Source organism: Streptomyces sp. NPDC088252, from assembly GCF_044740965.1.
Lineage (GTDB): Bacteria > Actinomycetota > Actinomycetes > Streptomycetales > Streptomycetaceae > Streptomyces.
Genome location: NZ_JBIURS010000002.1, coordinates 56,539 through 114,018, shown reverse-complemented (window position 1 = coordinate 114,018; position 57,480 = coordinate 56,539). Strand labels below are relative to the sequence as shown.

At 71.1% G+C, this 57,480-nt stretch carries 47 protein-coding genes, 1 tRNA gene and 3 pseudogenes (2 of these 51 cut by a window edge); 30 read left to right on the top strand and 21 right to left on the bottom strand.

The window, feature by feature from the left end; translation table 11 throughout:
* From ACIOHC_RS04265 to ACIOHC_RS04225, 9 genes are all read left to right on the top strand, one after another.
* Nucleotides 1–57 carry the end of a sodium-translocating pyrophosphatase gene (locus ACIOHC_RS04265; RefSeq protein WP_365692925.1) on the top strand. Its footprint begins 2,424 nt before the window's first position, so only the last 57 of its 2,481 coding nucleotides appear in the window; its start codon lies beyond the left edge, outside the window; the stop codon is at nt 55–57.
* Nucleotides 58–430: 373 nt separating this feature from the next.
* A complete protein-coding gene (locus tag ACIOHC_RS04260) occupies nt 431–1,054 on the top strand; it encodes a small secreted protein (RefSeq protein WP_401841321.1) in 624 nt (207 codons plus the stop codon).
* 110 nt (nt 1,055–1,164) lie between these two features.
* Nucleotides 1,165–2,682 carry a methyltransferase gene (locus ACIOHC_RS04255; RefSeq protein WP_401841319.1) on the top strand — a complete coding sequence of 506 codons (1,518 nt, stop codon included), beginning with the start codon at nt 1,165–1,167 and terminating at the stop codon, nt 2,680–2,682.
* A gap of 535 nt (nt 2,683–3,217) precedes the next feature.
* Nucleotides 3,218–3,415, top strand: coding sequence for a hypothetical protein (locus ACIOHC_RS04250; RefSeq protein ID WP_351076972.1), 198 nt, complete (start codon nt 3,218–3,220; stop codon nt 3,413–3,415).
* A gap of 331 nt (nt 3,416–3,746) precedes the next feature.
* On the top strand, nt 3,747–6,620 hold the full coding sequence (gene topA / locus ACIOHC_RS04245) for a type I DNA topoisomerase (protein ID WP_401841317.1): 2,874 nt from the start codon (nt 3,747–3,749) through the stop codon (nt 6,618–6,620).
* Nucleotides 6,621–6,900: 280 nt separating this feature from the next.
* Complete coding sequence (tmk, locus tag ACIOHC_RS04240; RefSeq protein WP_365692928.1) at nt 6,901–10,131, top strand: dTMP kinase; 3,231 nt, start codon at nt 6,901–6,903, stop codon at nt 10,129–10,131.
* A gap of 357 nt (nt 10,132–10,488) precedes the next feature.
* A complete protein-coding gene (locus tag ACIOHC_RS04235) occupies nt 10,489–11,694 on the top strand; it encodes a DNA polymerase III subunit delta' (RefSeq protein WP_401841315.1) in 1,206 nt (401 codons plus the stop codon).
* Nucleotides 11,695–11,819: 125 nt separating this feature from the next.
* Nucleotides 11,820–13,364: an alpha/beta hydrolase gene (locus tag ACIOHC_RS04230; protein ID WP_351076962.1), complete on the top strand. Its 1,545-nt coding sequence runs from the start codon at nt 11,820–11,822 to the stop codon at nt 13,362–13,364.
* Between the two features lie 151 nt (nt 13,365–13,515).
* Nucleotides 13,516–13,589: transfer RNA gene (locus ACIOHC_RS04225), tRNA-Thr, on the top strand.
* 344 nt (nt 13,590–13,933) lie between these two features.
* Here ACIOHC_RS04225 and ACIOHC_RS04220 read toward each other — a convergent pair.
* Nucleotides 13,934–14,154 (bottom strand): annotated as a pseudogene (locus ACIOHC_RS04220) (DUF4345 domain-containing protein); the annotation flags it as partial.
* Between ACIOHC_RS04220 and ACIOHC_RS04215 the strand changes: the two are divergent.
* Nucleotides 14,155–14,312, top strand: a pseudogene (locus tag ACIOHC_RS04215) (TetR/AcrR family transcriptional regulator); the annotation flags it as partial.
* A gap of 150 nt (nt 14,313–14,462) precedes the next feature.
* On the opposite strand, the gene ACIOHC_RS04210 reads toward ACIOHC_RS04215, so the two are convergent.
* Nucleotides 14,463–15,143, bottom strand: a complete 681-nt coding sequence (locus tag ACIOHC_RS04210) for a phosphotransferase (protein WP_401841312.1) — start codon at nt 15,141–15,143, stop codon at nt 14,463–14,465.
* A gap of 38 nt (nt 15,144–15,181) precedes the next feature.
* Nucleotides 15,182–16,273: a DUF2804 domain-containing protein gene (locus ACIOHC_RS04205; protein WP_401841310.1), complete on the bottom strand. Its 1,092-nt coding sequence runs from the start codon at nt 16,271–16,273 to the stop codon at nt 15,182–15,184.
* A 162-nt stretch (nt 16,274–16,435) separates the two neighbouring features.
* Between ACIOHC_RS04205 and ACIOHC_RS04200 the strand changes: the two genes are divergently transcribed.
* The 3 genes from ACIOHC_RS04200 (at nt 16,436) to ACIOHC_RS04190 (ending at nt 19,417) form a co-directional block, all read left to right on the top strand.
* A complete protein-coding gene (locus ACIOHC_RS04200; protein WP_401841308.1) occupies nt 16,436–17,818 on the top strand; it encodes an alpha-lytic protease prodomain-containing protein in 1,383 nt (460 codons plus the stop codon).
* A gap of 218 nt (nt 17,819–18,036) precedes the next feature.
* Nucleotides 18,037–18,879 carry a carbohydrate-binding protein gene (locus ACIOHC_RS04195; RefSeq protein ID WP_401841305.1) on the top strand — a complete coding sequence of 281 codons (843 nt, stop codon included), beginning with the start codon at nt 18,037–18,039 and terminating at the stop codon, nt 18,877–18,879.
* 292 nt (nt 18,880–19,171) lie between these two features.
* Nucleotides 19,172–19,417 (top strand): hypothetical protein, encoded by a 246-nt coding sequence (locus ACIOHC_RS04190; protein WP_351077553.1) that lies wholly within the window; start codon nt 19,172–19,174, stop codon nt 19,415–19,417.
* 11 nt (nt 19,418–19,428) lie between these two features.
* Here ACIOHC_RS04190 and ACIOHC_RS04185 read toward each other — a convergent pair whose 3' ends face one another.
* From ACIOHC_RS04185 to ACIOHC_RS04170, 4 genes are all read right to left on the bottom strand, one after another.
* Complete coding sequence (locus ACIOHC_RS04185) at nt 19,429–21,123, bottom strand: bifunctional 3'-5' exonuclease/DNA polymerase (protein ID WP_365691796.1); 1,695 nt, start codon at nt 21,121–21,123, stop codon at nt 19,429–19,431.
* Nucleotides 21,124–21,478: 355 nt separating this feature from the next.
* Nucleotides 21,479–22,534 carry a type III polyketide synthase gene (locus ACIOHC_RS04180; protein ID WP_401841303.1) on the bottom strand — a complete coding sequence of 352 codons (1,056 nt, stop codon included), beginning with the start codon at nt 22,532–22,534 and terminating at the stop codon, nt 21,479–21,481.
* 446 nt (nt 22,535–22,980) lie between these two features.
* Complete coding sequence (locus ACIOHC_RS04175; protein ID WP_365691795.1) at nt 22,981–24,186, bottom strand: cytochrome P450; 1,206 nt, start codon at nt 24,184–24,186, stop codon at nt 22,981–22,983.
* Between the two features lie 272 nt (nt 24,187–24,458).
* The gene (locus tag ACIOHC_RS04170; RefSeq protein ID WP_401841300.1) at nt 24,459–25,460 is read right to left on the bottom strand and encodes a DUF1259 domain-containing protein; all 1,002 of its coding nucleotides are present in this window, start codon (nt 25,458–25,460) and stop codon (nt 24,459–24,461) included.
* Nucleotides 25,461–25,935: 475 nt separating this feature from the next.
* Between ACIOHC_RS04170 and ACIOHC_RS04165 the strand changes: the two genes are divergently transcribed.
* Together ACIOHC_RS04165 and ACIOHC_RS04160 are read left to right on the top strand one after the other, a co-directional pair.
* On the top strand, nt 25,936–27,141 hold the full coding sequence (locus tag ACIOHC_RS04165; protein WP_401841298.1) for a DUF2786 domain-containing protein: 1,206 nt from the start codon (nt 25,936–25,938) through the stop codon (nt 27,139–27,141).
* Nucleotides 27,142–27,430: 289 nt separating this feature from the next.
* Complete coding sequence (locus tag ACIOHC_RS04160; RefSeq protein WP_401841295.1) at nt 27,431–29,584, top strand: FUSC family protein; 2,154 nt, start codon at nt 27,431–27,433, stop codon at nt 29,582–29,584.
* Between the two features lie 19 nt (nt 29,585–29,603).
* On the opposite strand, the gene ACIOHC_RS04155 is transcribed toward ACIOHC_RS04160, so the two are convergent.
* The gene (locus ACIOHC_RS04155) at nt 29,604–30,080 is read right to left on the bottom strand and encodes a hypothetical protein (protein WP_401841294.1); all 477 of its coding nucleotides are present in this window, start codon (nt 30,078–30,080) and stop codon (nt 29,604–29,606) included.
* 253 nt (nt 30,081–30,333) lie between these two features.
* Here ACIOHC_RS04155 and ACIOHC_RS04150 point away from each other — a divergent pair, with 253 nt between their 5' ends.
* Nucleotides 30,334–30,576 (top strand): DUF397 domain-containing protein, encoded by a 243-nt coding sequence (locus ACIOHC_RS04150; RefSeq protein WP_351077535.1) that lies wholly within the window; start codon nt 30,334–30,336, stop codon nt 30,574–30,576.
* A gap of 79 nt (nt 30,577–30,655) precedes the next feature.
* On the opposite strand, the gene ACIOHC_RS04145 is transcribed toward ACIOHC_RS04150, so the two are convergent.
* The gene (locus tag ACIOHC_RS04145) at nt 30,656–31,150 is read right to left on the bottom strand and encodes an ATP-binding protein (RefSeq protein WP_365691790.1); all 495 of its coding nucleotides are present in this window, start codon (nt 31,148–31,150) and stop codon (nt 30,656–30,658) included.
* 326 nt (nt 31,151–31,476) lie between these two features.
* On the opposite strand from ACIOHC_RS04145, the gene ACIOHC_RS04140 reads away from it, so the two are divergent.
* From ACIOHC_RS04140 to ACIOHC_RS04115, 6 genes are all read left to right on the top strand, one after another.
* Complete coding sequence (locus ACIOHC_RS04140; RefSeq protein ID WP_351077568.1) at nt 31,477–32,358, top strand: helix-turn-helix transcriptional regulator; 882 nt, start codon at nt 31,477–31,479, stop codon at nt 32,356–32,358.
* A gap of 54 nt (nt 32,359–32,412) precedes the next feature.
* Nucleotides 32,413–33,870 (top strand): aldehyde dehydrogenase family protein, encoded by a 1,458-nt coding sequence (locus ACIOHC_RS04135; RefSeq protein WP_401841290.1) that lies wholly within the window; start codon nt 32,413–32,415, stop codon nt 33,868–33,870.
* 99 nt (nt 33,871–33,969) lie between these two features.
* On the top strand, nt 33,970–34,521 hold the full coding sequence (locus ACIOHC_RS04130) for a DinB family protein (RefSeq protein WP_351077528.1): 552 nt from the start codon (nt 33,970–33,972) through the stop codon (nt 34,519–34,521).
* Nucleotides 34,522–34,539: 18 nt separating this feature from the next.
* The gene (locus ACIOHC_RS04125) at nt 34,540–35,181 is read left to right on the top strand and encodes a PadR family transcriptional regulator (RefSeq protein ID WP_351077525.1); all 642 of its coding nucleotides are present in this window, start codon (nt 34,540–34,542) and stop codon (nt 35,179–35,181) included.
* A 77-nt stretch (nt 35,182–35,258) separates the two neighbouring features.
* Nucleotides 35,259–36,206, top strand: a complete 948-nt coding sequence (locus tag ACIOHC_RS04120) for an ATP-binding cassette domain-containing protein (RefSeq protein WP_351077523.1) — start codon at nt 35,259–35,261, stop codon at nt 36,204–36,206.
* Nucleotides 36,203–36,988 carry an ABC transporter permease gene (locus ACIOHC_RS04115; RefSeq protein WP_401841286.1) on the top strand — a complete coding sequence of 262 codons (786 nt, stop codon included), beginning with the start codon at nt 36,203–36,205 and terminating at the stop codon, nt 36,986–36,988. Before ACIOHC_RS04120 ends, ACIOHC_RS04115 begins: the two co-directional genes overlap by 4 nt.
* 16 nt (nt 36,989–37,004) lie before the next feature.
* Here the strand turns inward: ACIOHC_RS04115 and ACIOHC_RS04110 are convergent, their stop codons facing one another.
* From ACIOHC_RS04110 to ACIOHC_RS04100, 3 genes are all read right to left on the bottom strand, one after another.
* Nucleotides 37,005–38,429: a glutamate decarboxylase gene (locus ACIOHC_RS04110; protein ID WP_365691788.1), complete on the bottom strand. Its 1,425-nt coding sequence runs from the start codon at nt 38,427–38,429 to the stop codon at nt 37,005–37,007.
* A gap of 71 nt (nt 38,430–38,500) precedes the next feature.
* Nucleotides 38,501–39,124 (bottom strand): NAD(P)H:quinone oxidoreductase, encoded by a 624-nt coding sequence (wrbA, locus tag ACIOHC_RS04105; RefSeq protein WP_351077516.1) that lies wholly within the window; start codon nt 39,122–39,124, stop codon nt 38,501–38,503.
* A 170-nt stretch (nt 39,125–39,294) separates the two neighbouring features.
* A complete protein-coding gene (locus tag ACIOHC_RS04100) occupies nt 39,295–40,614 on the bottom strand; it encodes an ion channel protein (protein ID WP_365691784.1) in 1,320 nt (439 codons plus the stop codon).
* Between the two features lie 137 nt (nt 40,615–40,751).
* Between ACIOHC_RS04100 and ACIOHC_RS04095 the strand changes: the two are divergent.
* Nucleotides 40,752–41,509, top strand: a pseudogene (locus ACIOHC_RS04095) (MerR family transcriptional regulator).
* 61 nt (nt 41,510–41,570) lie between these two features.
* On the opposite strand, the gene ACIOHC_RS04090 reads toward ACIOHC_RS04095, so the two are convergent.
* Complete coding sequence (locus ACIOHC_RS04090) at nt 41,571–41,936, bottom strand: YbjQ family protein (protein ID WP_351077507.1); 366 nt, start codon at nt 41,934–41,936, stop codon at nt 41,571–41,573.
* Nucleotides 41,937–42,082: 146 nt separating this feature from the next.
* Here ACIOHC_RS04090 and ACIOHC_RS04085 point away from each other — a divergent pair, with 146 nt between their 5' ends.
* The gene (locus tag ACIOHC_RS04085) at nt 42,083–42,787 is read left to right on the top strand and encodes a DedA family protein (protein ID WP_401841282.1); all 705 of its coding nucleotides are present in this window, start codon (nt 42,083–42,085) and stop codon (nt 42,785–42,787) included.
* 26 nt (nt 42,788–42,813) lie between these two features.
* Here the strand turns inward: ACIOHC_RS04085 and ACIOHC_RS04080 are convergent, their stop codons facing one another.
* Nucleotides 42,814–44,523: a threonine/serine exporter family protein gene (locus ACIOHC_RS04080; RefSeq protein ID WP_351077502.1), complete on the bottom strand. Its 1,710-nt coding sequence runs from the start codon at nt 44,521–44,523 to the stop codon at nt 42,814–42,816.
* Nucleotides 44,524–44,797: 274 nt separating this feature from the next.
* Nucleotides 44,798–45,292, bottom strand: coding sequence for an inorganic diphosphatase (locus ACIOHC_RS04075; RefSeq protein WP_003968257.1), 495 nt, complete (start codon nt 45,290–45,292; stop codon nt 44,798–44,800).
* 56 nt (nt 45,293–45,348) lie between these two features.
* Between ACIOHC_RS04075 and dacB the strand changes: the two genes are divergently transcribed.
* The 6 genes from dacB (at nt 45,349) to folE (ending at nt 53,182) form a co-directional block, all read left to right on the top strand.
* Entirely contained in the window at nt 45,349–46,881 is a 1,533-nt protein-coding gene (gene dacB, locus ACIOHC_RS04070) for a D-alanyl-D-alanine carboxypeptidase/D-alanyl-D-alanine-endopeptidase (protein ID WP_401841737.1), read from the top strand.
* 265 nt (nt 46,882–47,146) lie between these two features.
* Nucleotides 47,147–48,280, top strand: a complete 1,134-nt coding sequence (locus tag ACIOHC_RS04065) for a zinc-dependent metalloprotease (protein WP_351077500.1) — start codon at nt 47,147–47,149, stop codon at nt 48,278–48,280.
* Nucleotides 48,281–48,480: 200 nt separating this feature from the next.
* A complete protein-coding gene (gene tilS, locus ACIOHC_RS04060) occupies nt 48,481–49,545 on the top strand; it encodes a tRNA lysidine(34) synthetase TilS (RefSeq protein ID WP_351077497.1) in 1,065 nt (354 codons plus the stop codon).
* A gap of 98 nt (nt 49,546–49,643) precedes the next feature.
* A complete protein-coding gene (gene hpt, locus ACIOHC_RS04055) occupies nt 49,644–50,183 on the top strand; it encodes a hypoxanthine phosphoribosyltransferase (RefSeq protein ID WP_072487175.1) in 540 nt (179 codons plus the stop codon).
* A 211-nt stretch (nt 50,184–50,394) separates the two neighbouring features.
* Nucleotides 50,395–52,425 carry an ATP-dependent zinc metalloprotease FtsH gene (gene ftsH / locus ACIOHC_RS04050; RefSeq protein ID WP_351077494.1) on the top strand — a complete coding sequence of 677 codons (2,031 nt, stop codon included), beginning with the start codon at nt 50,395–50,397 and terminating at the stop codon, nt 52,423–52,425.
* A gap of 151 nt (nt 52,426–52,576) precedes the next feature.
* Nucleotides 52,577–53,182: a GTP cyclohydrolase I FolE gene (gene folE, locus ACIOHC_RS04045; RefSeq protein WP_351077564.1), complete on the top strand. Its 606-nt coding sequence runs from the start codon at nt 52,577–52,579 to the stop codon at nt 53,180–53,182.
* Between the two features lie 35 nt (nt 53,183–53,217).
* Here folE and ACIOHC_RS04040 read toward each other — a convergent pair whose 3' ends face one another.
* The 6 genes from ACIOHC_RS04040 to ACIOHC_RS04015 form a co-directional block, all read right to left on the bottom strand.
* Complete coding sequence (locus ACIOHC_RS04040) at nt 53,218–53,700, bottom strand: DUF3180 domain-containing protein (protein WP_351077492.1); 483 nt, start codon at nt 53,698–53,700, stop codon at nt 53,218–53,220.
* 83 nt (nt 53,701–53,783) lie between these two features.
* Entirely contained in the window at nt 53,784–54,395 is a 612-nt protein-coding gene (folK, locus tag ACIOHC_RS04035; RefSeq protein WP_376211228.1) for a 2-amino-4-hydroxy-6-hydroxymethyldihydropteridine diphosphokinase, read from the bottom strand.
* On the bottom strand, nt 54,392–54,751 hold the full coding sequence (gene folB / locus ACIOHC_RS04030; RefSeq protein WP_351077489.1) for a dihydroneopterin aldolase: 360 nt from the start codon (nt 54,749–54,751) through the stop codon (nt 54,392–54,394). Before folB ends, folK begins: the two co-directional genes overlap by 4 nt.
* Nucleotides 54,752–54,943: 192 nt before the next feature.
* A complete protein-coding gene (locus tag ACIOHC_RS04025; protein ID WP_351077487.1) occupies nt 54,944–55,426 on the bottom strand; it encodes a nuclear transport factor 2 family protein in 483 nt (160 codons plus the stop codon).
* On the bottom strand, nt 55,423–56,283 hold the full coding sequence (gene folP, locus ACIOHC_RS04020; RefSeq protein WP_351077484.1) for a dihydropteroate synthase: 861 nt from the start codon (nt 56,281–56,283) through the stop codon (nt 55,423–55,425). Before folP ends, ACIOHC_RS04025 begins: the two co-directional genes overlap by 4 nt.
* Before the next feature lie 30 nt (nt 56,284–56,313).
* Nucleotides 56,314–57,480: the 3' portion of a phosphatidylglycerol lysyltransferase domain-containing protein gene (locus ACIOHC_RS04015; RefSeq protein ID WP_351077481.1), read on the bottom strand. The gene runs 675 nt beyond the window's last position; only the last 1,167 of its 1,842 coding nucleotides appear in the window; the start codon falls outside the window, past its right edge — the gene reads right to left on this strand; the stop codon is at nt 56,314–56,316.

Here is a 57,480-nt window from a genome sequence, read left to right as displayed (position 1 = left end):
GGGGACGGGGGAGGAGGCAGGCCCGCCGAGTCGCCCGACCAGGCAGCCGTTTCGTGAAGCGGCGGCGTGGGGAAGGCTGAGGCGCGTAATCTGCCGTGACCCAACGTCCGGGCGGACGAGGCATTCTGATGCGGCGTCCGCCCGGTGGTCTCTCCGGCGCTCAGCCCTGGCTGTCCGGTGGTGCGCTCGGTTGTCCGTCCGATGGCCCACCTGGCGATCACTCGGTTGTCCGCCCGGTCAATACGCCCGACCGCGCACTTGCTCGCGCACCTGTTCCCATGTCCCGAGGGCTGGGCGGGTGAGTTGTATCTCCCTCATTTCCCTTGGTGCAAATGGCTGCAAATGCTCACTGATCGGACGCCCGGCACCCGGATGGAGTGCGCCCGACGTGTAAGTTCCGGGGCCGAGAGTCTTGGAAGGGACCGATCCGGTGAACAAGAAGCTTGCGGCCGCGCTGTCCGGCGGTGCGGTACTGGTACTTACGCTGTCGGGCTGCAGCAGCGACGACAAGAGCAACAAGGTGAACGACTGGGCGAAGACGGTCTGCGACCAGGTCAAGCCCCAACTGCAGAAGATCGCGAACGCCAACGCCGCCATCCAGCAGCAGACCGCCGACAACAGCAAGCCCGCCGATGTCCAGAGGACCGACTCGGCCGCCTTCCAGCAGATCTCGCAGGCGTACAAGGCACTCGGCGCGGCTGTCGACTCGGCGGGAGCGCCGCCGGTCGACGGCGGCGAGACCACGCAGAAGGAGGCCGTGAAGGAGCTCAACGCCTCCTCCGCGGCGTACGCGAACCTGCAGAAGAAGGTCGATGCCCTCGACACGAAGGACCAGGCGAAGTTCGCCGACGGCCTCAAGGGCATCGCGGACGAGCTGAACAAGATCAGCACCAGCGGTGACGAGGCGCTGAAGAAGCTTCAGTCCGGTGAGGTCGGCGCCGCGATGGCGAAGCAGAAGGGCTGCCAGAAGCCGACGGCCTCGGTGCCGCCGAACGCCGGCTCCCAGGAGTCGGAGTCCCCGTCGCCGTCCACCTCGCCCGGCAAGAAGTCGTGACCGCCCGGTCGCGGCGGTCGTAGTCGACGCAGCCGTTGCACGCACGGCCCGGCGCCCCCGGCGGGCGCCGGGCCGCTGCCGTTGTCAGTGGGAACGGCCACAATGGGTGGGTGAGTACGACCTGTCTCCCCGCGCCCGACCGTTCGCCCCGGCTCCGCGAAGCCCTGCTCGCCGCCGCCTTCACCGCCGACGGGCTCCTCGATCTGCTCGGTGCGCCCGCCTACGCCGCGCTCGCCCGCGGCGAGACGGTGCCGGCGCTGCGCGCCACCCGGGGCGACTCCCCGCTCGACACCCTGGTGAGGATCTTCCTGCTCCAGCACCCCGTCCCGTACGAGCGGGCCCGTGCCGCGCTCCCACTGGCCGAGTGCATCGAGGACGGCTGGGTGACCCACACCGCCGACGGCGAGGTGCGGGCCACGGTCGACGTCCGGCCGTACGGCGGGCCCGAGGGACAGGACTGGTACATCGTCTCCGACCTGGGCTGCGCGGTCGGCGGCGCGGGCGGCATCGGTTCGCGGGAGGAGGGCGTGGTGCTCGGCGTCGGAGGGGCGTCCACCACACTCGCCGGGATCACCGTCCGTACGCCTGTCGCCTCCGCCCTCGATGTCGGTACGGGCTCCGGCATCCAGGCGCTGCACGCCTCGCAGCACGCCACCCGGGTCACGGCCACCGACCTCAACCCGCGCGCGCTGGATTTCACCCGACTGACGCTCGCCCTGTCCGGCGCCCCGGCGGCCGAGTTGCGTCTGGGATCCCTGTACGAGCCGGTCGGCGCGGAGACGTACGACCTGATCGTCTCCAACCCGCCGTTCGTCATCTCGCCCGGAGCCCGTCTCACCTACCGCGACGGCGGCATGGGCGGCGACGACCTGTGCCGGACCCTGGTACAGCAGTCGGGCGACCGGCTGAACGAAGGCGGATACGCCCACTTCCTCGCCAACTGGCAGCACGTCGAGGGCGAGGAGTGGCAGAGCCGGCTGAGTTCCTGGGTACCGCACGGCTGCGACGCCTGGATCGTCCAGCGTGAGGTCCAGGACCTCACGCAGTACGCGGAGTTGTGGCTGCGCGACAGCGGCGACCACCGCACGGATCCCGCCGAGTACGCCGAGCGGTACGACGCCTGGCTGGACGAGTTCGAGGCCCGCAAGACCAAGGGCGTCGGCTTCGGCTGGATCACCTTGCGGAAGTCCGCCGCGGCGGCGGCCGGGAACCCCTCGGTCGTGATCGAGGAATGGCCGCACGCCGTGGAGCAGCCGCTGGGACCGGCGGTCCAGGCCCACTTCGCCCGTCAGGACTACCTCCGCGAACAGGACGACGCGGCGCTCCTGGCCGGGCATTTCACTCTCGCCGCCGAGGTCGTGCAGGAACAGGTCGGACTGCCGGGCGCGGAGGACCCGGAGCACGTGGTGCTCCGTCAGAACCGCGGCATGCGGCGTGCGACGAAGGTCGATGCCGTCGGCGCGGGCTTCGCGGGAGTGTGCGACGGGACACTGCCGGCGGGCCGGATCCTGGACGCGATCGCCCAGTTGATGAACGAGGACCCGGTGCTGCTGCGCGACCGCACCCCGCAGGCGATCCGGCTGCTGGTCGAGGAAGGCTTCCTGGAGCCGGTGGCGCCGGTGAGCTGACGTTGCCGGTGGGCCGGAGCGGCCAGGTGAGCTGATGGCGAGGCCGTGCTCCCGGGGCCCGGGAGGGGCGAGCGGCTGCCGCGTTCGCCTTCGTTCCGGGACGCGGACGCGGACGCCGGGCACGATTCCCGGGTCGGCCCCGGGGACAGTACAGGGGCCGATCATCAAGCTCCCCCCTCCGGCTCCGGGCAATGGTCTCCGGGCCCGCCGGCCGTCCCCGGCACCGGGCTCCGGCATTCGGCTCCGTTCCGGTTCGGGTGCGTGCCGCCCGACGTAAGGAGCGACCTTGCCATCAGTGTCTTTTCGCTCACCGCCGGGGCTCGCCGTGAGAGGCCGCTGATTCCGGTTGGCCCTCGGCCCGGAGGTGTCCCGGGGTGGCGGTTCCGCGCTTCCTCGCGGCCGGGACCGGTGGATCCGGGATGCGTGAATCCGGCCATTCACCCGGGGTTCGCGTCCACGACGCCCCGGGGTGGCAGCCTCCCCCTGACCGGACGGCACAGGCCCCGGCCGGACAGGGACAGGAAGGCGTACGGGCATGGAGAGCGGACCTGCGGTCTTCGCCGGAACGGCGTTCGCGCTGTTCGGTGCCGCGCTGCTGCTGTGGACGGGGTCGCGCGTGCTCCACCGCGCGCCGGTGGCGCAGGGTGTGAGCCCCATCGCTTCCGCCACTCTCGCCACTGTGTTCGGCGTACTCTTTCTCGTCCTCGGTGTGTGGTGCTTCACCCGCATCTGATCCACCCCCCCCCAGGGCCCGGCCGGGAGTCGAGGGGCCCGGTGGGCCGCGCCGGGGAACACGCCCGGACCGACCGCTCTTCACCACCTGTGCCCGCGCCGCCGTCACAGCGACCAGAAACCCGCAGGCAGCGACCGTGCGCGCGGTGGGCCGGGTGGTCCGGGCGGCAGGAATGGCGGAAGTCGGGTTACCGTTCGAGTGGCCGTTGCGGGCTTTTGCCGTTTGACACGGGGGCGGGTTGTACCGTCACACTCCGCAGCGACGGCACCGTCGGCAGCGTCATGGCGCTGCCCGGATGCCCACTGAGTGTCGACCGGAGAGAAGAGCGAAGTTGTCCCCGACCAGCGAGACCGCACAGGGCGGCCGCCGACTCGTCATCGTCGAGTCGCCTGCCAAGGCGAAGACGATCAAGGGCTACCTCGGCCCCGGATACGTCGTCGAGGCGAGCGTCGGGCACATCCGCGACCTGCCGAACGGCGCCGCCGAGGTCCCCGACGAGTACACCGGCGAGGTCCGTCGGCTCGGCGTCGACGTCGAGCATGACTTCCAGCCCGTCTACGTCGTCAACGCGGACAAGAAGGCGCAGGTCAGGAAGCTCAAGCAGCTGCTCGCCGAGTCCGACGAACTCTTCCTGGCCACCGATGAGGACCGCGAGGGCGAAGCCATCGCGTGGCACCTGCAGGAAGTTCTGAAGCCCAAGGTTCCGGTCCACCGGATGGTCTTCCACGAGATCACCAAGGACGCGATCCGGGAGGCCGTCGCCAATCCGCGCGAGCTCAACCAGCGCATGGTCGACGCCCAGGAGACCCGCCGTATCCTCGACCGGCTCTACGGCTACGAGGTCTCGCCGGTCCTGTGGAAGAAGGTCATGCCGCGGCTGTCGGCCGGCCGCGTCCAGTCCGTCGCGACCCGTCTCGTCGTCGAGCGGGAGCGTGAGCGCATCGCCTTCCGTTCCGCCGAGTACTGGGACCTGACCGGCACGTTCGGCACCGGCCGCGCCGGTGACGCCTCCGATCCGTCGACGCTCGCCGCCCGCCTCAGCGCGGTCGACGGCCGCCGCGTCGCCCAGGGCCGTGACTTCGGTCCGGACGGGCAGCTGAAGTCCGGTGCCGGCCAGGTGCTGCACCTGGACGAGACGAACGCCCGTGCCCTGGCCGCCGCGCTCGCCGACGCCACGTTCGCCGTGCGGTCCGTCGAGTCGAAGCCGTACCGCCGCTCCCCCTACGCCCCGTTCCGTACGACGACGCTCCAGCAGGAGGCGAGCCGGAAGTTGGGCTTCGGTGCCAAGGCCACCATGCAGGTCGCGCAGAAGTTGTACGAGAACGGCTTCATCACCTACATGCGTACGGACTCCACGACCCTCTCGGACACCGCGGTCTCCGCGGCGCGGGCACAGGTCACGCAGCTGTACGGCGCCGACTACCTGCCGGACAAGCCGCGCACGTACGCCGGGAAGGTCAAGAACGCTCAGGAGGCGCACGAGGCGATCCGCCCCTCTGGGGACCGCTTCCGTACCCCGGCCGAGACCGGTCTCAGCGGCGACCAGTTCCGGCTCTACGAGCTGATCTGGAAGCGGACCGTCGCCTCCCAGATGAAGGACGCGGTCGGCAACTCCGTCACCGTCAAGATCGGCGGCCGGGCGAGTGACGGCCGCGACGCCGAGTTCTCCGCGTCCGGCAAGACGATCACCTTCCACGGCTTCATGAAGGCCTACGTGGAAGGCGCGGACGACCCGAACGCCGAGCTCGACGACCGTGAGCGGCGCCTCCCGCAGGTCGCCGAGGGCGACGCGCTCTCCGCCGAGGAGATCTCGGTCGACGGGCACGCCACCAAGCCGCCGGCCCGTTACACCGAGGCCTCGCTGGTCAAGGAGCTCGAAGAGCGCGAGATCGGCCGCCCGTCGACGTACGCCTCGATCATCGGCACGATCCTGGACCGCGGCTACGTCTTCAAGAAGGGCACGGCGCTCGTCCCGTCCTTCCTCTCCTTCGCCGTGGTCAACCTGCTGGAGAAGCACTTCGGCCGACTCGTCGACTACGACTTCACCGCGAAGATGGAGGACGACCTCGACCGCATCGCGCGGGGCGAGGCCCAGTCCGTGCCGTGGCTGAAGCGCTTCTACTTCGGTGCGGGTGGCGACGACACGGCGGGAGCGGGCGCGGCCTCCGACGCGGGCAACGGCGACGGCGACCACCTCGGCGGACTGAAGGAGCTCGTCACCGACCTCGGCGCGATCGACGCGCGCGAGATCTCCTCCTTCCCCGTCGGCAACGAGATCAAGCTCCGGGTCGGTCGTTACGGTCCGTACATCGAGCGCGGCGAGAAGGACTCCGAGGGACACCAGCGCGCGGACGTGCCGGAGGACCTGGCACCCGACGAGCTGTCCGTCGAGTACGCGGAGGAACTGCTGGCCAAGCCGAGCGGCGACTTCGAGCTCGGTGCGGACCCGATCACCGGGCACCAGATCATCGCGAAGGACGGGCGTTACGGCCCGTACGTCACCGAGGTGCTGCCCGAGGGCACCCCGAAGACCGGCAAGAACGCGGTGAAGCCGAGGACGGCCTCGCTCTTCAAGTCCATGTCGCTGGACACGGTGACGCTGGCCGACGCGCTCAAGCTGATGTCGCTGCCGCGTGTCGTCGGCGAGGACGCCGACGGCGTGGAGATCACCGCGCAGAACGGCCGCTACGGCCCGTATCTGAAGAAGGGCACGGACTCGCGTTCGCTGACCTCCGAGGAACAGCTCTTCGACATCACCCTCGACGAGGCCCTCGCGATCTATGCCCAGCCCAAGCAGCGGGGTCGCGCCGCCGCCAAGCCGCCGCTGAAGGAGCTGGGCACCGACCCGGTGAGCGGGGCTCCGGTCGTGGTCAAGGACGGGCGCTTCGGTGCGTACGTCACCGACGGGGAGACCAACGCGACGCTCCGGACCGGTGACAGCGTCGAGACCATCACGCCGGAGCGCGGCTACGAGCTGCTCGCCGAGAAGCGCGCCAAGGGGCCCGCCAAGAAGAAGACGGCGAAGAAGGCTCCGGCCAAGAAGGCGACCGCGAAGAAGACGGTGGCCAAGAAGACCACGGCGGCGGCCAAGAAGACGGCGGCGAAGAAGACCACGGCGAAGAAGACGACCACCGCGAAGAAGACGACGGCCGCCAAGAAGGCGACCGCGACGAAGAAGGCGGCCTCGGCGTCCGTGGAGGACTGACCGTACGAGCGGTCCGATCGCCGGAGGGGCTGGGTCTTCCAGCCCCTCCGGCGTTTGTGCGCCGGAAGTGTGCGCGAGGAGCGGAGTCCGTGCGGCGGGGCCCGTTCCGGTCCGGGAGGGGGACGGGGTGCCGGGCCCGGCACCCCGTCCCTCGGGAGCCGAAGGGGACCACAGGGGCAGGGCACGGTTCCTCGGTCGTCGGGGGGCCGGAGCGCCCTCGGGCGCCCATATGTTCGGGCGTGGCCTCCGGGGACCCCGCCGCTCCGGATAGGCTGGGCGGATGACGCGAGCCGAGCAGCCAACGGTCGTGAGCCCCACCTCCGACACACTTGCCGCAGACTCACGCGAGCGCGCCGTACGAGCCCTGTTGCGTGTTCCCCCGCTGAAGCGGTTGTGGAGCGCCCAGCTCGTCGGTGGTATCGGCGATGCACTCGCCCTTCTCGTGCTGGTGTTGATGTCGCTGCAAGCGGCGGTCCTTGAGGGCTCATTCGGAGCTGGGTACCGAGGGGCGGCGTTCGCCGTCGCCGCGGTGTTCGGTGCCCGGATCCTTGCCACCCTGCTCTTCGGAGCCGTACTCCTGGGGCCGCTGACGACGCTCACCGCGCCAGGAGGACCGCTGGACCGGCGGTGGCTGATGATCGGCACGGACGGGCTGCGGCTCGGGCTGCTGGTCGTCGCGCCGCTGTGGATCGACTGGATGCCCGACAAGGCACTCATGATGATCCTGATCACCGTCTTCGTCGTCGGTGCGAGCGAACGCCTGTGGACGGTCGCCAAGGACGGCGCGGCCCCGGCGCTGCTGCCCGCCCCGCCCCCCGAGGGTGCCGCGGTACGTCCCCTGCCCGACCACCTGGACGCGTTGCGCCGGCTCTCCCTCCGTACCGACTTCGCCGCCGTCCCGGCCGCCGCGGCCGTCCTGCTGATCGCCACGCTCATCGGCAACCTGCTGGGCTCGGGCCTGGAGTGGTTCTCGCTCCACCAGGCGGCCCTCGGCTCGTACGTCGCGGCAGGGCTCTTCTCGGCCTCCATCTCGACCCTGTACTTCCTGGAGCTGCCCGGTTCGCAGACCCCCCGCCCGCGTTCGCCGCTGGAGGGCCTGCGCCGGCCGTCGACCGGCAGCGGTCCCGACAAGGGCCGCACCGGAGCCGTACCGCTGATCGTCGGCGCCTCGGCCGCGGTCGCCGGAGCGATCGCCGCCGCCGCTGCCGTGGCCGTACTGCACGCCGCCGAGCTGGGCGGCGGACCCGCCGCCTTCGCCCTGCTGGTCCTCGGACTGACCGGCGCCACCGGGGTCGGCATCCGTACCGCCGGGAAGGTGCTGCCCGCGCTGTCGCGGCGCAGGCTGCTCGCCCTGGCCATCGCCGTCACCGGTGTCGCGCTCCTCGCCATGGGTCTCGTTCCGGACACGGCCACCGTGCTCATGATCGCGGTGCTCGCCGGTTACGCGGCGGGCGTCGCCGCCCACACCGGTCATGTCCTGGTCGACCAGGAGACCGAGGAGTTCCGCCGGGCCAGGACCACGGAACACCTCCAGGCCGTCGTACGGGTCCTCATCGCACTCGGCGCGCTCGCGGGGCCGCTGCTGGCCGCGGCAATCGGCACCCACCGGCTGACCTCCGGAGGCTTCGTCTTCGCCCACGGCGGAGCGGCCTTCGCCCTGATGCTGATCGGCGCCCTGCTGCTGCCCGTCGCCGTGATCGTCCTCGCCAGGACGGACGACCGTTCCGGCGTGCCGCTGCGCCGCGACCTGCGTGAGGCGCTGCGCGGCGGCGACCCGGCCGTCGCCCCCGCCCCGACCGGATTCTTCCTCGCCCTGGAGGGTGGCGACGGCGCCGGCAAGTCCACCCAGGTCGAGGCGCTCGCCGATTGGATCCGCGCCAAGGGCCACGAGGTCGTCGTCACCCGCGAGCCGGGCGCGACCCCGGTCGGCAAGCGGCTGCGCTCGATCCTGCTCGACGTGTCGTCGGCCGGGCTCTCCAACCGGGCCGAGGCACTGCTGTACGCCGCCGACCGCGCCGAGCACGTCGATTCGGTCGTCCGTCCGGCGCTGGAGCGTGGCGCGATCGTCATCTCCGACCGCTACATCGACTCGTCCGTCGCCTACCAGGGCGCGGGCCGTGATCTCTCCCCGACCGAGATCGCCCGGATCTCGCGCTGGGCGACGAGCGGACTCGTACCGCATCTGACGGTGCTGCTGGACGTCGACCCGGAGACCGCGCGCGAACGGTTCACCGAGGCGCCCGACCGGCTGGAGTCCGAGCCGCCCGAGTTCCACGCCCGGGTGCGGTCCGGTTTCCTGACGCTGGCCGCCGCCGACCCGACCCGCTACCTGGTGGTGGACGCGGGTCAGGATCCGGAAGCGATCACCACGGTCGTACGCCACCGGCTCGACCAGCTCCTTCCGCTCTCCGAAGCCGAGATCAAGGCCCAGGAGGAGGCGCGCAGGGCGGCCGAGGAGGAGGCCCGGCGCAAGGCCGAGGAGGAAGCGGCCCGCAAGGCCGAGGAGGAGCGGCTGGAGCGCGAGCGGCAGGAACAGCTCGCCAAGCTCCGTGCCGAGGAGGAGGAGCGCAAGCGCCGCGAGCTGGAGGAGGCGCGTCGGCGCGAGGAGGAACGCCAGGCCGAGGAAGCCAGGCAGCGCGCCGAGGAGGCCCGGCGCAAGGCCGAGGAGGAGCGGGTCAGGCTGGAGGCCGAGGAGGCGGCCCGCGAGGCCGAGCAGGCCCGGCTGCGCAGGCAGGCCGAGGAGGAGGCCCGGCTGCGCAAGGAGGCCGAGGCACGGCGGCTGGAGAAGCAGCGCAAGGCCGAGGAGGCACTGCTGCGGTCCGAGGCGGCCCGTCGGCAGGCCGAGGCCGACGCGGCGGCCGCCGCGGAGGCGGCGCGCGCCGAGGCTGCCGCGGCGGCAGCCGTACCGGACAACGAGATCACGGTGCCGACGCCGATCGTCAGCCCGAACGACGTGACACAGCCGGTGCCTTCGCCGGTCACCCCGACCGCGCCGTCCGACGAGGCCGAAACGGCGATGATCCCGAAGATCCACGACCGGTCGGAGCGGTCCGACCGGCCGGATCGGGCCGACTCCTCCGAGCAGCGGTCCGACCGGCCTGGCGCCGCTGGTGCCGCGGACGAGACGGCGGTGCTTCCTCCGGTTCGGGACACCCGGGACAGCCGGGACAGCCGTGGCGCTTGGAACGCTCGGGACGCGAATCCGTCGGACCGGGTTCCGCGGGGCATCTTCCGTGACGAGCGTCCGGCGGGCGCCGCGCCGGAGCGCGAGAACGAGCGCACGCGCGAGCTTCCGCAGATGGGCGACCCGGGCGCGGGCACCCCGCAGCCGGTGCGGGACCACTGGGACGGTCAGGAGGGCCAGGAGCGTCGGGGCCGGCGTCCTCGTCCCGACTGGGCCGAGGAGACTCCGCTGGACGATCTGCCCACGCTGGCGGACGAACTGCTCGGCGACCACCGCGACGACGAGGGCTCGGGTCCCTCGGGCCGGGGACGCCGACCGCGCCGCTGATCCGCGACGGCTGCCGGGCGGGTCCGACGATCCCGGCAGCCGGGCAGCCGGGCAGCCGTGCTGCCGGGATTGTCAGACCCGTCCCTCACAATGGGAAGACGGATCGGGAGTTCGGATGAGGGTGCCGGATCCGGGATCCGGACCGGAAGCCGGATCCGAATGCGAGGGAAGCGGGTTGTGGGCCGGGCAAGCGGGGCCTGGGCCGGTGATGCGGGACCGGGGCCGGGCAAGCGGGACCCGGTCGGGTACGCCGGATCCGGGCAGGGAACGCCGGATCGGCGAGCAGTGACATCACAGCCGCGCAGCCGCGTCGTACGACAGCCGTGCGGCCGCACACCACCGGAAGGGCGATGACCCATGACCGTATGGGACGACCTGGTCGGCCAGGACCGGGTGCAGGAGCAGCTCGGTGCCGCCGCTCGGGACGCCGATGCGCTGGTCACCGCCGACGCTGCGGGGGAGCCGGTGCCGCCGGGGTCGAAGATGACCCATGCCTGGTTGTTCACCGGGCCACCTGGTTCCGGCTGTTCCACGGCCGCCCGAGCCTTCGCCGCCGCACTCCAGTGCACCAGCCCCGACCGCGCTCTGGGGGGCGCACCGGGCTGCGGCTTCTGCGACGGCTGTCACACCAGCCTCATCGGTACGCACGCCGATGTCGAGGTGGTCCGTACGGATCTGCTCTCGATCGGGGTGAAGGAGACCCGCGAGCTGGTCCGCCGCGCCCAGCTCTCCCCGGCCGTCGGCCGCTGGCAGGTCATCGTCCTGGAGGACGCCGACCGGCTCACCGAAGGCGCGGCGAACGTCCTGCTGAAGGCGGTCGAGGAGCCCGCGCCGCGCACGGTGTGGCTGCTCTGCGCACCCTCTCTCGAGGACGTGCTGCCCACGATTCGTTCCCGCTGCCGTCATCTCACGCTGCGCACGCCCCCGGTCGACGCGGTCGCCGATGTGCTGATCAGGCGTGACGGCATCGATCCGGAGCGGGCCGCGTCCGCCGCCCGTGCCACCCAGGGCCACATCGGCAGGGCCCGCCGCCTCGCCACCGACGAGAGAGCCCGTTCCCGCCGGGCCGCCGTACTCAAGCTCCCGCTGCGGGTCGAGGACATCGGGGGCTGTCTCAAGGCCGCCCAGGAGCTGATCGACACCGCCACCGATGACGCCAAGCAGGTCGCGGAGGAGGTCGACGCCAAGGAGACGGAGGAGATGAAGGCCGCGCTCGGCGCAGTCGCCGGGGGACGGATGCCGCGCGGCACGGCTGGGGTGATGAAGGAGTTGGAGGACAGGCAGAAGCGCCGCAGGACCCGTACGCAGCGTGACAGTCTCGATCTCGCGCTCACCGACCTGACCGGCTTCTACCGCGATGTGCTGGCCATCCAGCTGGGCTCGCGGATCGCCATCGCCAACGCGGACGCACAGGACGCCCTCGACCGCATCGCCCGCTCGTCCACGCCCGAACGCACCCTGCGCCGGATAGAGGCGGTGATCGCCTGCCGTCGGGCGCTGGACCGCAATGTGGCGCCACTGCTCGCGGTGGAGGCGATGACGATGGTCCTGCGCGCGGGCTGACGCCACTCGGGCCGCCGCTCATCACCACGGCCCGGCGCTGCTCGTCGTCATCACCGCTTGTCGCCGCTTTCACCCGTACGGGCGGAGAATCGGGCGAGCCGCCGAACGGCGACTACGCTCCGGGGATGGACACCAGGCGCCCGTTCCGCATCTTCGCCATCGCGCTCGGCACTGCCGGCCTCACTGCCGGCCTCCTCATCTCCGGCTGCAGCAGCGGAAGTTCGACGAACGCCTCACCGTCCTCGTCCTCGCTGTCCGTCCCCGCCGCGCTCAAGGCGTACTACGCGCAACAACTGAACTGGCGGGACTGCGGCGTCGGGGGATTCCAGTGCACGACGATGAGGGCGCCGCTGGACTACGCCAAGCCGGACGGCGGCGACATCGAACTGGCCGTCTCCCGGGTGAAGGCCACCGGGCCCGGCGAGCGGATCGGCTCCCTCCTGGTGAATCCGGGTGGCCCAGGCGGCTCGGCCATCGGCTATCTGCAGGATTACGCGGGGATCGGCTACCCCGCCCAGGTCCGGGCCCGCTACGACATGGTCGCCATCGACCCACGCGGAGTGGCCCGCAGCGAGCCCGTCGAGTGCCTCACCGGTCCGCAGATGGACGCCTACACCCAGGTCGACCAGACCCCGGACGACGCCGCCGAGGTCGAGCGGCTGAGCGCCGCCTACCAGCAGTTCGCGAGCGGCTGCGAGCGGCACTCCGGTAAGATCCTTCCGCATGTCTCCACGGTCGAGGCGGCCCGCGACATGGACGTGCTGCGGTCCCTGCTCGGCGACGAGAAGCTGCACTACGTCGGGGCGTCGTACGGTACGTATCTCGGCGCGACGTACGCCGAGCTGTTCCCCGCCCGGGTCGGCCGCCTGGTCCTGGACGGCGCGATGGACCCGTCTCTCTCGTCTCTCGACGTCAACCGTGATCAGACCGCGGGCTTCGAGACCGCGTTCCAGTCCTTCGCCGCCGACTGTGTGAAGAAGGCGGGCTGCCCGCTCGGCACCACCTCCACCGCCGACGCGGCCGTCCGCCTCGAGCGGCTCTTCGCGGGCCTCGATGCCAGGCCCGTCCCCACCGGTGGCTCCCGCGCGCTCACCGAATCCCTCGCCACCACGGGGGTCATCGCCGCCATGTACGACGAGTCGGCCTGGCCCCAGCTCCGCGACGCCCTCGCCGGCGCCGAGAAGGGTGACGGCTCCGGCCTGCTCTCCCTGGCGGACGGCTACTACGAACGCGAACCGAACGGCACGTACGCGAATCTGATGTCCGCCAACACGGCCGTGAACTGCCTGGACCTGCCGCCCGCCTTCGCCGACGCCGATGCCGCCGCACGGGCACTTCCGAGCTTCGAGAAGTCGTCCCCGGTCTTCGGCAGGACCTTCACCTGGGCAGCACTGAACTGCGCCCACTGGCCGGTCCGGCCCACCGGCACCCCCCACCGCATCGAGGCGAAGGGCGCGGCCCCGATCGTCGTGGTCGGCACCACCCGCGACCCGGCCACTCCGTACAAGTGGGCCCAGTCCCTGGCCGGTCAGCTCTCCTCCGGCACGCTCCTCACCTACCGCGGTGACGGCCACACGGCGTACGGCCGAGGCAGCGACTGCATCGACACGGCGATCAACACGTACCTCCTGGACGGCACCCCGCCGGCCGACGGCAAGCAGTGCTCCTGAGCCCGCCCGACGTACCGCCGACCGACCGCCGGCCCTGGCTGCCTCATTGCTGACCTGCGAGAACGGCCCGCAGCCGGGCTGGTACGGAGCACCCCCGGAAACTGTGTAGACTTGGCGACGCTGCTGATCGCACCATGGTGCGACAGGGCGTGCCGCCTTAGCTCAGTTGGCCAGAGCAACGCACTCGTAATGCGTAGGTCTCGGGTTCGAATCCCGAAGGCGGCTCAGAAGAACCCCAGGTCACATAGCCCGTGACCTGGGGTTTTATCGTGTTCGGGGTATGACGGAACGGATCGGGGAACCCGTGAACCGCGAACCCGCCATGACGCGCGCCTCGGTGAGGGAATCGGGCCGGTCCGGCCGGCGGGGCTGGTGGAGTGGCCGGTGGCGAGTGGGCGCTGTCGGATGGTTGGTGTCGGGCGGAGGTCGGCAGTCGCGGCGTTCCGGCAGCGGTGCATGGCGGCCGGGAGGGTGGAACGGGGGCGTCGCCCGGTCCTGTGCCCGGGACACCGCGTGCGGCAGAGTCTTCGGCCCTGTGCCCGGGACACCGGGTGCGGCAGCGTCTTCGACGCCGCCCGTTCATCCGCGTCCGCCAGCCAGAAGTACACAGGCGGCAGGGCGAGTTCGATCGCGGCCAGGACCAGCTGGAACGAGTCCGGCCGCCCTGCCACGGCGAGCGACGGCAGACGGCTGAGTCCACCCAGCAGGAAGACGCCCGACAGCCACCGCACCGCGCGGTGCCGTTGATCGGTGTGCGGCGGGCGGCCCACAGCCAGGCCAGGCCGTACCCAGGAACGCCGTCCTCGCCGCGAACCGGGTCCTCGCCGGCGCCCCTGTCATCCAGACGATCATGACAACAGCCGCACCGAGCTGCGCGATGTCTGCATCGGCGCCGTGCTGGGCGCGATCCGTCCCCTGCTCGCGGTCGACCCCGCATCCGACTGGCCGCGCTCAGAGGGGGCGGCCTCGGTGTCGGTGTCGTCCGCCCCGGAATCGCGAAACCCCGGGCCGGATCCGTGCCGATGCCTCGGGAGGATCAGCCCCACCGGTACGAGCGGCCGAAGGCGGTTCGGACGGGCCGGGGCGCGGTGTGTCGGTTCACCGCGTCAGCTCGGTGATCAGTGACGTGGCCCGGTCGATGAGTGCCACCTCGTGCGCGCTCATCGTCGGGTTGGCGGCGCGCAGGATGGCGGCTTCGGCGAGGTGGTGGGCGGGTATGCCGCCGGAGGCGGAGAGTTGCGGGATCAGGGCTTCCAGCAGTGCGCGGGCACCCGCCGACGCGGGGGACCGGGGATCGACCGCGACCTGGGCGAGGATCAGGGACGACATGGCCCGGTCGGCGGCCGGTGCGCCCTCCCTGGTGTTGCTCCAGTCGATCACCACCGGGCCCCGGGGCGTCAGCATCACGTTGTCCGGGTGCAGGTCGAGATGGAGGATCCGGTCCCCGGGGTGCGGGGAGAGCCGGGCCGGGACGGTGTGCAGTTCGGCGAGGAGAGCGGTCAGCATGGCGCCGGCCTCGGCCGCGGAGAGGTCCCCGGACAGCAGCGACCGCAGCATCGTCGGACCGGTCAGCCGCTGCAGCATCAGGTCGCAGGGAGCCGTTTCGGCGTCGCGGGGGCCGAGCCGGGGCACCGGGTAGCCGTGGGCGCTGAGGTAGGACATGACCGTCCACTCATGAGTGGCGTCCGTTCCGTCGCGGTAACGGCGCAGGACCCAATTCTCGTCGAACGCGTACACGTCCGCGGACCGTCCGGTACCCAGAAGCTCACCTATTCGCATGGGGTGAACCTATGGGTCCCGGCGGCGGTGAGGGGAGATCACCAGCGCATATGGACGTCCTCGGCCCAGCCGAGGAGCTGATCCACGGCGATCTCGCGGCCCTCGTCGTCCCGGACGAGGCCGGTGTAGTGGCCGAAGCACTGGTCGGTGCGGTTGGCGATCGGACCGGCGTCGGTGCGGGTGGAGCGGTTGTGGAAAGGGGTGAACGTCAGGTCCACCGCAGGCCGTTCGCCCGCGGATGTGATGGTCCACGGGGCCATGAAGTCGGTGGGCGACCAGCGCCACTCCAACTCGTCGCCGATCTTGGTGAGTCGGCCGTCCATGCAGATCGCGTTCTCGGTCGCGCCGGTGCCCCGGGTCCAGCTGCCGCCGAACTGCAGACCCACCGTGTGGCCGCCCGTGCGCCCCGAGGCGGCTCCCCAGTTCCAGTCGACCGAGCGCGGCCAGCGCCCCCGGCCGTGGTCGAGCACGGCCCAGGCGTCCTCACCGAACTCCAGGACCCTGCCGCCGATCCGGACCGTACCGGAGGCGGGGCGGGCCGTGTGCTTCGACGTGTACTGGAAGCGGCGTCCGCTCCACGGCACGACGACGGACAACGTCTCGTGGCCGACGGGCAGAGCGGCGAAGAGGTCGACCTCCACGGTCTCCACGGCCTCTTCGCCACCCCGCGTGCCCCTGGCGCCCTGCGGTGGGCGCGGTGTCAGGCACCGGGCCCGCAACCGGGTGCCCCCGTCCTTCCCACGGATCTCGATCCTGACCTTGCCGCCGGTGGGGCGCTGCGGACCGACCACCACGGCGGGTGAGCCGACCGTGCCCGCGATCACCTCCGGGAGACGGACGCCGCGCCCGCCGGGAACGATCGAGGTGCGCTCGAACTCGCGCCCTTCCGGCCCGAATTCCAGTACGTACACCGTGTTCAGGGCCAGGAAGTCGAGGTCGCTCACCGTCAGGGCGACGAGATGGGTCGGGGTGGTCACGCACCAGTACTCCCAGCGCTTGGTCCGCCCCCAGCCCCGAAGATTCGCGCGGTGCAGCGGCTGCCTGGACCAGCCGCGGGCCGCCGGGTTCAGCCGGCCGTCCGGCAGGCACAGGTCGACGGGCTCGGTGATCTCGTGTTCATGCGTGGCCATGCGCGGAGCCTAAGGGCTGCCCCGTCACCCCGGCGGAACAGCCGTCGGTGCCGCCGCTCAAGGGGCCCCATAACGCGAAGTGAGGGGGAGAACGGGATCTCCTGAGGGTGACGTGTACGCGGCTACGTTGGCGGCAATTCCCCCGAAGTCAAGGAGAGTTCCGTGGAGAGAACCATCCTCCGCAGACGTGCCCTGGCCGCGTGTACCGCCACCGTGGCCGTCGGTGTACTCGCGCTGGCCGGCCTGACCGGCAGCGCGTCCGCCGATCCCGCTCCCCACCTCCCCACCCCCACCGTCGCGGGCGCCGAACAGCTCTCGCCCGGTCTGCTGAAGGCCATGCGCAGCGATCTCGGACTGACCGCCTCCGAGGCGCGCGACAGGATCGGCAACGAGTCCCGGGCCGCGGCCGTCGCCGCCGGGCTGCGGCACTCCCTCGGCGCGGACTTCGCCGGGGCCCGGGTGAGCGGTGACGGCGCCGCACTGACCGTCGCCACCACCGACGCCGCGGACACCGCCCGGATCCGCCGGGCCGGTGCCCAGCCCGTCGTCGTCGAGCACAGCCTGGCCGAACTCGACGCCGCGAAGGCCGCGTTGGACCGGGTCGCGCTGCGCAGGGCCCCGGAGGACATACCCGCCTGGTACGTCGACGTGGCCACCAATCGCGTGGTCGTGGAGGCCGCCCGCGCCTCGGCCGCCGATGCCTTCCTCGCCGCGGCGGATGTGCCGCACGGGGTGGTGACGGTGAGCCGGTCGGCCGAACAGCCCCGTACCTTCACGGATCTGCGGGGTGGTGACGCCTACTACATGAACGGCTCCGGGCGCTGCTCCATCGGCTTTCCCGTGAAGCGCGGCAACGGCCAGTCCGGTTTTGTCAGCGCCGGTCACTGCGGCACACCCGGGGTCAGCACCAGCGGCTACAACCAGCAGGCCCAGGGCTCCTTCCAGGGCTCCACCTTCCCCGGCCGCGACCACTCCTGGGTCGCCACCGACACCAACCGGACGCCTCGCGCCCTGGTCAACGGGTACGGCAACGGCGATGTGACGGTCACCGGATCCACCGAGGCGCTGGAGGGTTCGTCGGTCTGCCGCTCGGGCTCGACGACCGGCTGGCACTGCGGAACGGTGCAGCAGCGCAACACCAGCGTCACCTACCAGGAGGGCACCGTCTCCGGAGTCACCCGCACCAATGTGTGCGCCGAACCCGGCGACTCCGGCGGCTCGTTCATCTCCGGCAGTCAGGCGCAGGGCGTCACGTCCGGCGGATCCGGCAACTGCTCCCAGGGCGGTACGACGTACTTCCAGCCGGTGAACCCGGCGCTCCAGGCGTACGGACTCACCCTGGTCACCAGTGGCACCCCGACCGATCCGCCCACCGATCCGACGGACCCGCCGACCGACCCGGGCGGCAGCTGGGCGGCGGGGACCACGTACGCGGCGGGCGACGTCGTGACCTACGGCTCCGGCAGTTACCGCTGCCTGCAGGCGCACTTGGCGCAGCCCGGCTGGACGCCGCCGAACGTGCCGGCGCTCTGGCAGCAGTTGTAGGGCCTGTCGTCCGGATCGCGACGCGCTCGCACGCCCCGGCAGAACGGTGGCACCGATCCGGCCCGATCCGAACGGAAGGCCCGGCCCCGGCGGCCCTGGGCGAGGCCGCCGCCGAATACCGCGCCTGCCCGGCTCACGCTCCGGCCTCCCGGCCGGGCGGCGCGCACCCCGCTCCGCTCCGTGTCATGCACGTGCCCTTCCCCCCCGAGGAATCAGCCATGACCCCAGAAGCGACCGAAGGTTCCGGCGACGACCGCCGGATCAGCCGTAAGACCCTCCTCAGGGCCGCACTCGTCGTCGGTACCGTCCCGCTGCTCGCCGGGGGTGGCGTCGCGCTGGCCCGCGATGCCGGTACCGGGGGCCGGCCCCTGGCCCCCACTCCGAACTGCGACGACGGCGACGGACCGACCCACGAGCAGATCGAGGGTCCCTACTTCAAGCCCAACTTCCCGCTCCGTACGGGCCTGGTGACCGGCAGCACGCCCGGTGTCCGGCTGACCGTCAGCGGATACGTCTTCGGGCGGGCCTGCAAGCCCATCCCCGGAGTGCTCCTCGACTTCTGGCAGGCCGACACCAACGGCGCGTACGACATGAGCGGATACGCGTTCCGCGGCCACCAGTTCACCGATCAGTCGGGGGCCTTCGCCCTGACCACGATCGTGCCGGGGCTGTACCCGGGCCGGACGCGGCACATCCATGTCAAGGCCCAGGCTCCCGGTTCGGGGATCCTGACCACCCAGCTGTACTTCCCCGACGAGCCGCGCAACAACACGGACACCATCTTCGACCCGGCACTCCTCATGAACGTCCGGGCCGTCGGCTCCGCCAAGGAAGGGACCTTCGACTTCGTCCTCGATGTCGCCCAGGGCCCGACCGATCCGACCGATCCGCCCACCGATCCGCCGACCGACCCGCCCGGATCCACCTGGGTGGCCGGAACGCTCTACAACGCGGGAGACCGCGTCACGTACGGCGGGGTCGCGTACCGCTGTCTGCAGGCGCACTCGGCCATGACCGGCTGGGAACCGCCGAACGTCCCCGCGCTGTGGGAACGCGGTTAGACACGCAGCACGGCAAAAGCGCACCACCGCTGCGCGGGTGTGCCCCGGGGCTTCCCTCGTGGGGCGCACGCCGCGCCTGGTCCGGGCCGGAGCTTCTCATCCGGTCCGGACCCTTCCGCTTCCGTGGGAGGACACGGGCGCGGACACGGACCAGGAGGACAGGGGCGCGGGCACGGGCGCGGCTGCTCCGTCCGGCCGACGAGCGTCCGTCCGGGCGCGGAGTAGCCTGGACATGTACGGCTCCCGATGAGCCGCTTTCGTCGGCCTGCGCATCGAAGGGGGCCGGTATCGCATGAACACCCTGGTCACCGTGGTGGTCGTCCTGGCGATGATCGCGATCGCGGCGTTCGTCATCCATCGGCTCAATGCCCGGCATCGTCATCAGCATCTGCGTCCCGCGCACTACGACCACGGGCTGGCCGGTTTCGGTGAACAGACCGCTCCGGGCGCCCGGCCCGCGCCGGGTCCCGATGTGCGGCCGGGCACGGGTGAACAACGGGGGAGCGGGGAGTCCGGCACGCCCGGCTCCGGTGCGTGAGCGGGGGCGGGCTACTTCGCATCCGAATAGCGCTCCACCACCGCCGTGGTGAACGGAAAGCGCACCGGCGTGTCGCCGAAGACGGTCCGCCCGGCGGTGTCACCGGCCGACCGGATCGCCTCCACGACCGCCTCGGCCTCCTCCTGCGGACAGTGCACGATCACCTCGTCGTGCTGGAAGAAGACCAGCTCGGCCCGGAGCCCGGCGGAACGGAGCGAGTGGCGGAGGGCGGCGAGGAGCAGCAGCGCCCAGTCCGCCGCGCTGCCCTGCACCACGAAGTTACGGGTGAAGCGGCCCCGTGCGCGGGCATGGGACGATGCGTACCCCGGCGTGAACCCACCGTCGCCGGACGGCTGTTCGGCGCTCTCCTGTGGAATGCCGGCCTCGTCGTCGTCACCGCTCCCGGCCGCGGGGGGACTGGTCCGGCCCAGATACGTCCGTACGAGGCGCCCCTCCTCGCCCGCTTTCGCGGCGTCGTCGACATAGGCCACGGCCAGCGGGAATCTTCGGCGCAGGGCGGCCAGATTCTTCAGGCCGTCGCCCGAGGTCTGGCCGTAGATCGCGCCCAGCAGGGCGAGCTTGGCGTGGTCCCGGTCGCCGTGGAAGGCCCGGTCCGACAGCGCCGTGTAGAGATCGCCGTCATGGCCCGCCACCTCCATCAGGCCGCGGTCGCGGGAGATCGCGGCCAGGACCCTGGGTTCCATCTGGTCGGCGTCCGCCACCACCAGGCGCCAGCCCTCGTCGGCGACGACCGCCTGCCGTATCACCTTGGGGATCTGCAGCGCCCCTCCGCCGTTGGTCGTCCAGCGCCCGCTGACCGAGCCGCCCGGCTGGTACTCGGGGCGGAAACGCCCGTCGCGCACCCAGTCCTGGAGCCAGCTCCAGCCGTGTGCCGTCCAGATCCGGTACAGCTTCTTGTACCGGATGAGGGGCTCCACCGCGGGATGGTCCAGCTCTTCCAGCTCCCAGCGCCGGGTGGACTTCACCTTGATGCCGGCCTGTGCGAAGGCCTTCACGACGTCGGCGGGGAGGTCGGGGCGGACCCGTCTGCCGAAGGCGGCCGACACCTCGTCGGCCAGCTCGGCCAGCCTGCGGGGCTCGCCGCCGCCCGCGTAGCGCTCGCCGAGCAGTTCCTGGAGCACCTCCCGGTGGACGTCGGCGCGCCAGGGGAGGCCGGAACGGTTCATCTCGGCGGCGACCAGCATGCCGGCCGATTCGGCGGCCGTCAGCAGGCGCATCCGGCCCGGGTGCGCCGTGGCGTCATGGCGGCGGAGCTGGTCGGCATAGACCTGGAGCAGGTCGTCGAACGGCAGGCCGGTGCCGGACCGCGGCTCGAAGAGGGAGGACTGCGAACCGGGCTCGGCGGAGCGCGGCGGCGGATCGGGGGGCACGGGGGCGCCGTGCAGACGGGCGTGGGCGGCGGCCGCGGAGCGGGGTTCGCCGAGACGGCCCTCATGGGCGAGGAGGAGGGATTCGGCGACCTCGATGTCGTAACAGCGGGCCACGGGGACGCCCGCCGCGAGCAGGCGTGGGTAGATCTCGGCAGTGGACCGCCAGACCCAGCGCGTGATCTCCGGGCGGGAGCGGACGGCCTCCACGAGGTCCGCCTCGGTCAGGACCGGGGCGGTGGGCAGGCCGGTGGAGTCCAGCGGGGCGAGCAGGGCGCCGCCGGTCTCCGTGGCGGCCAGAGCCCAACGTTCGGTCATGTGGTCGAGTCTGGCACTTGGCACTGACACGGGGGCGGTGGCCCGGGGCGGGGCCGGGGTGGCGCGAGGCGGCGGGAGGCCGGGAACGGGGTGGGGTGCGCGCGGGGCGGGACCTCGCGCGGCGCGGGGCGGTGGCGACGGGCGGGACCTCGCGCGGCGCGGGGCGGTGGCGACGGGCGGGACCTCGCGCGGCGCGGGGCGGTGGCGACGGGCGGGACCTCGCGCGGCGCGGTGCGGACCGTCGTGCGAGGTTCCGCCCCGCCCGGTCCTGCCCTGCCGCTCCCCGGAACCGGGGTCCGTCCCCGGAGCCCGTCCCGGGATCCCCCGGGTCCTCGCAGGCCGGGCGGGCCGTGGCCTAATCGGAGCCCGTCGTCCAGGTTCCCAGGGAGATTTCGGCGGTGATGCCGGGGCCGAAGCCGGCCATCAGTCCGCGGTGGCCGTCGAGGGCCGAAGCCTCGTCGAACATTCGGCCGAGGGCGTCGAGCACCACCGCGCTGGCTATGTTGCCGTACTCGGTGAGCGTGGCCCGGCTGAAGCGGAACGCTTCGGGCGGCACGTCGAGGAAGCGGCTCAGATCGTCCAGGATGCGCGGGCCGCCCGCGTGGATGATGTAGAAGTCCAGCTTTCCGGCGTTCCACTGGTGTTCCTCCGCCACGGCGTTCAGGGCCGGAGCGAGGGGCTCCATGGTTCCGGGAACGCGCTTGTCGAGCTGGAAGTGGAACCCGGTGGAACGGACCGCGTAGGAGATCCAGTCCTCGGTGTCCGGAATGATGAACGAGCCGTTGCGCTCCAGGCGGACCCCGGTGCCTCCATGGCCTCGCAGGACGACGGCGGCTATGCCGTCGCCGAACAGGCCGTTGGACAGCAGGGATCCGACACCCAGGTCGGTGGGCTGGTAGCACAGGGAGCAGAACTCGCAGGCGACGACCAGCACATTGGCGTCCGGGTAGGCCCTGCAGAAGTCATGGGCCCGGTTGACGGCCGCACCGCCCGCGGCGCAGCCGAGTTGGGCGATCGGCAGCTGGCGCGTCTGAGGCCGGAAGCCCATCTCTCCGATGAGCCACGATGTCGGTGGCGGCATCATGAAGCCGGTGCAGGAGACGTAAACGATCAAGTCGATCTGCCGCGGCTCCAGTTCGGCCTGGTCGAGTGCCTGGCGCACCACCGCCGGCACCCGGGCCTTGGTGTGCTTCTCGTACGTGATGCTGCGGGCGTCGAAGCCCGGGTGCTGCAGCACCTTCTCGATGGGCTGGATCAGGTGCCGTTTCTGCACCCCGGTGTGTTCGATGAGCCGAAGCACCAGGTCGATCTGCGGATGGTCGCCGTGCAACCGTCGTGCCAGCTCAAGGGTTTCCTCGTTGGTGATGACGTACTCGGGAACCGCGATGGCCGGCTTGCAGAGAACCGCCATGGAACTCCTCCTAGCGGACTTGGTCCACGCCGCCGGGCCCGGGACGGTCACGGGGGTGTCCGCCCGCGACGCGGGAACGGCCACCACGGCCCCGTACACGCGGCGCGGGACAGGGCTTCGGTGGATTCCTGCGCCGGGTTCGGTACCCCTGGAACGGGCGCGGACGGGCCGACCGTCGAAGACTGAGTTCTAGCCGTTCGTGGACGGACGTTTGATCGGTCATTGATCAGACGTTGATCCGCCACGGCTGGGTGGCCGTCGGAACCACGTTACGGCAGGCCGATCGGGGCCGCATGTCGAGCCGGTGCGGGCGGGGCGCCGAAGCGCGGCAGGGCGCCCGGCGGCCCGGGACCGTACCGGGTTGGCCGGGCGTCCTGCCGCGACGCATCATCGAGGACAGCCGCCGTCCGTGCGCGGAGGTCCGGTGCGCCGCCGGGCCGCCCCCGTCACCAGGTGACGGGCAGTTCGAGGGGATAGCGCCAGATGGAGGTCCTGTTCCAGCGCACCTCCTCGGCCGGCGTCGCCAGCTTCAGAGCGGGGAAGCGCTTCAGCAGGGTTCCGATGGCGGCCTGGAGCTCCGTGGCGGCGAGGGGGGCGCCGAGACAGTGGTGGCCGCCCCAGCCGAACGTCATGTGGGACGGATTCTCGCGCTTCAGATCCAGCTCGTCGGGCCGGTCGAACTTCCGGGGGTCGCGGTTGGCCGTCAGATAGGAGACGTGCACGATGTCCCCCTCCCGGATCAACACCCCGCTCAGCTCCACGTCCTCCAGGGCGACCCGGGGGATGCCGACGCCCTTGCGGAACGGGATGAAGCGCAGCAGCTCCTCCATGGCCTGCGGGAGCATGTCGGGGCGCTCGCGCAGCATGGCGAGCTCGTTCGGCCTGGTGAGCAGCGTGTAGGCGATGTTGCCGATCTCGTACGTGGTGGTGTCCTGGCCGGTGATGAGCAGGACCATGGCCATGACGGTCAGCTCCTGGTCGTTGAGGATCTCGTCCCCGTCGCGCGCCGTGGCCAGCGCGCTGATCAGGTCGTCGCCCGGGTTCGCGCGCCGCTCGGCCGTCAACTTCTGGAAGTAGGCGCGGAGATCGGCCTTGGCGCGTACCGCCGCGTCCTTGTTCTCGACGGTGGTGTCCATCATGGTCCGGGCGTGGGCGCGCAGTTGTGCGCGGTCGCCCTCGGGAATGTCGAGGACCTCGCAGATGGTGGTCAGGGGCAGCGGGGCCGCCAGGTGCTCGAAGAGATCGGCGGGGGAACCGTGCTCCTCCATGCGGTCCAGCAGTTCGTCCACGACATGCTGGGTACGCACCTTCATGCGCTCCATGTGACGGGGCGCGAACCCCTTGGAGATCAGGCTGCGCAGCCGACTGCTGCCCGGCGGGTCCATCACGTTGATGGCCTCGTCCTGGACGATCGGCTCAGGGGTCATGCGCGGAAAGTTCCGGCCGATGATGGCGCTCCGGCTGAAGCGCCGGTCGGTGGTCACCGTGCGCACGTCGTCGTAGCCGGTGACGAGCCACGCCTCGCCGTCACCGTGCGGCAGCCGGATGCGGGAGACGGGTTCTTCGGTCATCAAGTGCCTGAGCACCGGGTCGAATTCGAGGGCCTCGGCGTAGTCGAACGGGCAGTACCGTGCGCCGGCGACTGGTTCCATACGGAGCTCCAGAGGGGGATCTGACGGGTGGTTCGGGAAATGGGCGGGCTGGACGGGACATGGGTGCCCGTTCGTCCGCACGGGCACGCGCCGCTCCGGGCCGATTGGTCCATATGACGAGCGGATTCGGCGGCCGGGGTCGCTGGACCGGCGGAATCGGTCCTCGGCCCCGGCCGGCCGGTGGGGGGGGCAGGGGCCGACGGGCACGGCAGCGGCCGGTGGGGGCCCGTCGGCCGGGGAGGGCCGGCGCGTCCGGCGTGCGGGGGCCGCTCTCAGCCGGACGGTACGACGTCGGTGGCGTCCACCGCGGGGCGCAGCGCCCGTGCCAGCTCGACGCCGTCACCGACGGCCCAGAAGTGGGTGAAGAACAGGCGGGGCTCCTCCGCCAGGTGGTGGTTGTGCAGTTCGACGAGTTCGATCCCGCCGCGTCGCAGGGCCTTCAGTACGTGCGGAACCTCGTCGGCGAGCATGGCGCAGTCGCCGCTGAGCGCGGCACGCCCGCCACCCAGCGGCTGGAAGTTGAACGCGCTGCTCGACCCCAGACCGGGCGGCAGGATCAGATGGCCGTGCGCGATGGTCTCGCGGCGGACGAAGAGGATCTTGTAGAGCCCGTCCTCGACGGACCCCTTGTTGCCGAGCGCCGCCTCCATCCCCGCGACGTCCAGGTCGACCGTGGTCACGGGACCGGGCGGCACGGCGGGCGGGGTGCCGGTGCGGTCGAATCCGGCGCGCAGGCCGCGGGCCAGGGCCACCGCGTCGTGGCCGTGGGCGTGGACATGGGTCCACCAGAGGTCGGGGATCTGGGCGAGCAGGTGCTTGTGGAGCGCGGTCTGCTCGATTCCGTGCGCCTGCCAGGCGTCGGTCACCCGCTGCAGTTCCTTCTCGGTGACCACCACGTCGCCCATCAGTATCGTGGAGCCGTCCGCATAACGGACGAAGGCCACGTGCGTGCCCAGTGCGAGCCCCGGTGTGACGAGGACGCCCTTGGAGACCACGTGGAGGTCCCGCCGGGGGAAGCCCGTGTGGTACGTCGTTCCGCGCAGCATGTTGCCGCTGCGGCCCAGGGCCCGTGCCACGCCCGCCCAGTCCGCCAGGTCGGTGCGCACCGGCTCGACCCGCCCGGTGTGCCGCGTCCCGGACATGTCCGCGGGCAGGGCGCGAGCGGCGGCGGGCCCGGCCGCGGTCAGTACCGGTGCGAGCGCGGCGGCGGCCAGTACGCGCCGCCGCGACGGGATCGCCCGTGCGTGCGTGTCCTGCTGTCGGTCTCCGGTCATCACTTGATCGCCTCCATGGCGAGATGAAAGCATGCGAATTCTGGATAAAAGGATGAAAGCGGATACATCGCCAGCGGGTCGGGCTGGATGGACCAATCGCGCCGCCCGTTCGACCCCGCACGACCGGACGTTGCCTCTCGTCCGGCCCTTCCCCGTACGGCCGGACCGGGCCTCTCGCCCGCCCGGCCCGGTTCGGCCCGGTCCCTCGCCCGTACCTTGATTCCGGCGGCCGGGTTCGCGGGTGCCGAGGGGGGCTCCGCCGGGTCGGCGCCCCACGCGATGGCCGCTCGGAAGTTCGATATCCACAGGGTGTGGACGGACGGGTCCGCGTCCGGCCTCCGCTGTGGACGGCCCGCGCCGCCTCGCCGCGGCCGGGGCCGGCGCCCGACGGGCTCCACGATCACGGCAGCCGACGCCCGCCCACGGGCACGGGGCCAGGGGTACCGCGCCGTACCGCCCTGCCTACCCTGACCTCATGGAACCGGTGATCGACCAGGCATTCGCGGCGGCCCTCTATTCGGACGGCGACGCCGGTCTCGACAGCGGCGCCTCCCTCCTGGCCGCCCACCCCGCGGTCGACGCCGAACTGCACCGGCGCGGTGAGGAGTTCGTCCGCCGGGCCTGGGAGCGCGGCTGGCTCCCCGCCGACGTCGTACGCATCGTCCGCCGCGAACTCGACGAGACCGCCGTCGGACTCGTCGCCGGGCTGATCGGCTCGGAGACCGGACGGTACGAGCGGCTGCCGCCCCGCTGGCGGTCCCAGCTCGACGGGCTGCCCGCCGCGCCGGCCCGTAACCGGCCCGACAGGTTCTCCTACGCCTCCGCCCTTCTCGGCCTCTACCGGCTGCTGCTCCGGCTCCCCGCCATCGAACCGGTCGGTCCGCCGCCCGGTGCCCTTCCGCACGGACTCCGTCTGCCGCCCGCGCACGACGAACCCCGGATGCTGACCCGGATCCGCGCCCTGCTCGCCAAGGCGGAGGCGACCGGTTTCCCCGAGGAGGCGGAGGCCCTCACCACCAAGGCGCAGGAACTGATGGCCCGGCACTCCATCGACGAGGCCCTGCTCGCCGCCCGTACCCACAGCAAGGAGGCGCCCGGGGCGTGCCGGATCGGGGTCGATGCCCCGTACGAGACGGCGAAGGCGATCCTGCTCGACGCGGTCGCCTCCGCGAACCGCTGCCGCGCGGTGTGGAACGGCGATCTCGGTTTCTCCACGGTGGTCGGGTTCGATCCGGATCTGGACGCCGTGGACCTGCTGTACACCTCTCTGCTGGTCCAGGGCACGGTGGCGATGACGAAGGCCGAGGCGGGCCAGCGGGCCGGCGGGCGCAAGCGGACCAAGACGTTTCGGCAGTCCTTCCTGATGGCGTACGCCCAGCGCCTGGGCAGCCGGCTCGCCGCCGACGCCGCCCGTGTCACCGCGGATGCCGAGGCCGAGGAGGCCGGGACCGGGGCCCGATCCGGAGCTGCGGGGTCCGAGACCCCCCACTTGCTCCCGGTCCTCGCCGCCCGTGACATGGCGGTCACGGACACCGCCGAGCGGATGTTCCCCGAGACCACCACCACACGCGTCCGGGGCGCCACGGACCTGGACGGATGGACCCACGGCACGGCCGCCGCGGACCGGGCGAGGACGGGCGGGAACGGGCCGGGGATCGACGGCGGGCGCGGGAGCTGGTAGGCGCCTCGGGCGCCGCCTCCGCTCCGGGGCCGTTCCGGTATTTCCGTCAGCAGGCACTTCAGCGGATTTTCCGGAGATTATGTGGTAATTCAGGCTCATCGGCTGTTCCGGCTGGGTGCAGTGGCCGGAAAGGTTTGCCGGGAGGTTTATGGTGTCCGGTGCGGTGCGTCGCAAGGCGGAGGATCGCCCTCGTGCCGGACGCACTCGGGTGATGCGACAACGCGGCGAGGTGCCGTGCCGGGCGTCGCGAGCCGGTGAACCTTCCCGGTCACAGCACTAGGCTCTGGGCATGAGCTGGGTCCGGGCGCTGAAGGAGACGGCCCGCTCGGGGCTGACGATCGAGCGGCGGCGTCTCGAACCGCTCATCGCGATCCGCGGTGCGGTCGGTCTCGCCCTCGTCATCGGGGTCGGCCTCGCGTTCTTCGGGCCGGTCGTCGCCGCGAGCTCCGCGTTCGGTGCGTTCCAGGCGGCCATCGCCACGTTCCAGCGCAGCTGGCGTCCCCGGCCCGTCCTCGCCCTGGTCTCCGGGGCGAGCCTCGCCGTATCGACGTTCCTCGGCTATCTCACCGGCTCCCACACACCGCTGTTCCTGGCCCTGCTGGTGCTCTGGACGTTCCTGGCGGGCCTGGCCTGGGCGGCGGGGCCGACGGGCGGGATCATCGCGTCGTCGAACGTGGCGATCATGCTGGTGACGGTCACCCTGCCCAGCTCCGTCGCGAACTCGGCGGTGCACGCCGCGATGATCCTGTTCGGCGGTGTGGTGCAGGCAGCGCTGATCGTCCTGTTCCCGGTGCGGAGATGGGGTGCCCAGCGCGACGCCCTGGCCGACGCCCTGGCCGCCGAGGCCGACTACGCGCGGCGGCTGCGCCACGACCCGCTCTCCGCCTTCGATCCGGTACCGCTGATGAAGGCCCGCAGCGCGGCAGCCGTCACGCCCTGGCAGGCCCGCCGCCGACCGCCCGAACTGCGTGGCTCCCGGGGTGTCGCCGAACGGATCAGGCCGGTGCTCGCCTCGCTCGCGGACCCGGCGATGGGTGTGCCGGCCGAGGGGCCGGAGCGGGACCGGGTCCGCGAACTCCTCGCCGCCGCCGGATCCGTGCTCGACTCGGCGGCACGCGCGATCCGCCACGGCGACCCGGTGAAGCTCTCCCCGTCCGCCGTCGCCGTACTGAGGACGCCCGACACCGGCTCCCTCCTCGCCGGCCCACCCCGTCGCGCCGCCGACCGGCTCGGCGCGCTGCTCTCCGACGTCATCGAGACGGCCGAGGGGGCGGGGACGAAGGAGGAGGACGCCGAGGCCGAGGAGGCCGCCGAGGCCATCAAGGCCACCGGGGAGGAGGCGCCCGGCTCCCCGCACCGCCGCCGCCCCACCCTGCTGCGGCTGGTCCCGGTCGTCGTGCGGGCGATGCGGGCCGAACTGCGCCCCGGTTCACCGATCCTGCGGCACGCCGTCCGGGTCGCCGTCGTCGTCGCCGTGGGCTACCTCATCGGCGTCTCGCTGCCGTTCGGCCACGGCTACTGGGCGCCGATGGCGGCCGTCATGGCGATGCGGCCGGAGTTCACCCAGACGTACGGGCGTTCCGTGGCCCGCTTCGGCGGGACGATCGTCGGGGTCACGCTCGCCACCGCGATCGTCCGGACCGCCCACCCCGGTGTGACGCCGTCCGCGGTGTTCGCCGTGCTCTGCGCCCTGCTGATGTATCTGCTGATGCGCACCGGATACGTCGTCGGCCAGGCGTGCGTCTCCGCGTATGTCGTCTTCCTGCTCGGCATGGCGGGCGAGGCCTGGTCGCAGACCGTTCACGAACGGGTCGTCCTCACCCTCGTGGGCGGCCTGCTGGCGATGATCTCGTACGCCGCCTACCCGGCCTGGGAGACCCCGAGGCTCCGGGGCAGGCTCGGCGACTGGCTGAAGGCGGACGGGCGGTACGCCGCCGCGGTCGTCGACCAGTACGCCGAGCCGGCCGAGCGCGGCCACGACGACGTCCGCTCCGCGCTCCTCGACACCCGCGAGGCACGTGTGGCCTGGCAGGAGGCGCTGGCCACCGCCCAGCACGAACCGGTGCGCAACCGCGGCCTGTCCCGTGCCGCCGCCGACGACACCCAGCACGCCCTCGCCCAGCTCGGCCGGGTCGCGATGCTGCTGGAGGCCCACCTCCCGTGCGGCGGCGCCACTCCCGTACCGGCCGCCGGGCGCCTGGCCGAGGCGCTGCGCCGGGCCACCGAACGAGGCGCGAAGGAGGTGCGGGAGCGGCGCGTACCGGACTGGGCGGAGGTGCGCGAGGCGCTGGACGCGTGGGACGCGCGGCAGCGGACGGGCGAAGGCGGGACGGATCCGTTCGTACGGAACGGGGCCGGCCTCCTCCTCGAAGCCCTGGAGGAGTTCTCCCGGGGGCTGGACGGGACGTCGAAGCCGGCCCGGCCCGGGGACCGGGCCGACTGACGGGCGGCGCGGTCGGCCGTCAGAGGGTCGGCAGGCCCGGCAGGCCCGAAGGGATCGCTCCCGGTTCGGTCTTGGCCAGGGTGTCCTCCGTCCCGCCGTCCCAGGACACCTTGATGGTTGTGCCGTCGTTGGACACGACCGATCCCGTGGTGCGGGCGGTGTCGCCGTCGGCGCACTTCAGGGCCAGCGTCACCTTGTCCGCCTCCTTCACGGTGCCCGTGCAGGCCTGCTGCTCGGTGACGAGCACGGCCTTCCCGGACGCGACGGAAAGGATCACCGCCTTGCCGTCGGTCTTTCCGGCCCAACCGCCTTCCAGCGAAGCCGCGTCGGCCCCGGCGTCGGAGCCACCGCCGCCGTCCGGGACCCGGCCGGTCCTCCCTGCGTCGGATCCGCTGCCCGGGTCGCTCTTCCCGTTGCCGCCGCCGCAGCCGGTCAGTGCGACGGCGATGACGATTCCGGCGATGATTGCGCCGCCGGAGCGCATGACGGTGCGCATGTGGAATTCCCCCTCGTCGACGAAAGACCGCGCCAAGCTACCAGCGGGGCTCTCGGGTATGGGGTGATCGGCTCGGGGTAGACGGAGCCGAACAGGCCTCCCGCGCGTCTATGCATATGCCGTAAAGCTGTAATCGCGGGAACACCCCGCGTGCACGTGCATCCGCGCATGCATCTGCTCATGCAGCAATATTTGAACAGAGCTATGATCCGAGACAGTTGACACTTGCACCTTGCAACTCGGGGAGCGTCCTGTGCACGACGTGTACAACGGCATGGCGGCCACAGAGCTTCGCGGAGTCGTCTGGCAGAAGAGCAGACACAGCAACTCCCAGGGATCCTGCGTGGAGTTCGCGAAACTGCCCGGCGGAGATGTGGCGATGCGTAATTCACGCCACCCCGACGGGCCTGCCCTGGTCTATACGCCCGCCGAGATAGAGGCGCTGCTCCTCGGGGTGAAGGACGGGGAGTTCGACCACCTCATAGCGGGCGGCTGAGCGAGTCCCCGGGTCGGTGTCCGGCCCGTACCGGCCCGACGCGATCCGCCGACGGCGGCCACGCGCCGGGCACGCGCCGTCAGTTGTCGGACAGCCGGAACAGCGCCCAGACCACCTTGCCGCGCGGCGCCGCGCTGTTCAGGTTCTCCGCCCCCAGCGCGGGGGAGGGGTGCCAGCCCCAGGAGTCGCTGAAGGACTCCACCAGGAAGAGGCCGCGGCCCGATTCCGCCGAGTCGGCCGCCTCGGAGGCGACGGGGCTCTCCTGGCTGGGGTCGCGCACGGCGCACACCAGGCGTGAGCTCCAACGCATCAAGTGCAGCCGTACGGGCGGTTCCTGGAAGTCCGGTGCGCTGTCCCCGGGCAGGGCGTGCCGCAGGGCGTTGGTGACGAGTTCGGAGACGACCAGTGCGACGTCGTCGAAGCGATCGTCCAGTCCCCAGCTGCTCAGCGTCTTCCTGGTGAACCGCCGTGCCCCGCCCACGGCTTCGTAGCAGGCGGGCAGTGTGCAGGTGGCCGAGCCGGAGACGGCTGAGGGATCGATGGGGGGAAGCCCCTGCCTTAACGGCTCGAGCATCGTCGATCCATTCGTCCCCATGCGAGGCACTCCCGGGATTCGTGGCTGTATCGGTGCTACGGGGTACAGCGGCACAACACGAACGAGCACGCAGGTGCGCGAGAGCCATGGTTCCGAATGCGCAGGGCAGATGCAAGGGCAGATGCACGTGCACGCGCCGGACCTGTCCGAGCCCGTGCCGGTTCTTGGTCATTTCTTCCTGCGTGTATTTTCGTAGCTTTGCGGCGGCCTTGCCATTTCCGTAATCGAATGAGTACGGGCTGAAGCGTTTTGGTGGCAGAATCCGGCACTTGGGGTTCAGGGGGAGCCCCGGTGTCCAGGAAGCGATGGGGAGGATCGGGCCAGTGGCGGCAGGCGAGTCGAGTGGATCTGTGGTGCGGCGCATCCTGCTGGGCTCACAGCTCAGGCGGCTGCGCGACTCCCGGGGGATCACCCGGGAGGCGGCCGGCTACTCCATCCGGGCTTCCGAATCGAAGATCAGCCGCATGGAGTTGGGACGGGTGAGCTTCAAGGCCAGGGATGTCGAGGACCTGCTCACGCTCTACGGCGTCACGGACGATGCGGAGCGCGACGCCCTGCTCGGCCTGGCCCGTGAGGCCAACATGGCGGGTTGGTGGCACAGTTACGGGGACGTGCTGCCCGGGTGGTTCCAGACGTACGTCGGTCTGGAGGGGGCGGCATCGCTCATCCGGGTGTACGAAGTCCAGTTCGTCCACGGTCTGTTGCAGACCGAGTCCTACGCCCACGCGGTCGTCGCGCGGGGCATGGGTGACGCCCCCGCCGTCGAGATCGACCGTCGTGTCGCGTTGCGGCTGGAGCGCCAGAAGGCCCTCGTCTCCGAACGTGCACCCCGCTTCCACGCCGTACTGGACGAGGCGGCGTTGCGCCGGCCGTACGGCGACCGTGAAGTCATGCGCGGACAATTGCGGCATCTGATCGAAATGTCGGAGCAGCCCAACATCACTCTTCAAGTGATGCCCTTCAGTTTTGGCGGGCATGCCGGGGAGAGCGGTTCTTTTACGATGCTCCGATTCCCCGAATCCGATCTGTCGGACATTGTCTACTTGGAGCAGCTGACAAGTGCGCTCTATCTGGACAAGGCCGAAGAAGTCGCTCAGTACGAAAAGGCCATGGCGCGGCTGCACGAGGACAGTCCCGGCCCCGAGGAGAGCCGCGATCTGCTCCGTGGTCTACTCCAACTCACTTGATTCATCAGTACGATGGCGGTTCGACGGGAGTCTGCACCTGAGTTAAGGGATCGCATGTCCTTCTTCTACGAGCTGGCCGACCAGTACATCGACGGTGAGTGGCGGACCGGAACCGGCTCGTGGGACATCATCGATTTCAATCCCTACAACGGGGAGAAACTCGCCGCGATCACCATCGCGACCGCGCACGAGGTCGACCTCGCCTATCGGGCCGCCGAGCGCGCCCAGCGCTCCTGGGCCACCACCGGCCCGTACGAGCGCCGCAGGGTTCTGGAGCGAGCCCTGGACGTCATCGGGAAAATGCGCGACGAAATCGTCGAGGCGATCGTCGACGAACTGGGCGGAACCCGTCTCAAGGCGGAGTACGAGGTCCGGGTCGCCGAGGAATTCCTGCGCGACGCGATCCATCGGATACTGCGCCCCTGGGCCCGCATCCTGCCCTCCCCGGCCGATGGCAAGGAGAACCGTCTCTACTGCGAACCGGTCGGCGTCATAGGGGTCATCAGCCCCTTCAACTTCCCCTTCCTGGTGACGATGAAATCCGTCGCGCCGGCCCTCGCGCTCGGCAACGCGGTCGTCATCAAGCCCAATCAGAACGCCCCGGTCGTCGGCGGCGGACTGATCGCCAGGATCTTCGAGGACGCGGGCCTGCCCGCCGGACTGCTCAACGTCCTGATCACCGATGTCGCCGAAATAGGGAACGCGTTCATCGAGCACCCCGTGCCCAAGGTGATCTCCTTCGCGGGCACGGACCGCGTCGGCCGCCAGATCGGCGCGATCGCGGCCGGGCACTTCAAGCGGACGATCCTCGAACTCAGCGGCAACAGCGCCCTGGTGGTGCTGGACGACGCGGACGTCGACTACGCGGTCGACGCGGCCGTCTTCAGCCGCTTCGTGTACCAGGGGCAGGTCTGCATGGCCGCCAACCGCATCCTGGTGGACCGAAGTGTCGAGCGGGAGTTCACCGAGAAGTTCACCGCCAGGGTGGCCGCGCTGAGGACCGGTGATCCGCGTGATCCGGAGACCCACATGGGTCCGGTCATCAACACCTTCCAGGCGGACGCGCTGACCGCCCTGGTCGACCAGGCGCTCGCCGAGGGGGCCACCGCGCTCGTGCGGGGCGGGACCCGCGGCAACCTCGTCGAGCCGACCGTGCTCACCGGGCTCCCCGAGGGCTCCCCGCTGCTGTCCCAGGAGATATTCGGCCCGGTGGCGCTGCTGGTGCCGTTCGACGGCGAGGACGACGCCGTACGGATCGCCAACGACACCCCATACGGGCTGAGCGGCGCCGTGCACACCCGCAGCACCGAACGCGGAGTGCGGTTCGCGCAGCGGGTCGTCAGCGGCATGTTCCACGTCAACGACTCCACCGTCCAGGACGATCCGCTGGTCGCCTTCGGCGGTGAGAAGGCCTCCGGGATCGGCAGGCTGAACGGCGAGGCGACCGTCCGTGCCTTCACGACCGAGACATGGATGTCCATCCAGCACGGCCGGAGCGCGTTCCCCTTCTGACGCGCCGTTCCGCCGCATCGAGGACAGAAGCCGACCGCAAGGGTCCGTAGCTTGGTCGGTGTCAGGAAGAAACCGGCACGGCTCACCAAGGCGGTCATCATGGTCACTCACGTTCCCGCGGAGACCTCTGGCGACGAGCGCGGCGCGCTCCTCTCCTTCGTCGAGGCGCAGCGCGGCGCGATCCGGCGCTCCCTCATCGGTCTGACCGAGGAGCGGGCGGCGAGCCGGCCCAGCGCGAGCGAGCTCTCCCTGTCCGGGCTGCTCAAGCACGTCGCCGAGGGGGAGCTCAACTGGCTCCGGATGGCGCAGCAGCGGCCGAGCGAGACCTCCCGGACCGAGGAGACCTGGGCGGACAGCTTCCGTCTCGTCGGCGACGAGACGGTGGAGGGGATGCTGGGGTTCTGGGACGGAGTCGCGGCCGAGGTCGAGACGTTCATCCGCTCGGTGCCCAGCATGGACGACACCTTCCCGCTGCCGGAGGCACCCTGGTTCCCGAAGGAGGGGCGGGTCTCGATGCGGTGGCTGCTGCTCCATCTCGTCGAGGAGCACGCCCGGCACGCCGGGCACGCCGACATCATCCGCGAGTCCCTGGACGGCCGTACCGCGTTCGAGTTGGTGGCCGAGGCGGGCGGTTACGCTGATCAAAGTTGAATAGAAGGGGTGCGTGACATGTCCGCGATCCGGCTGCTGGTCCTCTGCGCCGTGCGTCAGCACGGCCGGGCGCACGGCTATCAGGTCCGCAACGACCTGGAGTACTGGGGTGCGCACGAGTGGTCCAACGCCAAGCCCGGGTCGGTCTACCACGCGCTGAAGCAGATGGCGAAGCAGGGGCTGCTGATCGCCCATGAGACCGCTCCGAGCACGGCGGGCGGTCCACCCCGTACCGAGTACGAGATCACCGAGCGGGGCAACGAGGAGTACCTCGCGCTGCTGCGTGCGGCGCTGACCTCGTACGACCAGAAGCTGGACGTGCTGTCGGCGGGCCTCGGCGGCATCGTCGACCTGGAGCGGGCCGAGGCGGTCGCGCTGCTCAAGGAGCGGGTGGCCGGCCTCGCGGCCTGGCGGGCCTCGGTCACCGAGTACTACACGCCGGAGGCCGGACCGGGGTCGCTCGGCCACATCGGCGAGATCATGAACATGTGGGTCCACTCGGCGGACGCCGGTGCGGAGTGGACGCGCGGGCTGATCGCCCGCATCGAGGGCGGCGCGTACACCTTCGCGGGGGAGGGTGACCCCTTCATCGGTGTGCTCGCCGAGGGGCAGGAGAACCCGTACGCGACGGGTGTCCCGGATCCCGGCGACGACGAGTAATCAAGTTTGACGAATGGGGTCGGCGGCGTTACCTTCGACCAGCTAGTCAAGTTTGACTACGGGAAGGTGTGGGGACTTTGACCGACGCGATCGTTGTCGAAGGTGTGCACAAGCGATACGGGGAGAAACGCGTCCTGGACGGCCTGGACCTGACGGTCCGCCGCTCCACCGTCCACGCCGTGCTCGGCCCCAACGGCGCGGGCAAGACCACGGCCGTACGCATCCTGTCCACGCTGCTGCGGCACGACGAGGGCCGGGTCGAGGTGGCGGGGCTCGACGTACGGGACCGGGCCGGCGAGGTCCGGCGCCGCATCGGGCTGCTCGGGCAGTACGCGGCGGTCGACGAGGAACTCGGCGGTCGGCAGAACCTGGAGATGTTCGGCCGGCTGTACCACCTGGGCGCCCGTCGGGCGGGCGCGCGGGCGGACGAGCTGCTGGCCCGCTTCGGTCTCGCGGACACCGGACGGCGGCCGGTGAAGCAGTACAGCGGCGGCATGCGGCGACGGCTCGATCTGGCCGCCTCGCTGATCACCGACCCGGAGGTGCTCTTCCTGGACGAGCCGACCACCGGACTCGACCCGCGCGGCAGGGCCGAGGTGTGGTCGGCGGTGCGCTCCCTGGTGGGCGGCGGCACGACCGTACTGCTGACCACGCAGTACCTGGAGGAGGCCGATCAGCTCGCGGACCGGATCTCGGTCATCGACGCCGGACGGGTGGCCGCCGAGGGGACGTCCGACGAGCTGAAGGCGATGGTGGCCGGGGACCGCATCGATGTCGTCGTCCGGGACGGGTCCCGACTGGCCGCCGCGGCACGACTGCTGGGTGACGGCGCGGTCGTCGACGCGGACCGGCGGCTGATCGGGGCACCGGCGCCGGACCGGATGGCGGCCCTGACCCGGACCGTACGGGCCCTGGAGGAGGCGGGCATCGAGGCGGAGGACATCGCGGTGCGGCGCCCGACGCTCGACGAGGTCTTCCTCTCGCTGACCGAGCGGAAGCCGGAACACGCGGAGGTGGCGGCATGAGCGCGATGAGCTGGGCGGTGTCCGACTCCTGGACGATGACCCGGCGCGAACTGGCGCACTGGGGGCGGCAGCCGGTGCGGATCGTCGTCGGACTGGTCTTCCCCGTGATGCTGCTGCTGATGTTCAACTACCTGGTGGGCGGCGGACAGGGCGTCGACGGCGACAACACCGAGTTCCTGGTGCCCGGCATGCTCGCGCTCACCATGGCCTTCGGCCTGGAGTCGACCATGATCGCGGTCACCCAGGACCTCGACAAGGGCGTCATCGACCGTTTCCGCGCCATGCCGATGGTCTCCGGTTCGGTGCTGGTCGGCCGGAGCGTCGCGGACATGCTCCAGTCGGTGGCCGCGCTCGTCGTGATGATCGGCGTCGGCTACGCGGTCGGCTGGCGCTGGCACCACGGGCCGGCCGCGGCGCTGGGGGCGGTGGGGCTGCTCCTGCTGCTGCGGTTCGCGATGCTGTGGACCGGCATCCAGCTGGCCCTGGTGGCCGGGAAGCCGGAGCTGGTGCAGGCGGTGCAGATCCTGGTCTGGCCGGTCGGCTTCCTCTCCAATGTCTTCGCCACCCCCGATTCGATGCCGGGGTGGCTGGGCGCGGCCGTCGAATGGAACCCGATGTCGGCCACGGCCACGGCGGTACGCGGCCTGTTCGGCAATCCGGGCGGGGCGGGCGGCACCTGGGCGTCCGACCATGCCGAACTGCTCGCGGTGGTCTGGCCGCTGGCGCTGCTCGCGGTGTTCTTCCCGCTGGCCGTACGGAGGTTCGCCCGGATCGGCCGCTGAACGGGGCGCCCGGCGCTCAGTGGTGGAAGGACGTCGCCGCCTGCTTGTCCTGGCTCAACGGGTGCGGCTGGCGGCGCAGGTCGGGCAGGACCAGCCGGAGGTCCTCCAGCAGCAGCTCGGCGAGGTCCGACGAGAAGCCGTTGCGGCACACCACCCGCAGCACCGACAGGTCCTGCCGGTTGGCGGGGAAGGTGTACGCGGGCACCAGCCAGCCCTGCTCCCGCAGCCGGCGGGACACGTCGAAGACGTCGTACGCCTCCACGTCCGGCGCGGTCGTCAGCGCGAAGACGGGCAACTGGTCGCCCTGGGTGAGGAGCTGGAAGTCGCCGAGCTTCTCGATCTGCTGCGCCAGCGCGGTCGCGACGTCCCGGGAGGCCTGCTGAACGGCCCGGTAGCCGTCCCGGCCCAGCCGCAGGAAGGTGTAGTACTGCGCCACCACCTGTGCGCCGGGCCGGGAGAAGTTCAGCGCGAAGGTCGGCATGTCGCCGCCCAGGTAGTTGACCCGGAAGACCAGTTCCTCGGGCAGCTCGGCGGGCGAGCGCCACAGCGCCCAGCCGACCCCGGGGTAGACCAGGCCGTACTTGTGCCCGGAAGTGTTGATCGAGGAGACCCGGGGCAGCCGGAAGTCCCACACCAGGTCCTCGTCCAGGAACGGCGCCACCATCGCACCGGACGCCCCGTCCACATGGACGGGGATGTCCAGGCCGGTGCGCTCCTGAAGGGCGTCCAGGGCCGCGCAGAGCTCCGCGATCGGCTCGTAGGAACCGTCGAACGTGGAGCCCATGATGCCGACGACGCCGATGGTGTTCTCGTCGCAGAGATCGGCCGCGGCCTGCGGGTCGAGATGGAAGCGGTCGCCCTCCATCGGGACCAGCCGCGGCTCGACCTCCCAGAAGTTGCAGAACTTGTCCCAGCAGACCTGCACATTGATGCCCATGACCAGGTTCGGCCGGGCGGTCGCCGGGTAGCGGTCGGCGTTCCTGGCCGCCCAGCGGCGTTTCAGCGCCATTCCGGCGAGCATGCAGGCCTCGCTGGAGCCGGTCGTCGAACAGCCCACGACGGTCGAGGGGTCGGGGGCGTTCCACAGATCGGCGAGCATCGCCACACACCGTCGTTCCAGCTCGGCGGTGCGGGGGTACTCGTCCTTGTCGATCATGTTCTTGTCGCGGCACTCGCCCATCAGCACCCCGGCCTGGGGCTCCATCCAGGTGGTGACGAAGGTGGCCAGGTTGAGACGTGCGTTGCCGTCGAGCATCAGCTCGTCGTGGACCAGGCCGTAGGCGGTCGAGGGTGGCATCGGCCCGTCGGGAAGCCGGTGCCGGGGCGGCGCCGACTCCATTCCGGCGATCGGGTCGGCCTCTCCGTAGAACGGGTTGAGGGCGAGCCTGCGGCGCTTCTCGGACGGTTCCGTACCGTGGGGCGAACCCTTGTGGAGGGGCATCGGCGAACAGCCTTTCTCGGCTCCCGGCGGTCCTTCGCGAACCGCCACGGTCCTGTGGACGTGCGGTGCGTTCAGCTTTCGGCGGCGAGGCCGGCCTTGATGGCCCGGGTGAACCTCACGACCCGTTCGGCCTGGACCCGGGCGGCGGTCAGTGTCTGTTCACCGACCGGGATGTCGCCCTGGCCGGCCACGTGCGAAGTGCCGTACGGGTTCCCGTCGACGAACTTCGACGGGTCCGTGTAGCCGGGGGCGACCAGGATGCCGCCGAAGTGGTGGACCGTGTTGTAGAGCGCGAGCAGCGTGGACTCCTGGCCACCGTGCGCGGTGCTGGTGGAGGTGAAGCCGCTGTAGACCTTGTCGGCGAGACGGCCCGCCTGCCAGAGGCCGCCGAGGGTGTCGATGAACTGCTTGAGCTGGGAGGCGACGTTGCCGAACCGGGTCGGCGTACCGAAGATCACGGCATCTGCCCAGATCACGTCATCCTTCGATGCCTCGGCGATGTCCGCGGTCGCCTTCGCGTTGGCGGCCCAGGCCGGTTTGGCGTCGATGGCCGCCTGAGGGGCCAGCTCGGCGGCCTTGCGCAGCCGTACCTCCGCACCGGCCTTCTCGGAGTCCTGCGCGATGGCTCTGGCCATCGCGGCGACGGTGCCGGTGGAGGAGTAGTAGATGACGGCTACGTTGACGGGCGTGGGCATCGCGGCGACTTCCGGCAGGGCCTGACGGGGCGTATAGGGGCATATTCGTACGGAGGAGACGATACGGATACCGGTGGTATCCGGCGCGTCGAGCGCGGGCCGGGCCGGAGGGGCGCCGTACGCTCCGCCGTTCCGGGGCGAGTGGCTCGGTGGGTGCCGCCGTGCCGGGCTCACCTCAGCGGCGTACCGTCCTCGTGCAGTTGCATCTGCGGTCGCCCGGTCACCAGCAGCCAGACCGGCAGCGAGGCGATGCACAGGATCGGGAGCACGGCCGCGCCGCCGACCAGCACCGCCGCGGTGAACAGGCTCAGCCAGCCCTGCCGGGTGATGGCCAGCAGTACGCCCAGCACCGCACACGTCACCGCGAGCGCCACCGGCACCGAGGGGAACAGGGCGTGGGCACAGAGCCCCAGTGCCACCCCCACGAAGACGGCGGGGAAGATCCGCCCGCCCCGGAAGCCGCAGGTCGCTGCGATCAGCAATGCGGCCGTCTTCACCACGGCCATGACCGCGAACTGCCCCGCCGACCAGCCGCTCGGGTCGGCGGCGAGCACCCGCACCTCGTCGAGCCCCTTGAACAGGGTGAGATGGCCGCCCAGTGCCCCGAGCAGGCCGAGCAGCAGCCCGCCGAGGGCCAGCGCCGGGACCGGGTGCTTCAGCGCCCGGAAGAACCGGTGCGCGTACGGGAAGGCGTACACCGCAGTCAGGCCCAGCACCGCACCCGCCAGGGCGATGACGACCGAGGAGAGCAGATCGCCCCAGTGCGGGTGGGTGTACGGCGGCAGCGACAGGTCGAAGCTGGGGTGGGCCAGCAGCGTCATGGTGAGCGCGCCGGCGGTGCCCGCCGCGAGCGGGCCGAACAGCCGGTCCCAGAGCGCACCCGGCCCGGGGTGCGAGGCGAGCGTCTCGGAGAGGATCAGCGCGGCGGCGACCGGGGTGCCGAAGAGCGCGCCGATGGTGCCGGCCGCCGCCAGCGAGATCCACAGCTCCGCCGTCGTGCCGGGAGCGAACCGGCGGCCGAGCCAGCAGGTCAGCGCGATATTGGCGGCCGTGATCGGATTCTCCGGGCCGAGGCTGATCCCGCCCGCGAGCGTGAGGACGGTCACGAGCAGCAGCCCCGGAACCACGCCCGGCGCGAGAGGCGGATCCACCAGCCCGGTGGTCGCCGGATCGGGGCCGGCGTGACCGCGCACCATCCGGACGAGCAGCCCGACCACCAGCCCGCAGGCGGTGAGCACCACGATCGTCCAGAGCGAGGAGTGGCGGCCGATGGAGAGCGCGTCGGGGACCGTCCCCCAGAGCACGTCCTGAAGCTTCTCCGCGAGCAGGCTGATCCCGAGCAGGACGAGGGCCGAGGCGACGCCGACGGCGAGCGCGGGCACGATGACGGGCAGCAGTCGGTGTACCGGGGTGGTCCCGGCGCGAGCGGTCGCGGCGGACGACGGTCCGGCGGGAGGGATTTCGGCGGGCGGGGGAGGATCTGCGGCCATCGGCTCACCATAACGACGCAAAAGCCATATAACCCCTCCGATGGCGCTGGAGGTGGTGGTGTTCCGGGCTTGCACCTCACGTCACGTCAGGACCCAGGCTCGGTACGTACCGGAAACGGAGAAGGGAGCGGGGAGTCGTGGACCACTCCGTGGGACAGGTCGCCGGATTCGCCGGGGTCACGGTGCGCACCCTGCACCCCTACGACGGCATCGGGCTGCTCTCGCCCGGCGGGCGCAGCCACACGGGGCACCGCCGCTACGACGACGCCGACCTCGACCGGCTGCAGCAGATCCTGTTCCACCGGGAGCTCGGCTTCCCGCTCGACGAGATCGCGGTACTGCTCGACGACCCGGCCGCGGACCCGCAGGAGCATCTGCGCCGCCAGTACCGGCTGCTGACCGGCCGGATCGCCGAGCTCCGGAAGATGGCGGCCGCCGTTGAGACAGCCATGGAGGCACGGAAGATGGGCATCGACTCACGCCCGAGGAGAAGTTCGAGGTCTTCGGGGGCAAGGACCCCGAGGAGCACGCGGAGGAGGCCGAACGCCGCTGGGGCGGCACCGCCGCCTACGCCGAGTCGCAGCGCCGGGCCGCCCGCTGCACCAAGGAGGACCGGAAGCGGATGCAGGCGGAGGTCGCCGACCGGAGCGCCGCCTACGACGCGCTGATGGAGGCCGGTGAACCGGCCACCGGCGAACGGGCGATGGACCTGGCCGAGGTCCACCGGCTCCACATCACCAGGTGGTTCTACGACTGCACGCCCGAGATCCACCGGGGGCTCGGCGAGATGTACGTGTCCGACCCGCGGTTTCGCGCGTACTACGAGTCGATGCGGCCGGGCCCGGCCGAACACCTGCGGGACGCGATCGACGCCAACGCGGAGCGCCTCTCGTAACCCGCGCACGCGCGGCCGGCACGGGGGTGGGGGCGCCCCCCGCCCCCGTGCCGGCCGCCGCTCAGATCTTGCTGATCACGGCCGCCGTGCCGTACGCGCAGACCTCGGTGCCCACGTCGGCCGCCTCGGTCACGTCGAAGCGCATCATCAGGACCGCGTTGGCGCCCCTTGCCCTGGCCTGTTCGACCAGCCGCTCCATCGCCTGGTTCCGGGTCTGGACGAGCGTCTTGGTCAGCCCCTTCAGCTCGCCGCCGATCATGGACTTCAGCCCGGCGCCGATCTGGCTGCCGAGGTGGCGGGAGCGCACGGTCAGACCGAACACCTCACCGATCACGCGGGTCACCTGGTAGCCCGGTACGTCGTTCGTGGTGACGACCAGGACATCCGACTGGTCCGCCTGCCCGCCGCCGAAATCCTCGATATTCATCGTGTGGTACCTCCTGGAGAGAGCTTTGTCCCGGTTGGCCCGGTGCGTATTTTCGCGGGGGCCACTGGAACCCGTGGACGTCATTCTCCGTTGATAGCTTTGGGCGGCCACGCAGCCGCCATCGAACGATCCAGGAGCCCGGACCCTTGAATACGCTTGCGCTCGGACCGAGCTGGCTGGACCCGGACTATCTCATCAACACCTTCGGACTTCCCGGCGTCCTCCTCATCGTGTTCGCCGAGTCCGGACTGCTGATCGGCTTCTTCCTGCCCGGTGACTCCCTGCTGTTCACCACGGGGTTGCTGGTGACCACGGGCCAGCTGAAGTCTCCGCTCTGGCTGGTCTGCGTCCTGGTGGCGCTGGCGGCGATCATCGGCGACCAGGCGGGCTATCTCTTCGGCCGCAAGGTCGGCCCGTCGCTCTTCAAGCGCCCGGACTCCCGCCTCTTCAAGCAGGAGAACGTCGAGAAGGCGCACGAGTTCTTCGAGAAGTACGGGCCCAAGTCGCTGATCCTGGCCCGCTTCGTGCCCATCGTGCGTACGTTCACGCCGATCATCGCCGGTGTGAGCCGGATGAACTACCGCTCGTTCATCACGTTCAACATCATCGGCGGGGTGCTCTGGGGCGTCGGGGTCACGCTGCTCGGCGCCGCACTCGGCAAGATCGAGTTCGTGCACCAGAACATCGAGGCGATGCTCATCCTGATCGTGCTCATCTCGGTGGTGCCGATCGCGATCGAGTTCCTGCGGGCCCGCTCCAAGTCGAAGAAGGAGGCGGCGGCGGTCGGCGAGGGCCAGGGCCAGGGCCAGGGCCCGGTCGCCGGGCAGCGCGGCCGCCACGCCAGGCGCTGACCCGGAGCCGATCACCCGACAGGCTCTCAGAAGCCGCGCGTCCGCTTGGCCGCGCGGCGGTTCGCCCCGCCGACCGCCCCCGGTACCCGCATGAACAGCCGGGAGATCTCGCTTCCCAGGTTGACCCCGATCGCGATGGCCAGCGCCGTCGCGACCGCGGTCGACAGGGAGGCGAGCCCGGCGTTCACATTGCCCTGTGCCATGCCCAGCAGACCGAAGTACGTGGCCGAGCCGGGCAGCAGCGGACCGATCGCCGCCGTGATGAACGGCAGTGACGAGGTGTACCGGTAGCGCGCGAACAGCTGCCCGAACAGGCCCACCAGGCCGGCCGCCGTCGCCGTCGCCAGCACCGGTGAGATGTGGCCGGTCCTGGCCATCGCGCCGTAGATCACCCACGCCACGGCGCCGTTGAGGGTCACCGCCAGCACCGTGGACCGGTCCTGCTGGAGCAGGATCGCGAACGCGAGACAGAGCGCCATCGACGCCAGGATCTGCACCACGGGCCGGTCCGGGGCGAAGAACCGGGTCCCGGGATTCAGCTGGGCGCCCAGCTGAACGCCCAGATACAGCACGAGCAGCACACCGACGACGATGCCGATGAACAGGTACATGACTTCGAGCAGGCGCGCGGCGGCGGTGATGTAGAAGCCGGTCAGCCCGTCCTGCACGCCCGCCACCAGGGCCCGCCCCGGCAGCAGTGCGAACAGCCCACCGGTGATGACCGCGGACGGCCGCACGTCCGACCAGTGGGTCAGCGTCAGCGCCACACCCAAGGCGGCGGGAGGCATCGCCGCCACCACGAACTGGTAGAACTCCGGCAGCCCCCGCCCGGCACAGAGCCAGGCGAGCCGGTCGCCGAGCATCGCGCCGATCGCGGCCACCACGAACACCAGCGCACCACCGCCGACCAGCACCGATGCCGCACCGGCGAGTCCGCCGCCGGCCAGCGTCAGCACCCAGCCGGAATACGGATGCCGGTTGCGCCGGATCTCCGCCAGGCGCCGGTAGGCGTCCTCCAGCGAGACCTCGACATCCTCGGTGGTGATGTCGTCGATGAGCCGGAAGACGGCGGCCAGCCGGGTGTAGTCGGTGCCACGGCGGCGTACGGTACGGCTCGCCGTCACCGGGTCGTCGACCAGCGAGGGCTGGTGCGAGATCGACAACAGGGTGAAGGTGACGGTGGGCTCGCTGCGGTCCAGACCGTAGCTGCGGGTCACCGCGAACATCGCCGCCTCGACGTCCTCGGCACCCTCGCCGCCGGCGAGCAGCAATTCGCCGATGCGCAGCGTCAGGTCGAGCACGCGCGGCACCGCGGGGCCCGCCTCGTCGGGCCTCTGCACCGGTTCGGGCGCCGGGCGCTCGGCGACCGGCATCCGCAGCATCGTGCGCATCCGGTCCTGCCAAGGGGCCTCCTTGGTCAGCCGGATCATCGGGCTGCCGTGCGCCGGAGTGAAGGCGGGCGGTGAGTGCTGGGCGCTGTAGGTGCGCGGCGGGGCGAAGGCGGAGCCGATCGTGTCCGAGCCCGATGTCTGACCGGAACCGGAACCCGAAGCGGAGCCCGTTCCCGCCCCCTGGGGTTCGGTCGTCAGACCGGCCGGAATGGCAAACTCCGATGTCGGCTGGTCGTCCTCGGACGCGGACGTCCGTCGTCCCACCCCGGTCGGCGGGACGAAGGCGCTGCGCGCCTCGTCGGACTGGGGCTTCTGGTCCTCCGGACCGCCCGGTTCCGCCACCACTCGGCCTCGCTCCTCATCGGCTGCGCGTTGTCGATTGCGCTTGTGCCCAGTATGGCCACGGACAAGTACGCGAAGGCGAGGCGGGCGGAATCACGGGGCGCGCGGACCCGCGGGGCGGCCCCTCACGAGGTCCGGACGGGCGGGCGCGCGGAACGGGCGCGGCACACGGAAAACGGGCGGCACCCCATCGAGAGGAGTGCCACCCGGTTCCAGCACGGAACCGTAAACGGAACCGTGCGACGTACCTCGGCCGGATCCGGCCGTGACCCTCGGGTCAGTGTGCGCCGCCCTGCGCCTCAAGGCGCTTGTAGGAGGCCTCGATCTCGGCCTCGGCCTCGGCGCGGCCGACCCAGTCCGCGCCCTCGACGGACTTGCCGGGCTCCAGGTCCTTGTAGACCTCGAAGAAGTGCTGGATCTCCAGGCGGTCGAACTCCGACACGTGGTGGATGTCGCGCAGGTGCTCCACCCGGGGGTCGGAGGCCGGCACGCACAGCAGCTTGTCGTCGCCGCCGGCCTCGTCCGTCATCCGGAACATGCCGATGGCGCGGCACTTGATGAGGCAGCCGGGGAAGGTCGGCTCGTCCAGGATGACCAGCGCGTCCAGCGGGTCGCCGTCCTCGCCGAGGGTGTTCTCGACGAAGCCGTAGTCCGCCGGGTAGCTGGTCGAGGTGAAGAGTCGACGGTCCAGGCGGATCCGACCGGTCTCGTGGTCCACCTCGTACTTGTTCCGCGAACCCTTCGGGATCTCGATGGTGACGTCGAACTCCACGGGTGGCTCCTCCATGATCAACACATACGACTGGTGATTAAGTGTCCCCCACGCAGATGTGTGCTCGCGAAAGGGGCTGGTCAACGGTGGACGAGCCGGTGAAGAGACCGTCGGTCGACCCGCTGGACAAACTGAGCAGGCTCACCCGGCGGAGTGGCGTGATCAGGTTGAGGGGGCTGAGCGATCGGCAGTTCATGGCCGTCTCCGCGGGCCTCGGCCTGGCGCTCGCGGCCGGCGTCGTCCTTGCCGCCGGCCCCTGGGACTCGGGTCAGCGTAAGGCCGAGCAGGACTGGGCCGCCGCCCGGATCCGTACAGGTGGCGCAGATCACGGATCCGGCACACCGTCCGGACCGGAACCCGCGCCCAGCGCCCCGGCCGTCCTCCAGCCCCTCTCCGCCGCGACCGACAACTCCGCCCCGGACGCGCGCGACACCCCGAACGGCGCAGCGGCCGCCCTCCGCGCCACCCTCGGACCGCTGCTGAAGGCCCCCGCCCTCGGGACCGTGCGCAGCGCCGTCGTCATCAACACCGCCACCGGCGAGCGGCTGTACGGTCAGGGTGCCGACACACCCATGACGCCCGCCTCCACCATCAAGATCGCCACCTCGGCCGCCGCGCTGAGCGCGCTCGGCCCCGGTCACCGCATCGCCACGACGGTCCGGGCGTCCCCCGACTCCCGCGGTCTCACCCTGGTCGGTGGCGGCGACCCCACCCTCGACAAGGCCGCTCTGCGCGCCCTGGCCGCCGACACCGCCCGCGCCCTGAAGGGCCGCGGCGTGACGTCGGTCCGCCTCGCGTACGACACCTCCCGCTACTCCGGCCCCGCACGGCACCCGATCGGCCCCAACGAGAACATCGCCCCCGTCAGCGCCCTGACGACCGACGAGGGCAGGCTCGACAACAGCGACAGCGGACCCGCCCCCCGCAGCGACGACCCGGCCGGCGACACCGCCCGGACCTTCGGCGAACTGCTCCACGACGCCGGGATCGCGACCCGGTCCGACCCGGTGCGTGGCCGTCCGGCCGCCAAGTCCCGGACGGTCGCTACGCATCTGTCGGTCCCGCTCTCCGCCCTGGTCGAACGGGCCCTGACCAACAGCGACAACGACATCGCCGAGGCACTCGCCCGGCAGACCGCCCTGGCCACGGGCGAACCGGCCGACTTCGACGGCGGCCGGCGGGCCGTCACCGCACGGCTCAAGAAGCTCCGCCTGCCGCTGACCGGCGCGAACCTCGCCGACGGCAGCGGGCTGAACCGCAAGGACAAGGTCACCGCCGGACTGCTGGCCGGACTCCTCGCCCGTGCCGCCGACCCGGACCACCCCGAACTGCGCCCGGTCCTCACCGGCCTCCCCGTGGCCGGCTTCACCGGCACCCTCAGCGGCCGGTACGACGAGAAGTCCGAGGGCACCGGCCTGATCCGGGCCAAGACCGGCACCCTCACCGGTGTGAACTCCCTCGCCGGGACGGTCGTCGACCGGCGGGGCCGACTGCTCGCCTTCGCCTTCCTGGCATCCGGTACGACCTCCCCGTCCGAGGCCCAGTCCTCCCTCGACGCCCTCGCCACCGGCCTCAGGTCCGTCCGGTGATCCCCGGCGGGCGCGCGAGGACGGCCGGGCCGCCGCGCCGTGTCACCGGAACGCCTCCGGCGCACGGGCACCTTGCGCCCCGCGTGGATCCCGTACCCGGGCGCTCCCCGGCCTCGTGCGCGCGAGCGCCCCTCCGCCGCGCGACGCACCGCCTCCGACGCCCCGCGCGGATCCGTCGGGGAGCACCGGACGACCCTCGCCGCCGGTACCCGGTGAGCCGGTCAACACCACACCGCGGACGGAGCCGAGCACGTACGGTTGACGCATGACGAGCATCGGTGGTGCCGAGATGGTCGACTGGAATCTCGCGGTCGCGACCGCGACCCGACTTGTGCGGCCGGGGCCCGAGATCAGCCGCGAGGAGGCCCGCGAGGTCGTCGCGGAACTGCGCCGGCATGCCAAGGCCGCGGAGGAGCATGTCCGTTCCTTCACCCGGATGATCCCCGAGGGGACCGAACCGGAGGACACCCCGGTCCTGATCGTGGACCGGGCGGGCTGGATCAAGGCCAATGTCGCGGGTTTCCGCGAACTGCTCCGCCCCCTGCTGGGAAAGATGCAGGACCGGCGTGGCAACGGGCCCGGCGGCGCCGTGCTCGGCGCGGTCGGCGGGAAGGTGACCGGTGTCGAGGTGGGGATGCTGCTGTCGTTCCTGGCCTCCCGGGTCCTCGGCCAGTACGAGACGTTCGCCCCCGCCACCCGTGACTTCCCGGCCTCGGCCGACGGCGGCGGCAGGCTGCTGCTCGTCGCCCCGAACATCGTCCACGTGGAGCGCGAGCTGGAGGCCGACCCGCACGACTTCCGGCTCTGGGTCGCCCTCCACGAGGAGACCCACCGCACCCAGTTCACCGGGGTGCCCTGGCTCCGCGACCATCTGCAGGGCGAGATCCAGTCATTCCTCGAAGAGACCGATGTCGACCCGGTGACCGTGCTGGAACGACTCCGCGAGGCCGCCCAGTCCCTGGCCGGGGGCCGCCCCGAGGGAGAGGACGGCGAGGACGGCGGCCGCAGCCTCGTCGAACTCGTCCAGACGCCCGCCCAGCGCGAGATCCTCGGCCGGCTCACCGCCGTGATGTCCCTGCTCGAAGGGCACGCCGACTATGTGATGGACGGCGTCGGCCCCGAGGTCGTCTCCTCCGTCGGCGAGATCCGGGAGAAGTTCCAGCAGCGCAGGGCGCGCGGTGCGAGCCGCCTCGACCAGGCGCTGCGCAAGCTCCTGGGCCTCGACGCCAAACTGCGCCAGTACCGGGACGGCGAACGATTCGTCCGCGCCGTGGTCGACGAGGTCGGGATGGACGGCTTCAACCGGGTCTGGACCTCGCCGAACACCCTCCCGACCAAGGCGGAGATCGCGAAGCCGACGGACTGGATCGCGAGGGTGCACCGTAAGGCAGAGTCCTGATCGCGACGGGCCCGACGGCGGACGACAGGACGAGAACGCGCCGGTAATCACCCATCCGAGGGACCGTAGGGGCATGGGAAGGCGTGCAATGCTCGATGGACGGCTTGCCTCTGTCACCATCGACGCACTCTGAGTGACGGCACTCTCCCGTCCCGGCACTCCGAGGAACCTCCCCCCGAACTTCACGAAGGGCACCGGACATGGGTCCCCATCCTGCGGTCGCGGCGATACGCCTGGCGGTCCGCCGCGTACTCCACGACGTACTCACCGAACACACCCGGCGCACCCCGCACCCCGAGCTCGCCGAAGCCGGTGCGGGCAGGCGGCGCGCCCCGCTCCCCGACCGCCCGGACACCCCACTCGTGCTGGTGGCATGCTCCGGCGGCGCCGATTCCATGGCACTCGCCTCCGCCCTCGCCTTCGAGGCCCGCAAACTCGACGTCCGGGCCGGCGGCATCACCGTCGACCACGGTCTCCAGGACGGATCCGACACCCGGGCCGCCGAGGTCGTCGACCGCCTCGCCGCCATGCATCTCGACCCGGTCGAGTCCGTCGCCGTGCAGGTCGGCCACGAGGGCGGCCCCGAGGCCGCCGCCCGCGACGCCCGCTACGCCGCGCTGGACGCGGCGGCCGAACGGCACGGCGCCGCCGCCGTCCTGCTCGGCCACACCCGTGACGACCAGGCGGAGACGGTGCTGCTGGGTCTGGCCCGCGGCTCCGGCATCCGCTCGCTCTCCGGCATGGCCGCCGCGTCGGGACCGGCCGGCCGCTACCGTCGCCCCTTCCTCCAGCTCGACCGCCAGACCGCCCGCAAGGCCTGCCTCGTCCAGTCGCTGCCCGTCTGGGACGACCCGCACAACATCGACCCCGCCTACACCCGCTCCCGACTGCGCCACGAGGGTCTGCCCGCCCTGGAGAAGGCGCTGGGCAAGGGAGTCGTCGAGGCCCTCGCCCGTACGGCGCAGCTCTCCCGCGACGACGCCGACGCCCTGGACACCTGGGCCGCCGAGGCCGAGCGCACCGTGCGGGACGACGCGGGCCGGCTGGAGTGCGCCAAGCTGTACGCGCTGCCGCCCGCCGTGCGCCGCCGGGTGCTGCGCCGGGCCGCCATGGAGGCGGGCTCCCCGCCCGGTTCCCTCTTCGCCCGCCACATCGAGGAAGTCGACCGTCTGATCACCGGCTGGCGCGGCCAGCGGGCCATCAACCTGCCCGGCCGCGTCGAAGCCAGGCGGCAGGGTGGCAGACTGGTGATTCGGCAGAGCTGAAGCACGAGCGGCTGACACGCAGGCGAGCGGCCGCGCAGGGCCGGGGCACCGCCCCGGACCGGCAGGCAAAGAAAGAGACGCGGGTGAACGAGAAGGACATGGGCACCGACCTTCAGTCGGTGCTCCTCACCAAGGAAGAGATCGACGCGAAGCTCGTCGAGCTGGCCGCGAAGATCGACGCGGAGTACGCGGGCAAGGACCTGCTCATCGTCGGCGTCCTCAAGGGCGCAGTGATGGTGATGGCGGACCTGGCGCGTGCGCTGTCCACCCCCGTCACCATGGACTGGATGGCCGTCTCGTCGTACGGTGCGGGCACCCAGTCCTCCGGAGTCGTCCGGATCCTCAAGGACCTGGACACCGACATCAAGGGCAAGCACGTCCTGATCGTCGAGGACATCATCGACTCGGGCCTGACCCTGTCCTGGCTGATGTCGAACCTCGGTTCGCGCGAGCCCGCGTCCCTGGAGATCTGCACCCTGCTGCGCAAGCCGGACGCGGCCAAGGTCGCGCTCGACTGCAAGTGGGTCGGTTTCGACATCCCCAACGAGTTCGTCGTCGGATACGGGCTGGACTACGCGGAGAAGTACCGCAACCTCCCCTTCGTCGGCACGCTCGCCCCGCACGTCTACGGCGGCTGAACGCCTCCCGGTCACAGGGGCCGGCTCGACCCGGACGGGGCGCCGGGAACCTTTCACCGGATTCCCGCCGTTGAGCATTCGAAGGCAGGTTTTGACAGACGTCCCCGGCGGTCGCGGGTGACAATGCTGGGGTACCGTCCGAAGAACAGTCTTTTCTCACAGCAGCATTTACCTACGGGCAGGAGGGACGGGGCGTCATCGCCCCGTATGGATGGACGTGAAGCGATACTTCCGTGGGCCGGTCATGTGGATCGTGCTGGCCGTCCTCGCCGTGGTCGTGTTGATGCAGGTCGTCGGCTCGTCAGGCGGCTACAAATCGGTGGACACCGGCAAGGTGATCCAGGCGATCAGCAAGGACCAGGTGGCGCAGGCCAAGCTGACCACCGGTGACGAACAGATCATCAAGATCGAGTTGAAGAAGGACCAGAAGCTCTCGGGCGAGTCCGGCAGCAAGTTCCAGGCGAGCTACATCGGCGACCAAGGTGTCCAGCTGGCCGACACGCTGCAGCAGAAGTTCGAGAGCGGCAAGATCGACAAGGGCTACACCGTCTCGCCGTCGAAGCAGTCCCCGTTCATCTCGATCCTCCTCTCGCTGCTGCCCTTCGTCCTGATCGTGGTCGTCTTCCTGTTCCTGATGAATCAGATGCAGGGCGGCGGCTCCCGGGTCATGCAGTTCGGGAAGTCCAAGGCCAAGCTGATCACCAAGGACACCCCGAAGACGACGTTCGCCGATGTGGCGGGGTCGGACGAGGCCGTCGAGGAACTCCAGGAGATCAAGGAGTTCCTCCAGGAGCCGGCGAAGTTCCAGGCCGTCGGCGCCAAGATCCCCAAGGGTGTCCTGCTGTACGGGCCTCCCGGTACGGGCAAGACGCTGCTCGCACGCGCCGTCGCGGGCGAGGCGGGCGTCCCGTTCTACTCGATCTCCGGTTCCGACTTCGTCGAGATGTTCGTCGGTGTCGGTGCCAGCCGGGTCCGTGACCTCTTCGAGCAGGCCAAGGCGAACGCCCCGGCGATCGTCTTCGTCGACGAGATCGACGCCGTCGGCCGGCACCGCGGTGCCGGAATGGGCGGTGGCCACGACGAGCGCGAGCAGACGCTGAACCAGCTGCTCGTGGAGATGGACGGCTTCGACGTGAAGGGCGGCGTCATCCTGATCGCCGCCACGAACCGGCCTGACATCCTCGACCCGGCGCTGCTGCGTCCGGGCCGCTTCGACCGGCAGATCGCGGTCGACCGGCCGGACATGCAGGGCCGTCTCGAAATCCTCAAGGTGCACCAGAAGGGCAAGCCGGTCGCGAAGGACGTCGACCTCGGCGCCGTCGCCCGTCGTACGCCCGGCTTCACCGGTGCCGACCTGTCGAACGTGCTGAACGAAGCGGCGCTCCTCACGGCGCGCGGCAATCAGAAGCTGATCGACAACAAGATGCTCGACGAGGCCATCGACCGCGTCGTGGCGGGCCCGCAGAAGCGGACCCGGATCATGTCCGAGAAGGAGAAGAAGATCACCGCGTACCACGAGGGCGGACACGCCCTGGTCGCGGCGGCTTCCCCCCAGGCGGACCCGGTCCACAAGATCACGATCCTCTCCCGCGGCCGCGCCCTCGGTTACACGATGGTGCTCCCGGAGGAGGACAAGTACTCCACGACGCGCAACGAGATGCTCGACCAGCTGGCCTACATGCTGGGCGGGCGCGCGGCCGAGGAGCTGGTCTTCCACGACCCGACCACCGGTGCCGCGAACGACATCGAGAAGGCCACGGCAACGGCCCGAGCGATGGTCACGCAGTACGGCATGACGGAGCGGCTCGGCGCGATCAAGTTCGGCGGCGACAACACCGAGCCCTTCGTGGGCCGGGAGATGGGCCACCAGCGCGACTACTCGGAAGAGGTCGCGGCCCTCGTCGACGAAGAGGTCAAGAAGCTCATCGAGACCGCGCACAACGACGCGTGGGAGATCCTCGTCGAGAACCGCGACGTGCTGGACGCCCTCGTTCTCCAGCTCCTGGAGAAGGAGACGCTCGGCAAGGAGGAGATCGCCGAGATCTTCGCCCCGATCGTGAAGCGCCCGGCCCGTCCGGCCTGGACCGGTTCAGCCCGACGCACCCCGTCGACGCGGCCGCCGGTGCTCTCGCCGAAGGAGCTCGCCCTCACCAACGGCGCCACCACGGCGAACGGCTCGGTCGTCCCCACGGACACCGTCCCGGCCACCGAGGTGATCCCGGAGGAGCGCCCGGAAAGCTGATCCGCAACCCGGGTGTGGCCCCTGTCACGGGGCCGCACCGGGCCCGGAATGGATGCCGCGCCTCCGCAGGTTCTAGCCTGTGGGGGCGCGGCTTTTTCGTACGCCCGTACGGAGGTAGGTGCGGGTGACAGCTCAGAGGAACGAGGCACAGATGACCGACCCGGTGACATTGGAGGGCCAGGGTCCGATCGGTGAGTTCGACGAGAAGCGGGCCGAGGCCGCCGTTCGCGAACTCCTCATCGCCGTGGGCGAGGACCCGGACCGTGAGGGACTGCGTGAGACGCCGGGACGGGTGGCACGGGCGTACAAGGAGATATTCGCGGGTCTCCACCAGGAGCCCCAGGATGTTCTGACGACCACGTTCGACCTCGGCCACGACGAGATGGTGCTGGTCAAGGACATCGAGGTGTTCAGCACCTGCGAGCACCACCTGGTGCCGTTCCGGGGCGTCGCGCATGTCGGGTACATCCCGGCGACCAGCGGAAAGATCACCGGCCTTTCGAAGCTGGCCCGTCTGGTCGACGTCTACGCCCGGCGACCCCAGGTCCAGGAGCGGCTCACCACCCAGATCGCCGATTCGCTCATGGACATCCTGGAGCCGCGCGGGGTCATCGTCGTCATCGAGTGCGAGCACATGTGCATGTCGATGCGCGGTATCCGCAAGCCCGGTGCGAAGACGCTGACGTCGGCGGTGCGCGGGCAGCTCCGTGATCCCGCGACGCGCGCCGAGGCGATGAGCCTGATCATGGCGCGCTGAGTTCCGGCACAGCGACGGAGGAGAGCTCGGTGGCCCTACGCGGCCGCCGAGCTCTTGTCGTTGTCCTCGTCCTCCGGGAGCTTGCAGATGCGCTCCAGCCAGAGGGCCGCGGCCACCACCGCGACACCCGCCAGCACCGCGAAGCCCGCGTAGATCGCCTGGTCACGACGGGCGGGGATGTCGAGGGAGCCGAGCAGGAAGACGCCCGTGCCCCCGTACATGCCGGACACCAGGGAGACGACCAGCGCGCTGGCCTGACCGAAGACGAGGGCCCGCGCCGCCATCAGTGGCTCGACGCCCTTGGCTCCCGGCCGGCGCTCGCGCTGGGCGCGCAGCCGGGAACGGATGGAGAGTGCAGTGGCGAGCAGGATGACCGCGATCACCGCGAGCACGATCGGTGCGGCGAGGGGAACGCTCGGCAGGCTGCCGACGGAGTCCCAGAGGCGGGCGCCGCCCCAGGAGAGCACCCCGGCCGCGGCGAAGAGGCCGGCCAGTACCCCGAGCCGTAGTTGCTTCACCGAGTGCTCCGCCCTTCGCTGCCGGTGGCCCGTGTCGCCACCGGTCCGTATCGCCAGTGATCCGTGTCCGTCGAGCCTAACGACTACTCGGGCAGACGGAGTTCCAGATCGGCCCGGGGCAGTACGCCCTCCCGGCCGACACCGGCCAGCAGCTCCGCGACGGGGCCGGCGCCGGGCAGCTGGGCCTCGGGGTCGACGTCGTGCCACGGTGCGAGGACGAAGGCCCGTTCACGGGCCCGGGGGTGAGGCAGGGTGAGCACCGGGTCGTCGGAGACGACATCCGCGTACGCCACGATGTCGACGTCGATGGTGCGTGGGCCCCAGCGTTCCTCACGGACCCGGTCGAAGGCCTCCTCGATGGCCTGGCCGCGCTCCAGGAGCGAGGACGGGGGAAGCGTCGTCTTCACGACGATCACCGCGTTGAAGTACGAGGGCTGAGAACCGGGAGCGACGCCCCAGGGCTCCGTCTCGTACACCGGGGAGACCGCCTTGACCCGCAGGCCGGGGGTGTCCTCCAGAGCGTCTATGGCGCCCTGGAGGGTCTCCAGGCGGTTGCCGAGGTTGGAGCCCAGGGAGATCACGGCACGTTTGGGATTGGAGAGGGTGATGTCCGCGGCGTCCACCTGCTCGACCACGGAGGCGGGCACCGGCTGTACGGTCGGGTCGCTCTGCCCCTTGGGAGAAAATGCAGTCATACTCGGCTCCGGGTGATGGTGATGGTCACATCGTCGAACGGGACGGTGATCGGCGCATCCGGCTTGTGCACCACCACCTCCACCTCCTCGACTCCTTCGTGCTTGAGGCACTGCTGGGCGATGCGCTCCGCGAGCGTTTCGATCAGGTCGACCGGTTCTCCCTGCACCACGTCGACGACCTCCTCGGCGACGACGCCGTAGTGCACGGTCTTCGTCAGGTCGTCGGCGGCTGCCGCGGGGCGGGTGTCGAGGCCGAGCACCAGGTCCACGATGAACGTCTGACCCTCTTCCCGTTCCCGGGGGAAGACGCCATGGTGTCCACGGGCCTTGAGGCCGCGCAGCGCGACACGATCCACGCGAATCACTCCTGCTGTCGTAGGGCGTAGAGACACGGGGCCGCGTGCGGACGGCGAGGTGCTCTCTTTCGAATCTACCTGCGGGCACCGACAGTGCTCGCCCGCGGGGGCTGTGGGGAGGCCTCGCGGGGCTGGTAGCCGCTACTACCCGCGGACCCGGATTCCAACCCACCCATCGGGCGGGTGCCTCGGTCAGGAGGGGGATTCCCCGTCCTCGTCCTCATCGGATTCGGTCATTACGGGCGAGCCGTGATGGGACCAGAGCTTCCAGCCGTCCGGAGTGCGCCGGAACACATTGGTGGCCACGACGAGTTGCCCGACCAGCGGCCCGAGTGCGTTGCCGTCCTCCGCGGGGCCGCCGCTGAGAATGTTCTCGGTGCAGGTCACCAGTGCCGTGTCGCCGGTCATCGAGACCCCGACGTCGGTCAGGAAGAACTGGATGTACTCGGTGTTCGCCATGATCAGGGCATAACTGCGCAGCACCTCGCCGCGGCCGGTGAGCACCGGCCAGCCCGGGTGGACGCAGGAGACGGTGAGGTCCTCGCCCGGCAGCCAGAGGCCGGATAGCTCCTCGAAGTCGCCGCGCTCCATCGCCTCGTAGAACGAGGTGTTGGCCTGCTCGACGGCCGCGATGTCGGCGGCCGCCTCCGCGTGCTCGTCGCGGGGCCCGCTCATGCGGCACCCTCGACGGCGCGGGCCACCCGTACGGCGTCGGCCGTGGCCCGGACCTCGTGGACCCGCACGGCCCAGGCACCCGCGCGGGCGGAGAGCGCGGAGATCGCAGCGGTGGCGGCGTCGCGTTCGCGCGCGGGGGGCGGCGCGGCGCCGTCACCGGCCAGCACATGGCCGAGGAAGCGTTTGCGGGAGGCGGCGACCAGCAGCGGACGGCCCAGGGCGCGCAGTTCGTCGAGGTGGGCGACCAGGGAGAGGTCGTGGCCGGCCTCCTTGGCGAAGCCGAGACCGGGGTCGATCACGATCCGTTCCGGGGCGACTCCGCCCGCGACCACGGCGTCCATCCGCTCCCGCAGTTCCGTGACGACCTCGGCGACGACATCCTCGTAGACCGCCCGGCTGTTCATGGACTCGCTGAAGCCGCGCCAGTGCATCACCACGAACGGCGCGTCGGCCGCGGCGACGACCCGGACCATGTCGGGGTCGGCGAGGCCGCCGCTGACGTCGTTGACCAGGGCGGCCCCGGCCTTGACCGCCTCGTCGGCGACACGGGCCCGCATGGTGTCCACCGAGACCGTGACCCCTTCGGACGCCAGGCCCTTGACCACCGGGACCACGCGGCGCAGCTCCTCCGACGCGTCCACCCGGCTGGCGCCCGGACGGGTCGACTCGCCACCGACGTCGATCAGGTCGGCGCCCTCGGCGACCAGGTCGAGGCCGTGTTTGATCGCGGCCGTGGTGTCGAACCAGCGGCCCCCGTCGGAGAAGGAGTCCGGGGTCACATTGACGACACCCATGACCGCACAGCGGTCCCACTCCGGCAGGCCTTGGACCGTGCCTCGTCCACGCAACGTACTCATGCGACCAGCGTAGGCCGATACGGCGTGCTGTTATGCCGCGCGGGCGTGGTGCTCCTGGCCCGGAGGCGGGGTGTGGGCGCAGGGGCGGGCCCGGCGGCGCGGGAAGCGGCGGGCGAAGGGACGGGGCAGCGCGAGGTTCACGAAGCCCTCGGCCTGCATCGCCGCGAGGGAGATGCGGGGCAGGTCGCCGGCGGCACGGTAGACCACGAAGCGGGGCTCCCAGCGGGGCCGGAACTTGGCGTTGAACTTGTACAGCGACTCGATCTGGAACCAGCGCGACAGAAAGATCAGCAGTCCGCGCCAGGTCCGCAGCACCGGTCCCGCGCCCAATTTCTCGCCGCGGGCGAGCGCCGAGCGGAACATCGCGAAGTTCAACGAGACGCGCTCGACGGAGAGCTGCGGGGCGGACTGGAGGGCTGCGACGATCAGCAGCTCGTTCATGCCGGGGTCGGCGGAACGGTCGCGGCGCATCAGATCGAGGGACATGCCGTCCTCGCCCCACGGGACGAAGTGGAGCACGGCCTTCAGGTCGCCGTACGGGGAGTCGGCGGTGTGTTCGTCGGCCTTGTGGGCGGTGGCGATGATGCAGTCCCCGTCGGCCGGGTCACCGATCCGGCCGAGCGCCATGGAGAAGCCGCGCTCGTTGTCGGTGCCGCGCCAGTCGGCGGCGGCCCGCCGGATGTGGGCCAGTTCGGCCTCGTCGATGTCGCGGACGCGCCGGACCCGTGTCTCGTAGCCAAGTCGTTCAATGCGCTTCACCATCTGGCGTACGTTGCGCATCGCGCGCCCGGCGAGCGAGAAATCCGCGACGTCCACCACCGCCTCGTCGCCGAGTTCCAGCGCGTCCAGCCCGGTCTCGCGGGTCCAGACCTCGCCGCCGGTCTCGCTGCAGCCCATCACGGCCGGGGTCCAGGAGTGGGCCTTGGCCTCGTCCATGAAGCGCTCGATGGCGCCCGGCCAGGCCTCCACGTCACCGATCGGATCGCCGCTCGCCAGCATCACCCCGGACACGACGCGGTAGCAGACGGCGGCCTTGCCGCTGGGGGAGAAGACGACGCCCTTGTCGCGGCGGAGCGCGAAGTGGCCGAGCGAGTCGCGGCCGCCGTGCTTCTCCAGCAGGGCGCGCAGCCGGGCCTCGTCGTCCTCGGTGAGGCGTGCGGCCGGGTGCTCGGGGCGGAAGGCGAGGTAGATGGTGGT

Excerpts from the sequence above, each read along its gene's own strand:
- ACIOHC_RS04250 (WP_351076972.1), top strand. The coding sequence starts at position 3,218 with ATGGAGAGCGGACCTGCGGTCTTCGCCGGAACGGCGTTCGCGCTGTTC.
- tmk (WP_365692928.1), top strand. The coding sequence starts at position 6,901 with ATGACGCGAGCCGAGCAGCCAACGGTCGTGAGCCCCACCTCCGACACA.
- ACIOHC_RS04235 (WP_401841315.1), top strand. The coding sequence starts at position 10,489 with ATGACCGTATGGGACGACCTGGTCGGCCAGGACCGGGTGCAGGAGCAG.
- ACIOHC_RS04230 (WP_351076962.1), top strand. The coding sequence starts at position 11,820 with ATGGACACCAGGCGCCCGTTCCGCATCTTCGCCATCGCGCTCGGCACT.
- ACIOHC_RS04210 (WP_401841312.1), bottom strand. The coding sequence starts at position 15,143 with ATGCGAATAGGTGAGCTTCTGGGTACCGGACGGTCCGCGGACGTGTAC.
- ACIOHC_RS04205 (WP_401841310.1), bottom strand. The coding sequence starts at position 16,273 with ATGGCCACGCATGAACACGAGATCACCGAGCCCGTCGACCTGTGCCTG.
- ACIOHC_RS04195 (WP_401841305.1), top strand. The coding sequence starts at position 18,037 with ATGACCCCAGAAGCGACCGAAGGTTCCGGCGACGACCGCCGGATCAGC.
- ACIOHC_RS04190 (WP_351077553.1), top strand. The coding sequence starts at position 19,172 with ATGAACACCCTGGTCACCGTGGTGGTCGTCCTGGCGATGATCGCGATC.
- ACIOHC_RS04185 (WP_365691796.1), bottom strand. The coding sequence starts at position 21,123 with ATGACCGAACGTTGGGCTCTGGCCGCCACGGAGACCGGCGGCGCCCTG.
- ACIOHC_RS04180 (WP_401841303.1), bottom strand. The coding sequence starts at position 22,534 with ATGGCGGTTCTCTGCAAGCCGGCCATCGCGGTTCCCGAGTACGTCATC.
- ACIOHC_RS04175 (WP_365691795.1), bottom strand. The coding sequence starts at position 24,186 with ATGGAACCAGTCGCCGGCGCACGGTACTGCCCGTTCGACTACGCCGAG.
- ACIOHC_RS04170 (WP_401841300.1), bottom strand. The coding sequence starts at position 25,460 with ATGACCGGAGACCGACAGCAGGACACGCACGCACGGGCGATCCCGTCG.
- ACIOHC_RS04165 (WP_401841298.1), top strand. The coding sequence starts at position 25,936 with ATGGAACCGGTGATCGACCAGGCATTCGCGGCGGCCCTCTATTCGGAC.
- ACIOHC_RS04160 (WP_401841295.1), top strand. The coding sequence starts at position 27,431 with ATGAGCTGGGTCCGGGCGCTGAAGGAGACGGCCCGCTCGGGGCTGACG.
- ACIOHC_RS04155 (WP_401841294.1), bottom strand. The coding sequence starts at position 30,080 with ATGCGCACCGTCATGCGCTCCGGCGGCGCAATCATCGCCGGAATCGTC.
- ACIOHC_RS04145 (WP_365691790.1), bottom strand. The coding sequence starts at position 31,150 with ATGCTCGAGCCGTTAAGGCAGGGGCTTCCCCCCATCGATCCCTCAGCC.
- ACIOHC_RS04140 (WP_351077568.1), top strand. The coding sequence starts at position 31,477 with ATGGGGAGGATCGGGCCAGTGGCGGCAGGCGAGTCGAGTGGATCTGTG.
- ACIOHC_RS04135 (WP_401841290.1), top strand. The coding sequence starts at position 32,413 with ATGTCCTTCTTCTACGAGCTGGCCGACCAGTACATCGACGGTGAGTGG.
- ACIOHC_RS04130 (WP_351077528.1), top strand. The coding sequence starts at position 33,970 with ATGGTCACTCACGTTCCCGCGGAGACCTCTGGCGACGAGCGCGGCGCG.
- ACIOHC_RS04125 (WP_351077525.1), top strand. The coding sequence starts at position 34,540 with ATGTCCGCGATCCGGCTGCTGGTCCTCTGCGCCGTGCGTCAGCACGGC.
- ACIOHC_RS04115 (WP_401841286.1), top strand. The coding sequence starts at position 36,203 with ATGAGCGCGATGAGCTGGGCGGTGTCCGACTCCTGGACGATGACCCGG.
- ACIOHC_RS04110 (WP_365691788.1), bottom strand. The coding sequence starts at position 38,429 with ATGCCCCTCCACAAGGGTTCGCCCCACGGTACGGAACCGTCCGAGAAG.
- wrbA (WP_351077516.1), bottom strand. The coding sequence starts at position 39,124 with ATGCCCACGCCCGTCAACGTAGCCGTCATCTACTACTCCTCCACCGGC.
- ACIOHC_RS04100 (WP_365691784.1), bottom strand. The coding sequence starts at position 40,614 with ATGGCCGCAGATCCTCCCCCGCCCGCCGAAATCCCTCCCGCCGGACCG.
- ACIOHC_RS04090 (WP_351077507.1), bottom strand. The coding sequence starts at position 41,936 with ATGAATATCGAGGATTTCGGCGGCGGGCAGGCGGACCAGTCGGATGTC.
- dacB (WP_401841737.1), top strand. The coding sequence starts at position 45,349 with ATGTGTGCTCGCGAAAGGGGCTGGTCAACGGTGGACGAGCCGGTGAAG.
- ACIOHC_RS04065 (WP_351077500.1), top strand. The coding sequence starts at position 47,147 with ATGACGAGCATCGGTGGTGCCGAGATGGTCGACTGGAATCTCGCGGTC.
- tilS (WP_351077497.1), top strand. The coding sequence starts at position 48,481 with ATGGGTCCCCATCCTGCGGTCGCGGCGATACGCCTGGCGGTCCGCCGC.
- hpt (WP_072487175.1), top strand. The coding sequence starts at position 49,644 with ATGGGCACCGACCTTCAGTCGGTGCTCCTCACCAAGGAAGAGATCGAC.
- ftsH (WP_351077494.1), top strand. The coding sequence starts at position 50,395 with ATGGACGTGAAGCGATACTTCCGTGGGCCGGTCATGTGGATCGTGCTG.
- folE (WP_351077564.1), top strand. The coding sequence starts at position 52,577 with ATGACCGACCCGGTGACATTGGAGGGCCAGGGTCCGATCGGTGAGTTC.
- folK (WP_376211228.1), bottom strand. The coding sequence starts at position 54,395 with ATGACTGCATTTTCTCCCAAGGGGCAGAGCGACCCGACCGTACAGCCG.
- ACIOHC_RS04025 (WP_351077487.1), bottom strand. The coding sequence starts at position 55,426 with ATGAGCGGGCCCCGCGACGAGCACGCGGAGGCGGCCGCCGACATCGCG.
- folP (WP_351077484.1), bottom strand. The coding sequence starts at position 56,283 with ATGAGTACGTTGCGTGGACGAGGCACGGTCCAAGGCCTGCCGGAGTGG.